This is a genomic window from Alteromonas sp. 1_MG-2023 (assembly GCF_030547075.1).
Taxonomy (GTDB): Bacteria; Pseudomonadota; Gammaproteobacteria; order Enterobacterales; family Alteromonadaceae; genus Alteromonas.
In genome coordinates, this window is record NZ_JAUOQH010000018.1 from 1 (window position 1) to 57,671 (window position 57,671).

Here is a 57,671-nt window from a genome sequence, read left to right on the forward strand (position 1 = left end):
ATCCTAACGGATAGCCCTTTTTTTATGTGTGAAAGAAAGTAAATAGCCAATAAAGAACCCCGCTAGCGCGGGGTTTTATAGCAATAGAATTAGTCTAGAACTTTACTGATCCATTGTCTTAATTTCTTCAAAATATCTACGGTATTCCATACGCGTAATAAGTTCGTTGCCATCTTTATCCATAGTCATGAAATCACCTTTAATACCAGCGTTTTCAATTTCACGTTTAGATAGTTCACCATCTTTATTGGCATCGGCTTCATCGAATCGCATATTCGCAGCATCCGTAACTTCTGTGCGTAATGTCTTGTTCTTTTCACTGATCACAGCACCCGTTTCGTCCATGGCATCACCATGTTTCATCGACTGTTGTGTGTCGCTAGTTTTCATTTCAGAACGCATTTCTTTATTTTTTTCACTAATCACATCGCCGTCTGCGCCCATAGAATCCTTTTCAGCAATGGCGGATGTTTTGTCCATTGATTCATGGCTTGCACTGGTTTTCATTTGTGTACGCAGTTCTTTATTTTTTTCGCTAATTACATCGCCATCTTTGCCCATAGCCTCTTTCTCATCCATGGGTTGATGTATTATATCAGCTCTGTCATCGTGGTTTGCTTTCTCTTTAACAACAAGTTCGTCAGCAAACCTTTCAGGCTTCGCTTTTATATAGGCAGTAAACTCAGAGTGGTTAATCATATCATCGCCATCTGAATCTATATTAGACATAGTTTCTTCAGTAATACTTCCCTTAACCTCTTCTTTTGAAAGCATGCCGTCGCCATTTGCATCTAGTGCCTCAAAGTCTGAGGTTATTCTTGATTCATGATGGGCCGCAAGAGCTGTAGTAGACATTACTGCGCCGATAATCATCGCTAAGGTTAACTTTTTCATAATAGATCCCTTCTTTATGTATATGTATAACTGGGTTAAGCAGTAAATAGGTAATGTATGTTGTGGCTCGCGGGCGTTTTCTTAGACGCCGCTGAAATATCAACTAACACTAACTTCGACAAAAATCCTTATTACTACTATTCATGCTTTGTGCCAATGATTAACTATCTGATAAAAATGGCATTTTAGGTATATATGCGGCGTATTAAAGTAAATGAAGTGTTAAAAAGGCATAGGGCGTGAAAAATATGCACCCTTTCAAAGAGTCACTAAACATCGTCCATAAAACGTTGAAAATCACTTTTTTTATTCCTTCATTAATCTTCCTTATGGAATTATATTCAATTAAAACAATGGTTTATTTCGTAAGGTAACCAGAAGGTTAAAGTTGGTTATTTTAAGTAATCTTTGTTCCATCAATAAAGTCAATGGCTAGGGGATAAAGGATGTTTTCAACAATGCTCAGTAAAAACACAGATAAAAACCCAACTGAAAAACTCTTTAACTTTTATCAGGACTCTTCACTTTCGCGCATGATTAATTTTCTCAATGAAGCAATTGTCGTTATAGATGTTAACGGCACTATTGAAATGCTTAACTCTACTACCGCCTCGTTGCTAGGAATAGAAAAAGACAGACTTCTCGGACATAACTTACTTGAGTTAGTTATAGATGATACGGGCAAGTCACAGACCTATGTAATTGAGAGCTTAGATGCAGGCCAACAGGGTTTAATTTCCTCTCCCCCTATGGAAGTTAACCTTCAAGCTGACAGCGACAACAAAACACAGGTATGTGTGGAAATGTCGATATCAACGTTACCAGAAGCATTCTCATCATCTAACACATTGTATCTTTGCATACTGCGTGACCTTACACTTCATAAAGCAGAGTACGGCTCTCTATTGAACAAAGCTAATAGCGACTATTTAACAGGGCTAGCTAATCGCCATCGGTTTGCCGAATACCTTAATATGCAGTGGGATGTTTGTGAGCAAGACGAAGTACCACTAAGTATTATATTTATTGATATCGACCACTTTAAAGACTTCAACGACCAATATGGTCATATCGCTGGAGATAGATGCTTAAAGAGAATAGGGGAAACCATTTCGTTGAGCCTTCCCAATCGCGATACGTTAGCCGCACGCTATGGTGGTGAGGAGTTTGCCTTAGTGTTACCCCGGTGTTCAGCACAGACCGCTCAATTGTTAGCCATACGTATTAAGCGACATATATCGCATCTCAGCACTAGGCAGTTTGCGCTATCGCAGGAGTCAGAATTAACAGTAAGCATGGGTGTGGCAACCCAAATGGAGAATCGCTATAGGGCTAAAGAAGGGTTATTGAACGCTGCTGATACATTGCTTTATCAGGCTAAGTCTCAGGGAAGGGATCAGATTTGTTTTTTGTAAAATAGAGGGCTTCTATAAAAAGCCCTAAATTATTTAACCTGGTTTTTTATTTATAATTTGTGGATCCTGGCTGGTGTACACATTCTTTTTAGGCGCAGTAACCAATTTCATGCAGATGTTTTCAGTAGTGGCATCGGAATCTACAAAGATAATGGTTTGACCATCAGCAGTAATGCTGTACGTAAGGTCATTATCGATATCGCCCGTTACTAAAGGTCCGACAAATTGTAGGTCATTGGAATCTTCAGTAAGGGTATACATTATCATGGTATTTAACTCAGTTACGTTTACGTTTCCTGATGTGGGCGTACCTGAAAGATCGCATATGGTATACCTTGCTGGAGTAGACTTAGTATCGACAGAAACAGTAAATTGATACACCGGTGTTGGGTTGGACATAGTTCTAACTTCCTTTTAAATAATTAAAGTAATAAGGAAAGGCTAATAGTTCGCCTTTTTCTAAGTGGTGATTGTTGCTATCTAATTTTTTGTTTGTACACTTTATAGAAAACAAATAAGGTAGCAGAACCCCTGGGTGTGATGTTTTCTTCATTATTGACGCTGAGAATTTCTTGAGATTCTCACATAAAGTTTGATTGATATTATTGTTATTACGGCTTTGTTGTACAAATCTAGCCAGTGCATTTCGTAGCTTGTTTGCATCATCAACAAAGTTATCTGATGGCTTCAAACCTTTCGAGTTCTCGAAGTCATGATTAGGCAAATTGGCGAGGATTTTGCCAGCTTTACTCCATTCACTATTCAACTGATAATACTCAACCAGATACAATAGATTCCACGCGTCGTTAGAATTTAAAGCAAATTGTTCCGCGCTATCAATATCGATATTTTTTCCTAATTCAGACGAGCTTAGCAGTAACAATATTTCGATATTATTTAAATCTGCCTTCCATTCGCTATTATTGGGGTCTTGAGAGATTGCGGTGTTAATTTTTTGGTAAGCTTTTTCCAATGTTGAAGTGTGTACTGCGCTATGTTTCATATATATCGTTAGTCGCACTTTTTGTACGAGTAGTGCCACATAAGGCTCGATAATAGCTGCATTAGAACTATTTTTTTCATACATCTTTTCAAAAGCTTCGTCAGCCTCCTCGTATAACCCATAAGCTTTTTCATACTTTCCAGTATGAACAGTAGCCGAGGCAATCCACGACAGGGTATCGGCAGCATAAAGTTGAGCGTCAAGGTCGTCAGGGTTTTGTTCAGCGATATATTGTTTGAGCTTTAGTGATGCACTGAAGTATTCAATCGACTTACTAAATTCGAAGTTTTGATATTCAAGAGAGCCCAAAGAATTTTGTGCGTAAGCCACTTCCATCATGGCGTCTGTATTATCTGGGGCTATTGCTAGCATACGTTCGCTGTAAGTTAGGTAACGCTCAAATGATGTTCTCGCTATTCCCATCAAGTCATCATTATAAGCAATGTGGCCCAACCAAAATGCGTTTGCCCCCGCAGTTTTTAGCAGCTCGAAGTGATTAGGCGCGTCACTCAACAGCGCCTTTATTTGCACGTCCGCTTCTTCGTAAGCTTCTTTCGCAGTGTCCAAATCGTCTCTATAAAATCGAACTTCTGCCATAGCTTGCAGTGAAAGCGCATGTTGAAAACGCAGTTCGAAACTAGGTTTTGGCGGGCTAATGGTAAAAAATCCATACTCACTAGATTGCTGGGCTTGTTCAACGTAATGAAGTGCTTGTTCGCTAATACCTTCCAATAAATCCATGCGTTTTACGCTACGCAGTTTGTCGGCGAAGTCACCTATCATGTAACCCATTAAATTTTCAGCTTCTAACCGCTTCCTTTCGGCCAATTGTTGCGATTGCTGACTTTGTAGCATGGCGCCAAACGAAATGATCGTTAAACAGGCAAGGGCTGCAAGAGTAACCCCGCGAATAACCCGTTTGCGTTGCACCGTTTTTTGTGACGCCCTAATTAGCGCTAATTCGTCATTCGTAAGAGTAAGGCTAGTGTCGCCTTTTAACGCCAAAGCATCCGTTAAGGGCTTACCATCGGTAAGTAAAAAAGCGTTGCTCTTGTTATCTTGCAGCCAATGCCTGGTTTGTTGCTCTAGTCGGCCTTTGCTCACCAGCGCGCTTTGGTGCTGCTGGATCCAATCTTGTACCCGCTGCCAACGCCTAAGCACGGCTTCATGTGCTACTTTAAAGCAGGCTTTGTCTTGGTAAAGCTGCGATACAAATAAACGGTGCTCTACCATTAGCTCGACAAAATTTTTCTCGTTATCGTTACTAAGTTCACTCCAAAATGCGGTGCGGCTGGTTAAGTTACTGCCATCTTGGGTAAGCGTTACAATAAGAGGAAGCACGCGGTCGAGTGCGGTTTTTACCAATGCCGACATTTGTAGGTAAAGCTGTTCAGCTTTATGCCCTATAGCGCCTTCTATGCCGCCCAACTGTTTGTAGGTACTAACTTGCAGTAAGTTGTCTGTTCGCTGCAAATACAGTTCTTGTAAGGTGTATTGTAATAATGGAAGGCAATTGGGTTCAGCAGCGGCATCGGTAAGTATAATGTCGTCCAACGTAACGTCGGTATGGCTATCTTCTTCCCACTCTAGCCCTGCGGCAATAGCAGGAAGACGTATCATCTGGCTTAATTCACTGGCAGAGGGGGGCGTAACGTCGAAATGTGCTCCCCGCTCTTTATTTTTCATTAGGGTGGGATATGCAGCTAAGTGATGGTAGAAATCATTCCTACATACTAACAACATCAAAATGAAGCCACTTTCAGCCAATGTTTCAAGCAGCGTGAATACGGCTTGCTTATGGGCGCTATCAACATGGTTAGTGGCCAAATAGGCCTCAAGACGATCGAGTACAATTACATAGCACGGGAAAGCGACGTTGTTGTACTGGCTTGCAGTAGTAAGTTTGGCTTTTGCTATATTGATAACCGACTTGGGGTGACCCTTTAGTTTTGCCGCTAACGAATCTGCACTTTCCCCTTCAAATAAGGGGGCATCGTTAATATCCCAATCCAGCATACAGGCAGCAAGTTCTTCTACAATGTGTGCTGCCTGAATATCTGCAATATCAATACTGGCGTAATCAATGGCATGCACACCATTCGCGCCCTTGTTGTTTAATAACCTAGGTAATAAACCCGCATGCACTAACGAGCTTTTACCTGAGCCGCTAGGGCCGATAATAAGGGTAAAAGGGCGTTTTTTTGTGAATTGGTCCCAAAACCTAGCGAGCAGATTTTTTACTGCTGCATTTCTACCGTAATAAACTTGGCTTTCTTGTTGTGTAAAAGCGGTTAAACCAGGGAAAGGAGATTGACCTTGCCAATCGGTTTCTGCGGCACGTGTTTGTTCATCTTCTAAAAACTGAACATCGGCAATAACCCGATATCCCCGTTTTCGAATGGTTTCTATAAAAGAAGGCGCGCTGGCTTTATCACCCAATGCTTTGCGTAATTGAGTAATCGTTTTATGAATAGGGTTATCGCCAACGGGTGAGTCGGGCCAACATTGAGCAACAATGTCATCGGCGCTAACCACTTCGCCCGCTTGTTGACACAATAGCAATAAAACGTCCATTGCTTTGGGCTCAATGGCGCGCTTGGTTTTACCTAATATAAGGGTATTGGAGGCTGGCTCTACTTGCCAGTCACCCAAATAAAACTGCTTTAACATGTATTAAATTTGCTCAAAAGAAATCAATCAGAACAAACCTAACCTACTTTAGTTGTAAGGTAAACGAGTTACGCTGAGTTAGAGACTACAACGATTCTAAACCGTGACTATAAAAGTTAGCTAAAAATACCTTTAAATTTTAATAATATAAGAAATATTAATAAAAAGTGAAATTTGATCACTGTCCCCTAGGTCTATACTACTACACGTGCTTACCGCACGTTAAAACCAGACTTATACTTTTGAGGGTAGATAAAATGAAACAAATTAAAAAATCTTCTGTTGCTACGGCACTTGGTGCGGTTGTTATTGGCTCGTTGGCATCTACGGTTGCTATGGCTGAAGTTAACCCATTTTCAATGCAGTCATTAGAGTCTGGCTATAGCCAATTCGCTGCTGAAGGCAAATGCGGTGAAGGTAAGTGCGGTGGTGATAAAGCAGCCAAATCTGCAGAGGGTAAAGCAACTGAAGGTAAGTGCGGCGAAGGAAAATGCGGTGGTGATAAAGCCGCTAACATGGCCGAAGGTAAAATGGAAAAAGCCAAAGAAGGTAAGTGTGGCGAAGGTAAGTGCGGTGGCGATAAAGCAGCTAGCATGGCTGAAGGTAAAATGGAAAAAGCCAAAGAAGGCAAGTGTGGCGAAGGCAAGTGCGGCGGCGATAAAGCAGCAAGCATGGCCGAAGGTAAAATGGAAAAAGCCAAAGAAGGAAAATGTGGTGAAGGTAAATGCGGTAGCATGTAAAGCTACGGCAATTGCAGTATAAAAAAGGCCGTCATTCGATGGCCTTTTTAGTGTGAAATTGGGGTGAAATAATGAAACATGTTCAAGGTGCAGGTTTAGGTTTTCGTCGCGAGATGTTAGACGAGTTGCTACCAACATTGCCTAGCGAAGTCGACTTTTGGGAAGTTGCGCCCGAAAACTGGATCCCTTTAGGGGGCACATACGAAAGTCAGTTTGCCCAAAGTATTCAACAGTCGCCTTTTACCACACACGGTTTGTCCCTTTCTATCGGTAGTAGCGACAAGCTAGATATCGAATTTGTTAAAACCGTAAAGCGCTTTTTAGATACCCACAAAATTGATTTATACAGCGAGCACCTAAGTTACTGTTCTGGTAACGGGCATATGTATGATCTTATGCCGATACCGTTCACTGAAGATGCAGTTAAACATGTTGTAAACCGCATAAAGCAGGTGCAAGACATTATCGAGCGCCCATTGGTGCTAGAGAACGTGTCTTATTATTTGGCGCCTGGACAAGAGATGTCCGAACTAGATTTTACCAATGCCGTATTAGCAGAGTCAGGTTGTTCGTTACTGCTAGATGTGAACAACGTCTATGTAAATAGTATCAATCACAACTATGACGCTTATGACTTCATAAACCGCTTACCTAGCGACAAAATTGTATACGGTCATATTGCAGGGCACTTCGATGAAGCGCCAGATTTAAAAGTAGATACCCATGGCGCTGATGTTATTGAGCCTGTATGGGACTTGCTTAAATATGCTTATGACACCCACGGTGTGTTCCCTACATTATTAGAACGTGATTTTAATATTCCCGCTATAGACGTGTTATTAAAAGAAGTGCAGCGTATTAAAGCGATACAAGCCCGGTGTATCGCCAATCACCAAACCGTATTCGAAGGGCAGTCTGCATGAGCGAGAATTTTAAAACCGTTCAGCAAGAATTTGTTAATGCAATTAAAAATCCAGATTCGTTTGAAACAAATGATGCAGACATTAAACGCCGTATGCAAATTTACCAATCCCTGTTTTTTAATAATATTTCAGGTTTTATAAGCACAGGTTTTCCGGTATTTAAATCATTGGTAAGCGAAGAAAACTGGAATGCATTGGTGCGCGCCTTTTTTATTCATCATGAAAGCCGTTCTCCGTATTTTTCAGACATTAGCAAAGAATTTGTAGAGTATTTATCAGCAAGCCCAGAACTCCCATTTCAATTACCAGCATTCGCCGCTGAGCTTGCTCATTATGAATGGCTAGAATTAGATATCAGCATTCGGAAAACTTCTCATGCTTTGGTGTATTTTAAAGCGGGTGAACAAGTAACATTGGTGAGCGTTTCTCCGCTGGCAACCATTGCTTCATATACATACCCAGTTCATTTAATTGGCGTGGATCATATTCCCGAAAACCCCGCACCCGAGCAACAGTTCTATGTGGTGTATAGAAATGAAGAGCAGCGCGTAGAGTTCGTGCATTTGAATTCGCTTACCGCAGTGTTATTGCATACCATTGAACAGCACGAACAAGGCATAGATATAGACGCCTTAGGTGAGCAGCTTTGTAAACAATTAGACCACTTACCAGAACAAACTGTGCTTCAAGGTATGCAGCAAATAGTAAGCGACATGCTGCAAAAAGGTATTTTATTACCTAACTGAGCCGTTTGCTGAACACTAAATCACCAGTTTTTATCTGACACTTAAGTGAAGAAAGGCTAAAGTTGTACGCGGGTGTGTAACTTTGGCTGTTAAATGTTGGGAAAGTAGGCAATTGACCACAATAGCGCTGTCAATCCGGTCTGCTTTCGATTAACATTTACGACCATTTTTTTGTTAGTTAAATTGTTTAGGTAGTGCATATGGCAGACAATTCAGATTTCAAAGAAGTCTACAATAAGTGGTACTTTCTAGCTTCTATCGTAACTTTACTCGCGTTTCCGCTGATGCATATCATCTGCGGCTGGTTTACCTTCTGGTTATAACGCAGACATTCAAGGCATAATTGTGACTGCACAGTATATAAAATCAGTTGTTAAAACCGTTCCTGACTATCCAAAGCCAGGTATTTTATTTAGAGATGTTACTAGCGTACTAGAAGACCATAAGGCTTTCAGTAGTTGTATCGCATTGTTGCTTGAAGAATTCCAAGACATGGGATTCAACAAAGTAGCAGGAACTGAAGCGCGCGGATTTTTATTCGGCGCACCACTGGCCATTGAGATGGGCATTGGTTTTGTTCCAGTAAGAAAACCCAACAAATTACCCCGTGAAGTGGTGAGTGAAACTTACGACTTGGAGTACGGTACTGATACGTTGGAAATCCATAAAGATGCTATTCAGCCAGGCGATAAAGTGTTACTTATCGATGACCTGTTAGCAACGGGCGGTACCATCGAAGCATCAGCAAAGCTCATCCGTAGACTAGGCGGAACAATTGAACATGCGGGCTTTGTTATTGGCTTACCTGAACTAGGTGGCCGTGAAAAGTTAACCGCGATGGGTATTAAAAGCTTCACGCTTTGTGAGTTCGACGGCGAATAAGGATATAAATACAGGCAATGAGTTATCAGGTATTAGCACGTAAATGGCGCCCGGGTAAGTTTAGTGAACTCGTAGGGCAGGAACATGTTGTTTCAGCTATTTCGAATGCGTTAGATAACGACCGCTTGCACCACGCGTACCTATTTACAGGTACGCGAGGGGTAGGTAAAACCACCATTGCTCGTATATTTTCCAAAAGTTTAAACTGCGAAGAGGGGCAGGGGTCTAACCCTTGTGGCCAATGTAATACCTGTAAAGAAATCGAACAGGGTAATTATGTTGATTTGCTTGAAATTGATGCGGCATCACGCACGAAGGTAGAAGATACCCGAGAGTTGCTTGATAACGTTCAATACAAGCCTACCCGCGGCCGGTATAAAGTGTACCTTATTGATGAAGTACACATGCTCTCTAAGCACAGCTTTAACGCGTTACTAAAAACGCTAGAAGAGCCACCGCCTCACGTTAAGTTTTTACTGGCTACTACCGATCCACAAAAGCTCCCTATTACTATTTTATCCCGATGCTTACAGTTTAATTTAAAAGCATTGTCGCGAGAGCAAATAGTAGGGCAGCTTAACCATATTCTAGAACAAGAAACCTTACCCTTCGAGCCGCAGGCGCTAGCGCTGTTAGCCCGCGCTGCACAGGGGAGTATGCGTGATGCCTTAAGCTTAACCGACCAAGCTGTTGCACAAGGTGGTAATGCGGTTAACGCATCAGTGGTTACCGACATGTTGGGTTTGATGGATAAAAACCAGCTTGTGAAGTTATTGCATGCGGTGGTGAGTAAAACCCCTGCAGATGTAATGCAACTGGTTCAGGATATGTCTGAACAAGCACCTGATTACGATCATGTGCTTGCAGAGCTAGGCAGCACGTTACATCAAATAGCGTTAACCCAATGGGTACCTGAAGCCTGTAAATTAGAAACGACTTCAGCTAAGGCTATTTACCAACTTGCTAAATCAATTTCTGCTGAACAAGTGCAATTGTTATATCAAATTGCGCTGCAAGGAAGAAAGGACTTACCTTTCTCATCAGACGGCAGGAGCGCATTAGAAATGACCTTAATGCGTATGATGACATTTGCACCTAGCACCCCTTTGGCTGATGCGCCTTCTGAAATAGCTGGTGGTACGGTTGATAGCTCATTGCCTATTGCATCGGCGGAAAAAAAAACACTAATTTCTGAGCCAGAAGCGCAAAGTACGAACAATGCCGCTAGCGCGAATTCTACCGCTAGCGCCAACAGCACTGACAGCCCTGAGCTTAATAGCAGCCTTGAGCGTGAAGACAGCCCTGAGCGCGTTAACAGCCAAGAAATGACTGACAATACAGAAGCTATGTCATCCTCTCGCGATGAAAAAGCTTCGAATCACGAACAACCCGCTGATAGTAACAACTTAGCAGATGCAGCAAGTGTTACTGAGTATGCGGAATACGCGGAATACGCGGAAAATGACGAAGCATCATCACCGACAGGTTTAGCAGATTCAGCCGCTTCACAAAATCAAACGCAAGAACAAGAAACCATACCTGATAAGAGTGAGGCGCATGACAAAGTCGTTTCTCAACAAGTGGACCCTCTCGAACAGATAGACTCGCCCGAGCAGCTAGAACAATCGCGAGCGCATTCAGAAGAAATTCAGCCTGCAGTAAATGATCAACCGGCAGGTGATCATTTATCTTCAAAAGAAGATGGTCAGCAAACCCAAAGCTTGTCACCAGTGCATACACCTTCAGACTCGGCACCGTTTAATGACATGCCGCCTGCTGATGCTTATATGGACGATATGCCACCGCCTTACGATGACGAGTCGTCATTTATGTCGCCTGATTTTGCCGATGCTCAGCTTTCAAACGCACCGCTATCAGATGAAAGGCCTGATTCTCAAGATACTCTCTTTGCTTCTGAGCAAGCTGCTACGTCAACGCCCACGCCAGAGGCGCAGCTGACATCCACTGCAGATATGCTCGCGCTACGACAGCGTCTAAAGCAAAAGCGTGATGAAAGCGCAGAACAAGCTGCGAAGAAGCCTGAAGCTAAGAATGAAACTACTAGCTTTGTAGATAGAATGAGTAAGGCGTCTAGCCAAAGTTCCCCTGAGCCTTCCAGCGAAGCTCAAGGTGATGAACAATTTAAAGGCGAGCCTGACGAAGCTGCTGCTTCCGTCGACCCGTCGTATAACAACTCTGCTCCGTCCATTGCTCCGGCAACTGCGCCTTCGAGTTCTGCTAGTTCAAATTCAAATGCAAATTTAAGCGCTGCCTCTAACACTACTTCAAATGTTAGCACTCAAAATCATAGCGATATGCCACCTTGGGATACCGGTGTGCAATATAATGACGAGCCGTTTGCTGCCAACGAGCCCGATACCCGTTTTGATTCACCAATGTCTGATGCGCCGCAGTATAGTGGCAATAGCGAGCCTACTTATAACGAATCAGATCAAACCGAATCTGCAGCTCATGAACCAGGGCCAAACGAAGCCCGTAATGAATTGAGTTATGAGCCAGTAAATCAATTTACTAGTCAATATCAAGGTCAGCTAGCCGCTTACCTAGATGATGGCAGTAAGCTCGTTCACGCGAGCCAAATTGATAAATGGAGCAATGACGTAGAGCAAATGCCTATTGCAGGTTTGCTCAAACAATTAGTACTTCATGCATCTTTTTTACGAAATGATCAGGGTATAACGCTTGAAATTGATAACAGTCAGGCGCATCTATTAAAAGACAGTGCAAAACAACAGTTGCTTGATGTATTGCATCATAGTTTTGGCGAAGGGGAGAACATTACCATCACCCTTGGTTCGCCAAATCAAACGCCTTATGCGTTGCAACAAGACATTATTGCTATGCGCCAGGCGCATGCACAATCGGTCGTACATACCGACGAAACGATACAAGCGTTGTTATCAGCGTTCGACGCATCAATAGTGGCCGACTCGGTTAAATCGCGATAGCAACATTAACTAACACTAAGACACAGTGAGAAAAAAATATGTTTAAAGGTGGAATGGGCAACATGATGAAGCAGGCTCAGCAAATGCAAGATCGTATGCAGAAAGTGCAAGACGATTTGGCTAAGCTGGAAGTCACAGGTGAAGCCGGTGCAGGCATGGTTAAGGTAACCATGACATGCAACCACAACGTTCGCCGCGTAGACATTGACGACTCGTTAATGGAAGACGATAAAGACATGATTGAAGACTTGGTTGCCGCCGCATTTAACGATGCCGTTCGCCGCGTTCAAGAAACCAGTAAAGAAAAAATGGGTGATGTTACTGGTGGAATGTCGCTTCCTCCAGGTTTCAAAATGCCGTTTTAGGCAATCTTCAATATATAAAGAACTTTCATTTTCGTAAAGCGCTAGCTCTACTGAATATGGTTCGAAAAAAAAGCTCAAGAAATTAATTCTTGAGCTTTTTTTTATCAGTCTTTTTTCCAAATTTTGCTGTGTATATACACCGTAGCATTGTGTATTACTTAACGGGCACCAAAAGTAGATTCACTAATGTTTGCTGGTCAGGGAAGCCCGTAACTGCAATACCTTTTGCTTGTTGATATTGGGTAATAGCCTTCACATAAGATGCGTTAAATTCGCTTTCAGCTATATCAACATTATACCCGCTCGCTTTTAAAGCCTCGGTGGTCATATCAAGCACGCTTTGATAAATGTAAATTGTGCTGTCGTTAATCGTCATTTCGATAATATCTGAACGTGCCGCCAAGCGAGTTGGTAAAAACGCTTTTAGCATGACATTAGTGGCGTCCAAAAATTTTTGCTCTGGGTTATCGGTGCAATGCTTATTTAGCATCAACAGCATCAGTTCAGTTGTTTGCCATGGCGTTACATCAAACGTTTTTTGCTGTAGGGCATTAAACGCCGTTATATAACCTTCAAGCCAACCGCCGTACAAATACGTTTCAGAGCCTTGTTCTGCATAAGTACTTGTAAAGGCTTCACAACTGCGCTTTGCCGCGCCTTTTGTATTAAATGCGCCTTCACTGTCTGCCGCTTGGGCGGAAAACGACAGCAAAATAACGCTAAGGCTTAGTACAAACTTCATCATGCAATTTACTTTCGGGGTGCAATGAGCACCCCTCTCCATTACTTTGCGATTAGTGGTAATTAGTGGCGTTTAAGTTTTGCGCTAGCGAAAATTTTCGCAAACGCGTGCTTACGGCTGTTATCGCTTGTGCTTGCGTGCTAGCGAAATACCAATAAGAGAAAGCAAGAATATAGCAATCGATGATGGCGCTGGCACGCTAGTGGTAGAGGTTATAATAGCAGCTTGCGACACTGTGTATGAACCCGTATCTTCAAACGAAACACCGGTAACGAACGCTGTTGCGTCAGTGGGATCTAACATTAGGTCTTCATTAATGCCCGTTAATGTGAATGTTGTAACAGGGAAGGAGAAGTCTAGGGTTTGACCCGCCATTAGTGCTTCGGTGTACTCGACACCTAATGAGTCAGTAATGGTAATTAAATAACCATCGGGATCATTTACGCTTAGTAAAGTCGGAGCTGTAACACTGGCAAACTGGCCACCATTGCCAGCAGTGTAGGTGTAGCCTGTCGATACATCTGGGTCGAACCAAATTGTTTCGCCAGCATCAACTTCAGGCAAGGTGAATACAAACTCACTGTCTGAATCTGTTTCATTACCCTCATCAGGCATTAGTGGTGTGAATTCCGACTCACCATTTTCTACATCGAAATTACCGAAGCTGCTTAGATATACTGTAGTATCAAACGCAGTGTCCGATGCATCAGCTAATAACATGGTAAAGGTATTTCCAGTACTGCCTGGCTCTACGGGAATATCGAATTGTATAAGCGGAATACCATTTGGCGCTAATAAACCATTTAATTCAGTGCCTTCAATTGCTTCGAAGTCAGGGTGGTCTATTGAAATAGGCTCAAATACGCCGTCTACGGCAAGTTCTGCCACAGGTGCAAAGGCTACATTCGCACCGTTAAACAGTAAGGCAAATCCATCAGTGAATGAACTATCAACATAATCTGGAAATTCTTCCGAGCCGAAGGCTGCAATAAATGACACAGTATTAACATCATCAGATACATCGAAAGTAATATCTAATTGAACAGCGTCATAATGCTCCGTTTGTTCGGTAATCGGAGTCAGAATTGAATTTTGAAGTTCAGTTGCCTGAAAACTCGCTAGACTTTCTGAATCGGCAAAGCCAAGTTCTGAGGTGAAGTCTATTTGAGAGTTTAAACCATCCGAATAGTTAGCAACATCTCCAGTACTAAACACTATACCGCCTGCACTGGGGAGGCCGTAGGTTCCTGATGCGTTAAGATAGGTTCCTGCTTGTCCAAATTGACCCGATAGCGATTGGTCGGTAATAGTTAGACCTGAATTGTTAATAAACAATGCGTCGGTTAAAAATTCGGCAGAGTCACTGCTTTCTATAACAATAGCATTTGCATATTGAGCAGAAAATAAAACGCTGAGTGTAAAGGTACTAATTTTTATAATTTTTTTTGAGATAGGCATTTACTACATCCCTGATGAGCTTGAAGTATCTTATTCAAGCAAGTTGATCTAATTATAGTTTCAAACGAAGCTCAGCAAGAAATTGGCCAACTATTAAGTTGTTGTTTTAAAATTAAATTTTTATTTATTGTCATCGCTATGTAAAAATAACTGACAATAAAAGCGGTGGAGACCAAACTTTTCGTTTTTAAGCGTTTAGGCAAAATAAACGTGAATAGCTTAAAAAATGAACTTTTCTGTCGGAGGTCATTATTAAGAATAGTTTTGTAATGGGCTATAGAGTGTTAAACCCGGCTTTGTATAAAGTAAGTTATGCTTTTGTGCAGCCTAGCTTTATCAACAGTTCAAGCGTAATTACTTTCAATATTACAATATCAGCACCTTCACCGGATTGGTCAGTGCGTTCAGCATAAAACGCTTTAGTTATGGTAGACCATCAGTAATAATACATCCCATCTTAACGTTCAGAAATATCATCATTTTCATGCTGAAAAAAAGTATTATCCTGTCGGTGACGGTAGTCGCTGTTGTAGCCATTACTCTATTTGGCATTTCTATTCACAGGCTATATAGCAAAAAACAATTATCCGTAGATCCTAAGTTAAATGAAATCTCTGGCATCGAGTACGATAAAAAGGGCTTCCTTTGGGCTATTAATGATAGTGGGGATGATCCTAAGCTATATCGTTTGGACGACAAAGGTGACATCACCAAAGAGGTCATGGTAGCCAATGCTAAAAATATTGATTGGGAAGACATTACCCAAAATGACTTCGGACATTTTTTCTTAGGCGATTTTGGTAATAATGATAACGATAGAAAGTGGCTGACTATTTATAAAATAGAAAACCCTATCGATATTAAAACCGAGTCGACGAACGCTGAAATCATCAAGTTTACGTATCCTGAAATGGACGGAAAAACACCGGTTAAGCCGAATGATCGTAATTTTGATTTAGAAGCCTTTGTTGCATTGGGGCGCCACCTTTACCTATTCACCAAAAATAGAACTGAGCCTTTCGACGGTATTACCAACGTGTATAAAGTGGGTGATCACGCGGCTAATTTCGATGCCGAGTTAATCGACTCTTTCAAAACCTGTACTACCATGGAAAAACTGTGCTGGATAACGTCTGCGGCGTTAAGCCCTGACAGAACTAAGCTAGCGCTATTGGATTCCACCAGTATTTGGTTATTCGAAAACTTCAAAGGGGATAAGTTCTTCTCTGGCGATGTTTACCGCATCGATTTAGGGTTAATTACGCAAAAAGAGGCGGTCACTTTTAAAGACGACAACACGATAATATTTACTGACGAGAAGTTTAAAGGTATTTTCGGCGGCAACGCGTATGTAATTAAACTCGATGAAGTTCATAAAAAGTTGATTCGAAAGGCGAAAAAACCAAAAGAACAAATAATTGAGTCAAACTAGCCTGTGGTAAACCTTTGTTGTGAATGTGCAACAAGAACCTTTACGGAGTAACATTCGTAGTTGTTTCGTAATTCGATTTAAAATGATAAGTAGTTTGTATGAAGTTTAGCCCGTTACTGAATGAATTAATTCAAGCGTTAACTTGCCTGCCAGGGGTAGGGAATAAGAGTGCCCAGCGTATGGCGTTTCACCTTCTGGAGCGCAACCGTAAGGGCGCGATAGATTTAAGTAATGTGTTGCACAACGCTATGGAGCACATCCATCACTGCAAACGTTGTAGAACGTTTACCGAAGATGAATTCTGCGAAATTTGCCTACATCCCGAAAGAGAAGCAAGTGGCTTATTGTGTGTTGTAGAAAGTCCTCAGGATGTTTTAGCAATCGAGCAAACCCTTAGTTATAAAGGCCAGTACTTTGTATTAATGGGGCATTTGTCGCCTATCGATGGCGTTGGCCCTGAAGAAATAGGGCTAAATGAATTAGAAACGCGCTTTGAAGCGGGTGGAATTAACGAAGTTATTCTAGCCACTAATCCGACTGTTGAAGGCGAGGCTACCGCGCATTATATAGCCCAGCTTTGTGCGGCGCATAATGTTGAAGCTTCTCGTATTGCTCATGGTGTGCCTGTGGGCGGCGAGCTCGAATATATCGACGGTAATACCCTTACTCACGCCTTTTCTGGTCGCCGCAAACTTTAAATTGCGGCGCTTCCTCAATAATATTTTTTCTCATTGCTGTTGAAAACTGCTAGTTCGGCCTTACCTGTTTGAAAGTAACGTGATCCATTCAACGAGGAGATATTGGATTATGGCTGAAGCAGCCCATAAAGAAACCCACGGTTTTCAGACGGAAGTAAAACAACTTCTACATCTGATGATTCATTCTTTGTATTCAAATAAAGAAATCTTCCTACGTGAGCTTGTGTCAAACGCTGCCGATGCAGCAGACAAGCTACGTTTCCGCGCACTAGAAAATGACAGCCTTTATGAAAATGATGGCGACCTAAATGTAAAAATTAGTGTTGATAAAGAAGCGGGCACGGTAACTATTGCTGATAACGGCATTGGTATGAACCGCGACGAAGTGATAGCCAACTTAGGTACTATCGCAAAGTCGGGTACAAAAGATTTCTTCAGTAAGCTTTCTGGCGACAATGCAAAAGACTCACAACTGATTGGCCAGTTCGGTGTTGGCTTTTACTCAGCATTTATCGTTGCTGACAAAGTAACTGTTCGCACTCGTGCCGCTGGCGCAGATGCATCAGAAGGCGTCGAGTGGATTTCTGAAGGCGAGGGTGAATTCACCTTAGCAGAAATCAACAAACCAACTCGTGGTACTGAAATTGTATTGCACCTTCGTGAAGATGAAAAAGAATTCGCTGATGATTGGCGTTTACGTTCAATTGTAAGCAAATACTCAGACCACATTAGTATTCCGGTTAAAATGTGGAAAGAAGAAGTGCCTGAAAGCGAAGGCCCTGATGGCGAGAAGACGCCAGCACAGCCAGGCGAGTGGGAACTGGTAAACAAAGCTACTGCTTTGTGGACCCGCGAAAAATCAGATATTTCTGATGAAGAATATAAAGAATTCTATAAGCACATTTCTCACGACTTTGCTGACCCATTCGCATGGGCACATAACAAGGTTGAAGGTAAGACTGAATATACAAGTTTGTTGTACATTCCATCTAAAGCCCCGTTTGATATGTGGAACCGCGACCAAGCACACGGTTTAAAATTATATGTTCAGCGCGTTTTCATTATGGATGACGCCGAGCAGTTTATGCCTAATTACTTGCGCTTCGTTAAAGGCCTTTTAGACAGTAACGACTTACCGCTTAATGTGTCTCGTGAAATTCTACAAGACAACAAGGTAACCCAAGCATTACGTCAGGGGTGTACTAAGCGTGTACTTCAAATGCTTGAGAAAATGGCAAAGAACGATGCTGAAAATTACCAGTCATTCTGGAATGAGTTTGGGAACGTACTGAAAGAAGGTCCTTCTGAAGATCATAACAACCGCGAAAAAATCGCTGGTTTACTTCGCTTCTCATCCACCAATAGTAGCTCTGATGCACAAACTGTGTCGTTGGCAGATTACATTGAACGCATGAAAGAAGGCCAGGACAAGATTTACTACGTAACGGCAGACAGCCTACAGGCTGCTAAGTCTAGCCCGCACCTAGAAATCTTCCGTAAGAAAGGCATTGAAGTATTGCTAATGGGTGAGCGCATTGACGAGTGGTTAATGTCGCACTTAAGCGATTTCAACGAAAAGCCGTTTGAATCTATTGCGAAAGCAAACTTAGATTTAGGCGACCTTGAAGATGAAGATACTAAGAAAGCCCAAGAAGAAGCAGAGAAAGAAGTAGAAGGTATTGTTGAGCGTGCTAAAGCAGCCCTTGGCGATAAAGTAGTAGACGTTAAGTTTACCCACCGTCTAACTGATTCTCCGGCGTGCATTGTTGCTGATGACAACGGCATGACCACACAGATGATGAAGTTGATGCAAGCTGCAGGTCAGCCTGTACCTGACGTTAAGTATCTATTCGAGCTTAACCCAGAGCATGCTTTGGTTAAAACCCTTGCCGAGACACAAGATGAAGACTTGTTTAACCAATGGGTTGGTGTGTTATTTGACCAAGCGGCATTGTCTGAACAGGGTAGCTTAAAAGACCCTTCAGCGTTTGTGCAAAACTTGAACACTTTATTAATGAAGTTAGCTAAATAAGCTTCAATAATTAAAGTTAAATAATATAAAACGGGCGTAATGCCCGTTTTTTGTTTCTAGAGTCTTTAAAGTTATTTTGCGCTGTAATTTATGCTATATTTTAGGCGTTTAGCTAACTTAATTCGGTACATCTAAAAGAAAGCCGTGAGTTAAGACCAAAGTCGGATTTTATAGCGGGTCATAAGTAGTATATATATTCATCATAAGTGTTTAGTTTCCCTCTTCAGTGGGGCTTATACTTGTCACTGTGGTGCTGAATGTGTAAAGTGCCCCAAGTAAAAAAGTTCAAAATCATAAGCGGAGAACGCACTCATGCGAATTATTCTTCTCGGCGCTCCTGGCGCGGGTAAGGGCACACAAGCTCAGTTTTTAATGGGCAAATACGGGATCCCCCAAATTTCAACCGGTGACATGCTTCGTGCGGCTATTAAAGCGGGAACGGAAATGGGCCTTGCGGCCAAGCGTGTAATGGATGAAGGTAAGCTGGTATCTGACGAAATCATTATCGGGCTAGTAAAGGAGCGTATTGCTCAAGACGATTGTAAAGATGGTTTTTTGTTAGACGGTTTCCCTCGTACAATTCCTCAAGCTGATGCAATGAAAGAAGCCGGTGTTTCTGTCGACCATTGTATTGAGTTTGATGTACCAGATGATGTGATTGTTGAACGTATGGGCGGTCGTCGCGTACACCCTGCTTCAGGTCGTGTTTATCACGTTGTTTATAACCCGCCTAAAGAGGAAGGGAAAGACAACGATACTGGTGAAGACCTTATCATCCGTGATGACGATAAAGAAGAAACCGTTCGTAAACGCTTAGCCATTTACCATGAGCAAACCAAACCTTTAGTTAATTACTATAGCGCTGAAGCTGATGCAGGCAACTGTGAATACCACAAATTAGACGGCACACGCCCAGTAGATGAAGTAAGCGCAGAGCTTGCAGAACTTCTAGGCTAGTTTAGCTTCTTATTTGTAAAGGCCGCTGTAGCGGCCTTTTTTGTTACTTGTATGTTATAAGCGAATAGCGTTTAATATTTGCAGAATAACTAATATAGATGTGGAGCTAACTCATGGTATTACCTATTACGGCGTTTTATGCCAGTTTGTTGGGGATTTGCTACCTATACCTATCCTTCTTAGTAATAGGAATAAGGCGAAAACACCAAATTAGTCTTGGTGATGGAGGCCTAGAAGATTTAAAACGATTAATCCGTGCTCATGGTAATTTTAGTGAATATGTACCAATTACTTTAATCATGCTAGCTTGTTTTGAAGCAAATACTGGACAGGCTTGGGGCGTGCACGTATTAGGTTGCGGATTACTATTCGGTAGGTTGTTGCATGCGTTTGGTTTAAGGCATCATGATGGAGCTAGTTGGCAACGTCTAGTGGGTATGGTTTTGACTTTCTTATCTATGTTAGTGACAGCTATAGCTAACTTAATGCTTATTCATTTTGGATTGTGATCGCCCTATATACAGGCAATCTCCGCGTCTTTTAATGTCTAAAATATGAACATTGTTTTGGTATGAACCAAGCGACCTAACGGATTGTGGATATCCTCCTCATTCCCGTAAAGGTCGCTATCGTTTACAGTTATCTTTAGCTCATCTCAGTCATTTTTCAAAAACAAACTTCTCTACACTACCTAACACTACCTAACACTACCTACGACATATTTGTCGGGGAATATATGAGTATTACTGAAGGGCTAGCAAGTATCGCGAGTCCCTTGGTAAGTAGTAGTTTTCTTTGTCTAAAGAAAAAGCCACGTTGGTAGCTTGTCCTTGCACTTCTTCTACTGGAATAAAACCGTAGTAACGTGAATCGACACTGTTATTTCGATTGTCGCCCATTACCAATACGTGCTTTTCAGGTACAACAACCTCATTAAATGACGAACGCGCTCCTTTAATAGGTAATAGCTGAATAGTGCGCTGACTATCGCCCATATTTTCTTGGAATACATAGTTGTTGCGCCTGTGTATTACGGCAGGCTCGTCATTTACAGTCAGGGTGTTGTTACTCAAGCTAACTTTGTCCCCAGCAACGGCGATAACCCGTTTAACTAATCGTGTATCGGCGGCACTGCTTTGAATAACCACAATATCACCACGAGCGATGTCGCCAGTTTGGGCAAGCACCACATCAGTAAAAGGCAGTTCAAAGGTATACGCATGTTTGTTTACCACAATACGATCACCGACTTGTATGGTGGGTTCCATAGAGCCCGATGGCACATGATAGTAATCCGCTACGCTACTTCTGAATGAAAACATCAGCACAACAAATAGAATGAAAGGTAGGTTTCTTTTAATGAACGAGCCAGTTTGTTTCTTCATTTTTATTCCTAGCTAAGAGTGATTGTCACTGCATGCGTAACGTTATTTACAACGTAAAATTTTGTTGCGGTGTATTTGATTCGCTAAAGGTATAGAAAGCCTAGTTTGAAAAATGTTCATTTTCAAAGTGTTTCAAGATGTGTTCAGGTTGTTTGGGAAATCGAAAGAATTTACTTTTGCGTACATAAATAAAAAAGCCCACCAAAGGGTGGGCTCAATAGTATTTTTATAAACTTACTTTTGACGTTCGCGCAATACCGACAACGCGTCATCGAGCGACATGTCGCTCGCTTGTAGCAATACCGTTAGGTGGTACAGCAAGTCAGCGGCTTCATTTTTAAGCTCTTCTTTATCATGTACAGTAGCAGCAAGTGCGGTTTCAACACCTTCTTCACCTACCTTCTGTGCAATACGCTTAATGCCTTTATTGTACAAGCTGGCGGTGTAGCTGCTTTTCGGGTCGGCGCCTTTACGGGCAGCCAATAAACGCTCTAAATCAGCTAAAAACGTGAAGCTAGGGGTATTACCTTCAAACCAGCAGCTTTCAACGCCTGTGTGACATGTTGGGCCGTTAGGGTTGGCTAACACGAGTAGCGAGTCGAAATCGCAATCAGCGGCTACGCTCACTAAATCTAGTGTATTACCTGAGGTTTCACCTTTTTGCCACAAACGCTGCTTTGAGCGGCTGAAAAAGGTTACTTTACCGCTATCTAATGTGGTAGAGAGGGCATCTTGGTTCATGTAACCCTGCATCAGTACTTTGCCTGAAAGAGCATCTTGTACAATGGCGGGAAGCAAGTTATCCATTTTTTCCCATGCAAGAGTATTGCTGTTTTCTGTAGTAACAATCACGGCTTTATTCCTTGTGCGTTTGGTAGGGCGTGACGCTTACGCATAGGTACGCCATTAGCGGTTAAATCGGCTTTAAGGTCATCAATGTTAATAATGCCCTTATGAAATACGGAAGCGGCTAGGGCGCCATCAACATCGGCTTGTTGAAATACGTCGTTGAAATGTGAAATTTCACCGGCACCGCCAGAGGCAATAAGAGGCACTTCGCATACTTCACGCACCGCGCTTAGCTGTGCAATGTCGTAGCCTTTACGTACACCGTCTTGGTTCATGCAGTTAAGCACAATTTCACCGGCACCACGTGACTGCACTTCTTTAATCCAGTCTAGTGTTTGCCATTGGCTTTTTTGGGTGCGGTTCTCATCGCCCGTAAACTTATATACTTCATATTGGCCGGTGGCCTCGTTGTAAAAGCTGTCTACCCCAATTACCACACATTGCTGTCCATACACGTCATGCATGGCATTAATTAATGCTGGGTTATTTAGGGCAGGGGAGTTAATTGAAATTTTATCTGCGCCCATTTCTAAAATGCGCCCAGCATCTTCAATGCTTTTAATGCCGCCCGCTACACAAAATGGGATGTCGATAACCTGTGCTATGCGACTCACCCAGCTTTTATCTACCACGCGCTCATCTGAGCTTGCCGTAATATCGTAAAATACTAGTTCGTCAGCGCCCGCTTTCGCGTATTGCTCTGCTAGAGGGACGATGTCGCCAATAATTTCGTGGTTTCTGAATTGAACGCCTTTAACAACTTTACCGTCGCGAACATCCAAACAAGGAATTATGCGTTTTGCCAACATGCGATAGCCTCCTTCACGGTGAATTTACCTTCAAGCAAGGCGCGGCCCAAAATCACACCGCCAACGTTGGTTGGTTTCAAAGCCGAAATATCGTTTAAGCTACCGATGCCACCAGACGCTTGCCAGCTAACGTTAGGAAAGCGTGCACTCATCTCTTCGTAAAGCTCAACGTTAGCGCCTTGTAGCGTGCCGTCACGGCTAATGTCGGTGCACAGCACATGCGTAGCGCCTACCGTTGCAAAGTCGTTTAGCAAGTCTTCTAGGGCTACCCCTGAGTTTTCCTGCCAACCATGAGTGGCAATTAATTTTTCGCCATTTTCACTAATGTTAATATCTAAGGCCAGTACGATATGCTCAGCACCGTATTTGGTTACCCACGATTTCACAAGTTCAGGTTGTTTAACCGCTAAAGAGCCAATCACTACGCGGCTTACGCCAATATCGAGTAACTGGGCTACTTCTTCTTCACTACGAATACCGCCGCCGGCTTGAAACTGCATGCGCTTGGTATCTACCATTGATTTAATCAAGGTAAGCTGGCGCTTGCTGGTGTCTTTAGCGCCAGTTAAATCAACAATGTGCAACCACGTAGCGCCTTGGTCGGCGTAGTCGTTTACCACGTCTACGGGGTCGAATTCGTATTTTGTTTTTTGCTCGTAGTCGCCCTGATACAAACGCACTACGCTGCCATCGATAAGATCAATTGCTGGAATAATCATTATAGGTTCACAAAGTTAGTCAGTAGTTGCGCACCAGCGTCGCTGGAACGTTCAGGGTGAAATTGCACGCCAAAGAAGTTGTCTTTGTTAATGGCTGCTGAAAACGGGTTTCCGTAATTACAGCTAGCTAGCGTATGGGCGTACTCTGGTACGGCAAAGCTGTGCACAAAATAGAAATAAGTATCTTGTGGAATGCCTTTAAACAAAGTGTCATCGTTATGAGAAACCGTGTTCCAACCCATGTGAGGTAAGCGCAAGCCATTCGCTTCCATGCGAGCGACACGACCAGGCATGAGTGACAAGCAAGGAATATCATCCTGCGTGTCGCCTAATCGGTTCTCTAAGCTACCTTCAGCACTACTTTCTACCATCAACTGCATACCTAAACACACGCCTAGTACAGGCTGGGTTAAGCTTTGCAATGTGCTTGATAAGTTTTTTTGCGTAATGCTGGCCATGGCTGCAGCTGCAGTCCCTACGCCGGGTAGAAAGACTTTGTCAGCGCGGGTGATCACATCTTTGTCATCAGATACTTCAACGGTTACGCCTAAACGCTCTAGCGCAAAGCGAACCGATGAAATATTCGCGCAGCCTGTGTTCACAATGACTATTTTCTGTCGTTGTGACGTTTGTATGTCAGGCATTAAAGCGCTCCTTTACTGCTAGGCAATGCATCGCCTTGACGGGTAATGGCTTGGCGTAATGCGCGGCCAAATACTTTAAACAAACTTTCTACCTGGTGGTGAGCATTTCCTTCGCTGGTGGAAAGGTGAAGCGACAGCCCCATGCTTTGCGCCAATGAATAGAAAAAGTGCGGCACCATTTCAGTGGCCATTTCGCCCACTTGGTCGCGGCTAAAGTCAGCCTCGAATTTAAGATGAGGGCGGTTTGAAATATCCATGATGCACTCAGCGCGGCACTCATCCATAGGCAAGGCAAAACCAAAACGGCCAATACCACGTTTATCACCCAAAGCTTTCTTAAGGGCTTCACCTAACGCCAATGCGGTGTCTTCCACGCTGTGGTGATCATCAATGTGTAAATCGCCATCTACGGTCACGTTTAATTCAAAGCCACCGTGGGTCGCAATTTGATCTAGCATGTGGTCGAAGAAACCTAGGCCAGTGTGAATGTGTGACTTTTCGGTAGAATCTAAATCTACGCGCACTTTAATGTCGGTTTCAGAGGTAGTGCGGATAACTTCAGCAATACGTGAAGACGACAATAAGGTTTTTTGAATGTGATCCCAGTTCAAAGTTTCAGGGTTATATTGCAACCCTTTAATACCCATGTTCTCGGCAAGTTGCATGTCTGTCATGCGATCGCCAATAACATACGAACGGGTGAAATCCACTTTACCTTGTTGAAGGTAGTCTTTTACCAGCCCTAATTTAGGCTTACGGCAAGTGCAGTTGTCTTCTTCAAAGTGCGGGCAAATTAGCACGTCGTCAAACGTAATGCCTTGGCTCTTGAAGATAGCCATCATAGCGTCGTGAGGCGCATCAAAATCTGCTTGAGGAAAGCTGTCTGTGCCTAAGCCGTCTTGGTTAGACACCATCACAAACTTAAAGCCTGCTGCTTTTAGTTTTAATAGCACAGGAATGACGTTTGGTTCGAAAACCAGCTTCTCTAAACTGTCTAGCTGTTTATCTACTGGCGGCTCTTCTACTAAGGTGCCGTCGCGGTCGATAAATAAAATGGCTTGCTGACTCATGCCGCTAGCTCCTCTTTAAATTCGTTGATCAGTTGCAATAAACGCTGGTTTTGTTCTTCAGTACCAATGCTTACTCGCAAGCAATTTGTAAGGTTAAGCTGTTTAGATTGGTCGCGTATTAATAACCCTTTGCTCACTAAATGTTGCATCAGCTCGCGGGCTCGCGCGTAGCGAAATAGCACAAAGTTAGCTTTTCTATCGCCTACTAATTCAAAGCCGTCGATATCAGCAAGGGCCGCTGCCAATAGGTCTTTTTCTCTATTGATGGTATCTACCTGCAACTGAATTAATGTCAGTGAATCAGTAGATAACGCTTGTGCAGCAATTTGTGCAACAGGCTCTGCAATAGGATAGGGTGCAATCACCTTTAGTAGCGCTTGAATAACCGGCGCTTGGGCTAACGTGAACCCGCAGCGAAGTCCTGCTAGCGCAAAGGCTTTTGAAAGCGTACGCAATACTACTAGGTTAGGGTAATCCGCTATTTCATTTGCCCAGGTATTGTCGGCATCAAACTCGATATAGGCTTCATCTACCACGACTAATGCACTATCAGAAAAGTGGTTGAGTACTGCTCGAATATCGTCTCTGGCAACCTGTGTACCCGTTGGATTGTTTGGTGCACAAATAAAGATAATATTGGCGTTATCAATTGCGCATACACCTTCAACGTCTAGGCTGAAATCGCCTTTTAGTGGCACGGTAGTAATACCTACATCACAGGTTTCTGCGCTAATCGCGTACATGCCGTAAGTAGGTGGGCAAATAACAATATTATCTTTGCCTGGTGTGCAAAAGGTACGAATCAGTAATTCAATGCCTTCGTCTGCGCCACGGGTAACAATCAATTGTGAAGTATCAATGCCTGCATAAGCAGCATAGCTTTCTACTACCGATGACGGCTGACACGACGGGTAACGATTAAAGTTACTCGCATCAATTGTATACTCATTCGCATAGGGTGACTCGTTGGCATTTAACCAATCTTGGCCGCCTGAATATAAACGCCTAGCCGACTCGTAAGGCTTAAGCGGCACTAAATTGTCGTTAATTAGGTTTTCAATAAGGGTATTAACAAGAGCAGACATTAAGCATCTCCCTTATTGGTAACGTTTGCTAGCTTTTGCATACGCAGCGCTACCGCTTGTTCGTGAGCATCAAGGCCTTCAGCACTGGCTAACGCCATAATAGCAGGGCCTAAGTTGCGCATGCCGTCTGCTGATAACTCTTGAATAGTGTAACGACGCATAAAGTCGAGCAAACCCAAGCTAGAGTAGTTCTTCGCATAACCATACGTAGGTAGCACGTGGTTTGTACCCGAGGCATAATCACCGGCAGATTCTGGCGACCAAGGGCCTAAGAATATTGAACCTGCATATTTGATTTTCGGCAGTAAACTGCGAGCATCTTCTATTTGCACAATTAAGTGTTCAGGCGCATAGGCATTGCTTACTAAAATGGCGTCATCTACTGAGTCAGCCAAAATATAGCGGGCATTCTCCATTGCAGGGCGAGCAATATCGGCACGTGAAAGCGTAGATAATTGACGTTCAACCGCTGCCTTCGCACTTTCAATCAGTGCTTCGCTGTTAGACACTAAAATGGCTTGAGAATCTGGGCCATGCTCTGCTTGAGAAAGTAAGTCTGAGGCAACAAATTCAGCATCGGCAAATTCATCTGCTAATACTAATACTTCAGAAGGGCCTGCTGGCATATCAATTGCCGCGCCATCAGCACGTAAACTTACCTGCTGTTTGGCTTCGGTCACAAAACTATTACCCGGGCCGAATATTTTATCGACTTGCGGTATAGAGTCTGTACCTAGTGCCATGGCTGCAATGGCCTGTGCACCGCCACAAAGATATATGGCTTCAATGCCACATTTTCTTGCGGCATACGCAATTTCAGGGGCAATTAAGCCTTGCTTGTTTGGTGGCGTACAAAGCAGTTTGTTTTCACAACCGGCTACTAGTGCAGGCACACCTAACATCAATACCGTCGAAGGCAAAGGCGCACTGCCACCTGGAATATACAAACCTACTGCATCTAGAGGCGTGAAGCGCAATTCGCAGTTCACACCAGGTGTAGTAGTTAGGGCAATATCACCTGGCAACTGCGCATCGTGAAACGCTTTAATATTGTTAAATGCAATATCAATAGCGCCTGCCACTTCTGCGGTAACCGAGCTTGCTAACGTGTCGATGTTTTCTTGCGACAACACCAACGATTGCAAATCAGGGCAATCAAACTTACGAGTGAAGTTGATAACGGCTGCATCGCCTTCACTTTCTACGCTAGCGATAATCTCGCCCACGGTTTGTTTTAACTGTTGGCTATTGGCCATAGCCGGGCGCGAAAGCGCTGTTTTTTTCTCAAGCTTTGATAGAGATGACCAGATAATCATAATCTTTTGCCTTTTAGCCCATCATTTTTTCGATAGGCATTACTAATATTGAAGAGCAGCCTAATGCTTTTAGTTTTTCCATCGTTTCCCAAAATAGGGTCTCAGTAGAAACAACATGAATAGCCACATGCTCTTCATTGCCAGACAAAGGCAATACGGTTGGGTTTTCAGCGCCCGGTAACAAGCTTTTCACTTGTTCTAGGTACGCTTTTGGTGCGTGAAGCATGATGTACTTGCTTTCTTTCGCTAGCAATACACCGTCAACGCGAGGCATTAGTCGATTGATAAGGGTTTGCTTTTCATCGCTCATGTTGCCGTCGGCACGTTGAATTAATACGGCTTTAGAGCGGAAGATTACGTCTTCTTCAACCAAGCCGTTCGCTTCAAGGGTTGCGCCTGTAGATACCAAATCACAAATTGCATCGGCAACGCCTGCGCGAGGTGCAACTTCAACTGAACCGGTAAGCATGACTGCTTTGGCGTTAATTTTTTGCTCTGCAAAATAACGCTCTAGAAGGAATGGGTAAGTGGTAGCCACTTTCTTGCCTTCCAAAGACTGAATACTGGTGTAATCCATTTCAGTAGGAACGGCGATAGACAAGCGACAACCGCCGTAGTCTAAACGACGCAATACTTCATAATCAGAAGGCTTGTTAGCCGCTTTGCGTTCTAACATTTTTTCTTCAAGCTCGTTTTCGCCAATGAAGCCAAGGTCGGCTACGCCGTCCATCACTAATCCTGGAATGTCGTCATCGCGAACACGTAATAAATCGATAGGCTCGTTGGTAGAATGCGCAATCAGCAGGCGATCACGAATGTTCAATTTTATGCCAATAGCCTTAAGTAGTGCGATGCTGTCATCGCTTAAACGGCCTGATTTCTGTATGGCAATTCGAAGTCTTTTGCTGTTACTCATTGAAACGTTCCTTACACGTTGTACTACTTTTTACTGTCTTAACGATTACGCCTAAAACGAAAAACCCCCGGAAGTTTCCTTCCGGGGGTCGAGAATTTTTTCTATCTGCGCCACTGAAAGGAATAATAGACCTTCCAGCACGAACCTGAAAGGCTATGCTTTATGATGGTGGTGATGTTTTACAGCGCAGTTAATCATTTAATTTATTTAAACCTATTTTTGAACGGCTGAAACATTAACGGTTTGCCCCCGATTTTGCAAGGCGAAAGTGAACTCTTTTTGCAGTTTCAGTCTAAATTAATATGTATATAGTAAAACTTTTTGATCTGAGCCAATGTGATCGTTTTCCCTATTAGTTAATGTAGAGGATGAAATATCACAGAATTAACCTTAACGGGTTGGGGTAGCCATGAGTAATGACCTAATTTTTTCCATTTTACCGCGCAACACAAAAGTGCCCATCGAAACTGATAACCGGGTAAAAAAAGTGGCGCGCAGCGAAAAGTCAGAAGCGCTCAATCAAGATGAAAAAGAGCAGTACGATGAAGTACATATCGTTGATGAAATGGAACAGCGTGAACGGCACGAGCAAAGCAACGAAAAGAATGAACACCCGGGCGAACAAGAGAGTCGTCAACAAGAGAGTCTTCAACAAGAAAACAGCCAAGCTAATACACAAGAACTCAAGCAAACAAACAAGCAAGACGATAAATCAATAGGGCAGCAATTGAGCGAAAGTGAAAGCAGTGAATTAGATACCGCAGATGCAACAGGCACTAAAATACCGCGGGGCATTAAGCATGTGGATATTACCATCTAACCGCAGCAGGCTGCTTTCGGCTTCCTTCCCGTCATCTCTTAAATGTTGCCCCTCAATATCTCTGCAGTAAAAAGGCACATCAGCGAGCTTATATTATTTGCTGCCGCTGCTTTTAATTGCACGCTTTAGTTCAGTAGGCAGTAAAAACGCATAACTGATAAACATAAGCGCAATACCCGTAACGATAAATAAATCATCTGCATTTAAAGAAAGTAGCGTTGTCATAATAATACCTATAAGCGTTGAGAAGGAATGTAATAAACTTCAACGCAATATTATCACTTCAATGTCTACAAAATAGGGTGAGGCTACCCAACTTTAGTTTAAATATCAGGCGTTTTTAGACTAATTGATTAATCACAGGTTATTGGTGGTAACTGAGGCGGTTGAGGCGGTAATTCAATGTCGTCACCAAGCAGTAAATCTAGAGCAAGGTTAACTTTCCCATTAGAACCTTTGTATCGTTCTGGATCGTCGCTCTCTAAAAATAAGTCGTTCTCATACACTTGCTCATCAACAACCTGTTGACGCATTTCAAAGACTCGCGCTGAGCAATCATCCATGTCATTAATTGAATGACAACCACTAGATAGCAGGCTAAACCCGGCAACCAAAAACAAATGAGAGCTTTTTGAACGCTTCTTCATAAAATACCATTCCCTGACTTTATGTAACCTTTAGCTTCTAGATTTCCACACAGTTTACTTAATAGCCAACTTAAACATTAAAAGAGCTTCTAAAAGCCCGAAGTGTGAAGGCTTAACTGCCAATACCCCACATCTAACCATTCACCAAATTTAAACCCGACCTTAGGGAAATGTGCCACTTTTTCCATACCTAATTTTTCGTGTAAACCAACACTGGCTGAGTTAGGTAGCGTTATACCACCGATTACACTATTGATACCCAGAAGTTTGAGTTTATCTAAAAGTGCTTCATATAGTTCAGTACCTAACCCTTTTCCTTGGGCTTCGTTAGAAAGGTAAATCGTCGACTCTACAGAAAAACGATAAGCTGTCCTTTCTTTCCATTTAGTTGCATAGGCATACCCTATGACTGCCTCGTCTTCGACTGCAACTATCCATGGTAAGGTAGATTCTGACACTTTCCTTAATCTATTAGACATTTCTTCGCTTGAGACTTTAGTTTCTTCAAAAGTAATACAGGTATTGGCAACATAGAAATTATAGATTTCAGCTATTTTGGGCGAGTCTTCTAAAACAGCATCTCTAATAATCATGATCTCTCCAAGCAGTAAAAGCACATTAAAAGAACAGGACTAGGGCTTAGATCACTTAATCTTCTTGGGCAATGTTCAATAGGCAGAAAGCCAGTAACAAGGTTGCCAGGACACCAAATCCACCAGCAACAGCGGAAGGTAAGAAGGCGTTACGCCCAAATACAATTAATATCCCATTGGCGAGCATCGCAATAACACCCACTAGCGCAGAGACTCCCCCTAAGGGCTTAGCACCATCTTGCATTTTTGCGATGCCAAAAATAAGTGCCGCAAAACCTAGCAAGAGCTTTGCTGCGTAATAAATCATGAAAGACAAGGCCACTACTGCACCCGCTAAAGGTCCTAGGCTCTCGTTTTGCGTTGTAGCTTCGCGAAATGGAGTAAACATAGTAAGACCAACACTCACTTGTACCAAGTTAAGCGCTGCACTAAATGCAATGGCAGACCATCCTACGTGGTAATGTTTTGCGCGCACCATCGCGGCGCCAGCAAATGCCATCAGGAAGGTAAAAAGAATACTTTCCGTTCCCCAGAACAGCTGGCGTGGAAAATCAATGTTTGCGATGCGAAGCAGGGTATAGAGTGCCTGTGTAGCGGCCAGTAAAAAAAGTAAATATGATGTAGCCCTAACAGTGCTTCTATTCGTAAAGTCCATGGTTATCCTTTTTTTTTATAATGCCTCTCTGTTTTATTTGTAGAGACATTTAAGGTATCTGCCCTAACACTCAGGTAAGGCTTCTCGTGCGCGCTAGCGATCACAGTCTAATCTAGACCCGATAACAAGCCCTGTTACAGTAAATCGCTAAATAAACTTGCACATGCCTAGGCCTAATGTTTGACCATCACGGGATGTGAACCCAAATTTTTCATAGAATTTCTCTTTACCATACGCTGAAAGTAATCCGACCGTTGAACCAACAGGGCAATTCAAAGTGAGATAGCGGTTGATAGATTGCATGATTTGAACGCCCAAGCCAAGTTTTTGGTGCTCGGGATTAACAATAATGTCTTGAATATAAAAATACATAGCGTCATCACCTATTACCCGTCCACATCCGATAAGTTGATTTTCTAGATACAGTGAAACCCAGAATAGAGAGGTATCTATACTACTTTGCATGATTGAAAGTTCTGGATTTTCCCAACCTACGGTACTTCGGATTGATGCAAAGTCGCCAACTTTTGGGGGCTCTTCTTTTAAAATAATCAGAGATGCTGACATTCCAATGCCTTTTTAATTGTAATCTACAAAGAAACGCTATAAACAACCTAAGACAAATCTATATTAATTGCTTACTCTTCGTTTACTTTCGAACGCTGTACAGTATCAATATGTTGTATTTTGATAGTGAAATCAATTTTCGAAATTTCATAGCTGAGTTACCAAAGTCAAAATCGTATATGAAATTTAATAAAGCAGTATTTCAGATGTATTGTAAGGGGCTGTTAATACTGGCAAAAATAGGAGTGAGAATACACTTTGAGGGTATAAGTTGAGAATACAAGGCCGCGGAATATAATGTCTGTGAAGGTGAGGTTACTCACCGGAGTGCAAATCGCTTTTTAAAACAAAAACTGGCACTGACCTTTTTGATAAAATTAAAAAAGTACAGCACCAGATTGTTATTTTTAGCTCAATCTAGCGTGGATTAATTAAGCTCTTTATCTACCCAGAATTTAGTGCCTTTCACAGTGGCTTGTAAGGCTAAGCCAGTTTCGGTCATGGTGTAAACAGTTACGTTGCCAAGATAGCCTTCGCCTTCTGCCGACATACCTTTACTACCAGCCTTAGCCGCAGCATCAGCATTGCCACCTACAGTCCAACCATTCTCGATGAAATAGTTCATGGCTTTTTGGCTATGGAAAACCATAACAACACGGTAATCTTTTGCACCCAAACCTAGTCCCACACCACCTTCAGCCATATTCATATAAGTTTTAGTGCCAGTAACTTGGTTATTCACTACGCCATATCCCGTACCAGCGGCAAAGAAGATAACGTTAATATTCGCATTCGTGAATACCGCATAGCCTGCAGCATCACGGATTTGAGAGCGGGTGTCGGGCTTTTCAATGTAAAGCTTAGCCAATGCATTTTGCTGCATATCTAAAATAGCTTGTCGCTTTTCAGCAACACTCCCATCGCCCATTGAGGCACAGCCAGTAACTGCTAACAACACCAGCCCTAGAAGCGAAAACGAAGCTAAGTTTTTGAAATTCATGATTTATCCTTTAATTCAGCTTTAAAGCGTACTTTCTAGACCACATTTTAAGGTTAATAAAAATTACCCTTTGGAGGCGGCCTAACCGTTTGTTTTATCTTTCTACATTCGTAGTACGCAAAAAATGTGCTCAAAGGTTAGTTTCATATGTAAATGTTGGCTTTATTTCACTTTTTCTACTTTGAAACCTTGTTTCTCAAGCATCGCTAATACACCAGAGTCTCCGGGTAGATGCAGGGCGCCAACGAGCACAAATTCAGTAGGCGCAGTTTGAAGTGCATCCACTAAAAAGTGCATCCAGTTTTTGTTTCTAGCCGATAAAAGGGTATCGAAGATGTCAGGGTATTCAGTTTGAAAATCAGCCATACTTTCTGCATACATGCTTTCTAAATCACCTTCTTTCCAGCTGTTTTTTAATACAGGAAGCAATTCAGGCAAAGTTTCAACATCGTCCAAGGTATATTGAATGAAGGCATCTTCATTACCCTTACCCATTTGTTCAATAAACGATAGTTGTTCTTCTGGACTTTCGAGCCAAACAATAGATTTGTCATCTGAAGTGCCACGATTAAAGTAATATTTATCTACGCCTTCGCTAGTTAGGCCCATCATCTGTAATTCAATCATGCTTAAGGTAATGCTTAAAAACGCGGGCTTAAATGTCATGAAGCGAGATAAGGTTAATCCTCGCGCTTCCATGTGAGTTGATAGGTTATTTAACGTGGCTTCAGACAAATCGTTGGCTAGGGTTTTTCCGTCCTTGTAAGTCAATTTGTTCATCATAGCTTGCGCAAATTCTTGCGACTCTAGTGCCGCTAAGTCAGTTTCAAATACCAAGGTTTCTGATTGTTGGTAAGCTTTGTCGTAAGCGTCGGGAAGAGGATAGTCACTTTTACTTAGTAAGTGCAGCGTACCACCAATATAAAGGTTGTTTTCACCGTTACTGACTTTAAAAACAGAAGCAGAAAAAGCGGGTGTGATTAACCCTACGAAACAACTGGTCAGTAAAAGTGTTAGGCTCACAGTACGCGGGCTGAATTTCATCACATTGTCCTTTTAGATGAGAATCAGCCACTTTACCGAGTAAGTAGCATCTATTCAACTGGGTCTATTTACCCAGTACAGCTCACAACGAAGCCGTTGATCGATGGACAGTTAAAAAAGAGCTATTAAAGAGAGATACTAAAGACAGCTAACTAGCGATGCCAATCAATTTCGAGTTCCAGTGCATCTGGAATCTGTGATTGACCTACCATTTCTTCGTAAGGGGTGGATTGACGCAGCCAAACATGTTCAAACTCGTCAGAATTAAAGTGGTCTTTAATTTCGTTAAGACAATGAAATGTTTTTGGACGAGACGTTTTGTCTCTTACTAACGTGCGAGATGCACCTAGTCCTGTTGCCGCTAAATAACTACCGCCTTCAATTGACTCTATGTACAGATTCATAATTGTTCTCCGATATAACACGAGTAGACTTTACTATTTGTAGTTCATAGGCGGAAAAACGGATATTAAATTTAATTTAAACTTCGCTTCAATTCATTAAAGCTAGCGCTAAACGAAAGCAGCACGCACAAGCTAGACTACAAGAACCAAGGCTACGTTTTCCACCAATGATTACGGCATACCATGATGCCTTCGTTATCTAGTGTTTCTTTCAATAATGCGCGATCTTCAAGATTAAGGAACTCTCCCAAGACAATACGTTGTTCGCCATCCACTAAGGTAACGATGGGAAGGTGCCAATCGTTTTCAGATTCGGTAAATACAATATGCGCTGACGGACGAGCAAAAGAGAGTGTACGGTGGCGAGTACAAAAGTGAATCGTGTGGGGCTCAATATCAAGTGTTTCCCAGCGGTATGTGCTGCGAGATACTTGGTACATAATAAAAATGAGCAATGCGACTTCTATACCAGCAAAGGGCAATATTACCCATACTCCCACCGCTGCCCAGCCAATAGCAATAGTGAAAATAGCAACGGCAAACAAGAGCATTAGCCATTTAGTATCTTGCCAACTGGCAGAGCGATTAGGTGTAAGCCGTAAGCTTCTGTTACCTTGGAATGAAATGGTTTCTAACATAAAGTTCAGAGAGTAAAACGATTAATACTCATTAATATTAGTAGGCATTGGATATCTTGCTCGGCGTATCTACTTTGCCTATTTTCTAAATGCTTCAACTTTCTTATTTAAAGGCTCAAATAAAGGATCTTTAGATGTCATATCAGACAACCCCTAAGAAAATTTATCGTGTAACGCAGCCCGAATGGTCGAAACACGCCGTTATTTATCAGGTGAATACTCGCCAGTTTTCAGTATCTGGTACATTCAAAGAAGTGACAAATAGCTTAAGTCACATTTGTGATTTAGGTGCCGACATACTTTGGCTTATGCCTATCCATCCTATTGGTGAAAAAAATCGCAAAGGTGAGCTTGGTAGCCCCTATGCGGTGAAAGACTACTTGGGTATTAACCCCGAATTTGGCAATGCAGACGAATTTCAAGAGTTGGTGCAAGAAGCGCACAAACGAAATTTGAAAGTTATTTTAGACTGGGTGCCTAATCACAGTGCCTGGGACAACCCTTTAGTCGACGCTCATCCAAATTGGTATGCGAGAGATCACCACGGTGAATTTCGCCCGTCTCCTTGGTGGGATTGGTCAGATATTATCGAGTTTGATTACGACGAGCCTGCGCTACGTGAGTATATGATTAACGCCATGTGCTATTGGATAGAACGTTTCGATATTGATGGTTTTCGATGTGATGTAGCGGGTTATGTTCCAAACGACTTTTGGCATCAAGCGCGTGTTGCCTTAGATGCGATAAAGCCGGTATTTATGTTAGCCGAGTGGGAAAATCGCGATTTACACGAAACTGCGTTTAACATGACCTATGCATGGAGCTGGAATGAAACCATGCACGAACTCGCCCATGGGCGATGTTCTCTCGACAGATTAAGAAAATACTATTCATGGAATGAACGAGCGTGGCCGCACAGTGCTTATCGAATGACCTTCGTGAGTAACCACGATAAAAATGCGTGGGATGGTACCCAGCGAGAGCAGTTTGGCAATGCGTTAGAGGCTGCCATTGTGTTATCGGTATTGGGTGAAGGTATGCCGCTAATTCATAATGGCCAAGAGGCAGGGGAAACAAAGCGCTTAGCGTTTTTTGAACGTGACCCTATTGAATGGCAACCTCACAGTATCGGTGATTTGTACACAGCGCTAATTAAGATAAAAAAATCCATTCCTGCGTTGGGCAATGGCGAATTTGGTGCCCGTATGATTCAGGTACCAAGTAACTGTATGTCACAGGTATTTAGTTTTGTAAGAATGGATGAACACAATCAAGTGTTAGTGATCATCAATTTTTCCGGCTCCCAATGCAACGCCACTTTTAACGACCCTATTCTTAATGGTCATTATTATAATTACACACCCGATTCGAATAACACTCACCACGAGGGTAAAAGCCGAACCGAGCACTTACATATCGAGAAGCCCGTTCAAATTGGTCCGTGGGGCTATCAGGTATGGGTCGCTAAATGACCAGATAGGATTGAAATATATGATTGTAATATATGGTCTGGCAAGGATAGGTAATAATGAATAATCTGCCATCGCTTGCTAAAGATGGAACAACAGGCATGGCTAATAAAAGTGGAACAATAAATATGAATCGCCAATTTTCGAACAGTCAGCTTCAATGAGAAGTGAAATCTGTCATTCGGTATGGAATTTTCGCGAATACTAACCATTTTTCGAAAAACTTTGGCATAATGCACCGCTTTGTGGCCTAGCGGCCAAATCTTCACTTTTACGTTAAGTACACTATGCCAACTATCGATGACATCTTTTCTTCCACGGGTTTACTTGCTAAAACCATCAATGGCTTTGTGCCCCGTGAAGCGCAAACACAAATGGCGCAGGCGGTAAAAGAAGCCATTGATGAAACCGGCAGCCTAGTGGTTGAAGCCGGAACAGGTACAGGGAAAACCTTCGCTTATCTTGCCCCAGCGCTGTTAGCTGAAGGCAAAGCGATAGTGTCGACGGGAACGAAGAACCTGCAAGAACAGCTATTTCATCGTGATTTACCTTTAGTGAAAAAAGCCCTTAGCAGCAGACGTAAAACGGCGTTGTTAAAAGGCCGTGCTAATTACCTTTGCCTGCACCGACTAGAACAACATGGTGGCAACTCCACGTTAGTGGAAAGAGACGTGTTAGGGCAACTGTCAGAAGTGAAGCTGTGGTCTACCACCACCAAAACCGGCGATATGGGCGAGCTGAAAAGCTTGCCTGAGGATGCGCGAGTGTTGCCATTAGTTACATCTACGGTAGATAACTGCCTTGGCCGCGACTGCCCCGATTATGAAGAATGTTATTTGGTTAAGGCGCGGCGTAAAGCCTTGGATGCCGACATTATTGTGGTGAACCACCACTTATTTTTCGCCGACATGGCACTAAAAGATACCGGGTTCGGTGAGCTTATCCCAGAAGCTGACGCCATTATATTTGATGAGGCCCATCAAATACCCGACATTGCCGCAGACTACTTTGGTGAATCGCTTTCTACCCGTCAAATTCAAGATTTAGCCAAAGACATAACCCTCATTTTTAGAACGGTTTTAAAAGACGCAGCACAATTAGACAAGGCAGCAGATAAATGCCGCATGATTGCTGCCGATTTACGCTTGTTGTTCCCCGATACTACCCAACGAGGAAACTGGGCTGAAGCCTTAATGCGTGACGATGTGCGCTTAGAAGTAGGTAAACTAGCAGAGGCGCTAGGGGTACTGCATGAAGTGTGTAAATTGCACATTGGTCGAGATAAAGATTTAGACAATCTGTACGAAAGAATTGTGTCGGTGAGGGAACAACTCGACTCGTTAAGCGATGAGAAGCAAGAAAATGTGAGCTTGTGGTATGAAACTACCACTCGCCATTTAATTATGCATTTAACGCCGTTATCGATTGCTGCTAAGTTCCGCCGTTTTGTAGCATCGCCTCCTCGCGGGTGGGTATTCACCTCAGCAACCTTAATGGTTAACGGTGGCTTTGAACATTTTCAGCGCCGTATGGGATTAGAAGACTCAAGAACGCTAGGCTTAGATAGCCCCTTTAATTATCCCGAACAAGCCATGTTATGTGTACCTCGATATCTGCCTGAGCCGAACAGTTTTTCTATGCGTGAGACCTTGCTGAATACGGCAAAAAGGTTGATTAAAGCCAGTAAAGGCCGATGTTTTTTGCTATTTACCAGCCACGCTATGCTTCGCGAAATTGCCGGTAAGCTAGAAGATGAAATCGATAACCCGTTATTAGTGCAGGGCACAACGACTAAACAGGCGCTATTAGATGCGTACTTGGCTGACGAAAAAGCGGTATTAATGGGCACGGGCGCTTTTTGGGAAGGGGTGGATGTGCGCGGGAATGACTTGGTGTGCGTTATGATAGATAAACTGCCATTCGCATCACCAGATGATCCGTTATTGCAAGCTCGAATGGACGATGTTAAAAAGCGCGGCGCAAACCCCTTTGGCGTTATTCAAATACCCCAAGCCGTCATTGCTTTAAAGCAAGGTGCAGGGCGCTTAATTCGCGACCCTACCGATAAAGGAGTATTGGTTATTTGCGATAATCGTTTAGTGACCAAACCCTATGCGAAAACCTTTATAGGTAGCTTGCCGAATATGCGCAGAACCCGCAGTTTAGACGAAGTAGAGTCTTTCCTTGCAAAAATTGATGAAGAGTAAAGAATGAAAATTTTAGCCATAGACACGGCAACAGAGGCCTGTTCAGTAGCACTTAATACAGGCAACGATATTGTATCTCGTTTTGAAATTTGCCCACAGCAACATAGTCAGCGTTTACTGCCTATGTTGGATGAAGTGTTAAAAGACGCAGGGCTTGTACTGGCCGATTTAGATTTACTGGCATTTGGTCGAGGCCCTGGCAGCTTTACCGGCGTGCGCATTGCCACTGGTATGATTCAAGGTTTAGCCCTTGGCAGTGGCTTAAAGGTAGCTGGCGTAAGCACCCTTGGGGCCATGGCTCAGCAAGCGCTAACAGCTAAGCAGACGGAAACTAAGCATACCGAAACTAGGCAAGCTTCATGGGTAGTGTGTGCTACCGATGCTCGCATGGGTGAAGTTTATTTTGCCATCTATAAATCTGAAAATGGCTTATTGAAAGAGGTGGTTGCAGAGCAAGTGTGCCCTCCAGAAGTCGCAGTAGAACATATCAATGACACAATAGCGGCCAGTCAAGATGAGGTTGTGGGTGAATTTGAGCCTGTTGGTACAGGCTGGCAAGCTTATCCGGCGCTTGAAGCATTGCTGTTAGAAGGCCGTGAGGTGTCTATTCAATTTCCTGACGCGGTTTACATGTTGCCTCTTGCTGAGCAACGGGCGCAAGAAGGCGATGTACAAATTGCTAGTGATGTAAAACCTGTTTATCTACGTGACAAAGTGACGTGGAAAAAGTTACCGGGCCGCGAATAAGATATAAACCTCAGGCCTGAACACCTTTTTTAAGCGCTTTTTTAGCGCCTGCTGCGCCATTAACTGCAGAATGTAGTGTGACATGTAAATCAAGATTTAGAGCGAGGCTCTCGAGTGAGTAGGTAAGCGTTACAGTATCTGGGCGCGATTCTTGCAATGTTCTTGGAATATATTCTTTTACATAGAATGCAATGTAGCACCTTGTATCGTTAAGGAGATGGCGCTTACAACATAAACATTCGTTGTAGTCATCTCATTACGTATTTACCTATTTGGTTTCATTTAAAAGACTGACACGTTTTTGGTATGCATATAACTAACAATTTTTCGATACCTTCATCGCATCAATCAGAGCCCTCACAAGGGCGCGTTGCTAAAGTTAATAAAGATGCACAACAGCAAGGCAGCAATGAAGGTAAGCAGCAGAATAACCCTATTGTGGTGTCGCCCGATGCACAGGGTACCGACAATGCGCAGGCTTATCAGCGTTTCGTACGAGAAGACAGTGCGGGCTATTCTCAGCAGGCCATTGCCTCGTATACCAGTTTCGAAAAACAGCAAGAACGTGAGTCGGTACAAAGTATGTTTGGTGTAGATATTTACGCCTAACGTTTAGCAAAGTGCCGTTGTTATTAGCCTCTTCTTCAATCTATTGGACTTAACATCCAACCTCGTAATGTTTCATACGCAAATAAACTAAACTTTTTACCTCAACCTTCGTTTAAATATCAATAACCTTAAAAATCAATGTTCTTTATGGTATTTGTTGCATAATAATGCTAACTTTTTGATGTATAAACTGGTTGGATATCAACGTTTGTCGGGGGCGTATTACCACTGATTGCGGCTTAGCAGTTTTACACAGTCACTCAGCGCAATAGGGTTCGAATCAGTACTATTTGTAGTACTATATATTTACTCGGTGCTAAGTTATAAGTGCTTAAGCAGCCAAAGGAGGCTTCATGCTGGTTAGAATTTTAGTCATAGTAAGTGTGGTACTTTTCGCAGGATGTGCAATTGTTCCAGAAAGTGTTGAGGTACCTGAAGGTACTGAACTTGTATCTTATACAAAGGCAGTGACGTCAGGCGCTAACGCTCAAGGTAAAACGGCCCGTTGGGGTGGTATTATTATGGGTGTTGAGAATAAGCCGAACAAAACATTTATCGAGCTTGTGCACTTTCCTCTAAATAACTACGGCAAGCCAAACAGCAACGGCGAGACGGTAGGGCGTTTTAAAGTACAAATAGACGGTTTTGTTGATCCTATCATCTTTGAAGAAGGTCGCTCAGCAACCTTCGTTGGTAAACTTGTACCGCCTACCGCAGGTATGGTGGGTGAACAGCCTTATATGTACCCTACAATTCTTGCTGATGATTATCATATGTGGCGTAAGCAAGATGTTTACGACGTTAATATGTACTATTTCGACTACGCTACCGGTTGGTATTCCCCTTTTATGCGTCATAGACCATGGGGTTATTCACGATTTGGCAGAATGCGAGTTACTCGATACGACAACTCTCCATCAAGACCAAGAGAGCAGAAAAAGACAAACAGAGTTATTACTGTTTCGCCCTCAAATGACAAAGGCTTGAACGATAGAAAGAACAAGCAGTAAGAGTGGTTAGGATGAAAATTTTCGTAAAGATAATCGTATTTGGTTAAAAATATGTATTTACTGGGGAGGCAAAATTTTGCCTCCCCATTTTTTTATCTGGCAATATTATGCTGCCTGTCGGCAAGATATTGCCGCACATATTGTGTGAGGGAATAGCATGATAGAAACAGAATTTATGGCTGGGCATCTACATTTAGCCGCTTTAGAGAACCAAGGTGCAGGAACTGTTGTCATAGGTTTGCACGGGTATTTAGATAATGCAGAAAGTTTGCGATTGCTTTCGCCTTATCTGCAATCTCATCGCTTTGTTGCTCTAGATCTTGCGGGGCATGGTCGCTCTTCTCATCGTCCGATAGGTATGCACTATAACCAAGCTGACTATTTGCAAGATTTACATGCTCTGATTGAAGAGCAAGAGTGGGATCAGGTTATTTTGCTTGGGCATTCTATGGGGGGAATTCTGGCGTCGTTGTATGCAGGTTTATTTCCTGAGAAAGTGAAGGGAGTAATAAGTATAGATGCTTGCGGCCCTTTAACGTTAGAAGCCAATACTAGCCAAGAACAAATGCGAGATGCCATACTCAGTAGGAAGAAAAAACAGCGTAATAAATTAACCTTAGTTAATTTAGAAGATGCCGTGAAAGCACGCTGCAAGATATCTGATATTCCTGAAGAGCATGCTCGTGCCATTTTAGAAAGGAATCTTACGCAAGATGCGGGAGGCCATAGTTTTTGGTCGAGTGATCCGCGCCTTCGCACAAAATCTGTACTTCGCTTAACCGAAGATCAAGCAGAAAACATTATGAATGCGATAGTCTGTCCTATACTTTTTATAGGTGCCACAAATAGCTTCAAAACTTTGGGCAGTGTATATGACAAAAGACAGTCGTGGTTTAAAAATGCTCACTTTGAGCAATTAAACGGCGGTCATCATATTCACATGGAAAAAACTGACGAAGTTGGCATGTTAATACGTCAGTTTGTTGAGCAAATGTAAACTGTATAGTTTATTTTTTTTTACACTTCCTATACTATTCGCAAGTTATTAGACCAGTTGCCCAAACGTATGTGAGACAGCACCTGCGTTTGTGTTAAAAATAAGTGAAGGAGGTTTTGGTGGAAAAAACCTGGCTCAAGTATTATGACCCTCGTGTATCTGCAGAAATTGATGCAGATCGTTACGCATCCGTTGTCGATATATTCGAACAATCAGTAAAAAAATTCAAAGACAAAGTTGCGTTTATCAACATGGGTCAATCGATGACCTTTGGCGAACTCGATAAATTATCTGCGCAATATGCTGCCTACTTACAAAGTAGTGGCTTAAAGCGCGGCGACGCTGTAGCGATTATGATGCCGAACTTACTACAGTATCCTGTAGCCATGTTTGGTGTGCTTCGTGCTGGTATGGTTGTGGTTAATGTTAACCCTCTGTATACCGCAAGAGAATTGAAGCATCAGTTAAATGATGCCAATGCTAAAGCAATCGTTATTGTTGAAAACTTCGCATGTACCCTAGAAGAGGTTATTAGTGAAACTAACCTTCAAGAAGTGTTCCTTACTTCTTTAGGCGATATGTTGCCTGCACCTAAGCGTTGGGTGGTAAATGCGGTAGTTAAGTATGTGAAGAAAATGGTACCTGCATTTACTTTGCCTGAAACCACATCATTCACAAGTGCGATAAAAAAAGGCCAATCGTTAACGTACACTCGCCCAGATTTAACCAACGACGAACTTGCATTCTTGCAGTACACCGGTGGAACCACGGGTGTGTCTAAAGGCGCCATGCTAACTCACCGCAATATGATTGCGAATTTAGAGCAGGTATCGGGTATTTTAGAAACCGTAATAGAAGAAGGTGAAGACTTTGTTGTGACAGCGTTACCGCTTTATCACATCTTTGCTTTACTCGCGAACTGCTTGATGTTTCTTAAGTACGGATGTAAAAACCTGCTAATTACTAACCCGCGTGACATGCCTGGGTTTGTTAGTGAGTTAAGCAAATATCCTTTCACCATTCTTCCTGGTGTGAATACCTTGTTTAACGGCTTGTTAAATACACCTGGATTCGACGAACTTGACTTTAGTAACTTCAAGTTTGGTTTAGGTGGCGGTATGGCGGTTCAACGTCCAGTCGCAGAAAAGTGGGAAAAGATTACTAAAACAGTGCTTCTAGAAGGCTATGGCCTTACAGAATGTTCACCTGTTGTAACGGTTAACCCACCGCAGATTGAAGCGTATAAAGGTGCCATTGGGATGCCAGTGCCTTCAACCGACATCAAATTACTTGATGATGACGGTAATGAAGTTGCAAAGGGCGACCCAGGCGAACTTTGGGTGAAAGGCCCTCAAGTGATGAAAGGGTACTTAAACCGTCCAGAAGCCACTGACGAAATTTTAAAAGACGGTTGGCTTGCCACGGGTGATATCGCCACGATAGACGATGAAGGTTATCTCTATATTGTTGACCGTAAAAAGGATATGATCCTCGTCTCTGGATTCAATGTGTTTCCAAATGAAATTGAAGAAGTTGCCGCTATGCATGACAACATAGTTGAATCGGCAGCGGTTGGTGTGCCAAACGAAGCGAGTGGCGAAGTGGTGAAGTTGTTTGTTGTTCGCAACAACGACTCGCTAACTGCTGAAGCGGTTATTGCACACTGTAGAGAACACTTAACGGGCTATAAAGTGCCTAAGCAGGTTGTCTTCAAAGAAGATCTTCCTAAAACCAATGTAGGTAAAATTCTACGTCGGGAACTACGAGATTAATTCGGTTAGCTGAATTAGGAAACATGTAGAGCCGGCGTAAGCCGGCTTTTTATTATTATGCAATATGAATTAGTAACAACTTTCGAACACCTTAATAGCGTCTGTCACCTAGCTCAGCAACAAAACGCAGTGGCGCTGGACACAGAATTTGTTCGTACCAGAACACTGTCACCACAACTTGGCCTTATCCAGTTGTATGATGGACATCAATTAGTGCTAATCGATCCGCTTGCGATTGATGACCTTTCACCATTTATTGCCTTAATGGAAAACACGAGTGTGGTTAAAGTACTGCACTCATGCTCCGAAGATTTAGAAACTTTCTTAACTGCGTTTAATACCGTACCAACGCCAGTATTCGACAGTCAATTTGCCGCCAGTGTTCTAGGCTTAGGCGCCTCGCTAGGTTATGCAAAGCTGGTGGAATTGTTGTGTGATGTTAGCTTAGATAAAGGCGAGTCTCGTACCGATTGGATAGCGCGCCCTTTACGGGAAGCGCAACTTAGTTATGCTGCAAACGACGTGTTGTATTTACTGCCTTGCTATGAGCATTTAGTTGAAAAAATAAATGAAGCAGGGAAGTTAGACTGGGTTTACCAAGAGATAGCTCAGTTAGCCGATAAAAAGCGCAGTCAAGTTCCGGAGGATTTCGCTTATTTACACATCAAAAATAGTTGGCGTCTATCTAGCGAGCAATTAACGGTGTTGCAAGCCCTCGCAGCATGGAGGCTAGCCACTGCACGTAAAAAAGATATAGCGTTGAATTTTGTATTTAAAGAAATTCACCTTTATGAAGCAGCGAGAGTAATGCCTGCAAGCAAATCTGCGTTGAGCCAAATGGACGGTGTAAATCCGCAATCGGTAAGGCGTTATGGTGAGACCATTGTGACATTAGTTAGCGAAGCAAGAGACAAATTTGCCGCTACGCCTGAATCCCTTAGACTGCCAAAGGTAAGTCGTCTCATTGATGTGGCGAGCTACAAGAAAACATTGGCGTCTCTAAAAGCGCTGAGTGATAAAATTGCTAGCGATAACAATGTAACGCCTGAAGTGATCGCATCTAAAAAACAATTAAACCAAGTATTAAAATGGTATTGGTTTGATTGTGATGAAACCCGCGTGCAAGGCCTTAAGCCAGATGTATTATCGGGTTGGCGAGCTCCACTATTTGAACCCCATTTAGAACAGCTATTAGGTGCAAAACCTAATCGCTAACGTTAAAGAGTTTACGAAATGACGTTGTGCGCAATTTATAAATCACGGAAACACCTAGGTATGTATTTATATGTACCTAACAAAGACAATTTTGATGATGTGCCTGAAATTCTGAAAGACAAGTTTGGCAAGCCAGAGCTAGTTACAGTTTTATCATTAGATAAACACGAAAAACTCGCTGGGGTTGATAAGCAGAAGCTTGTCGCTGAACTTGAAGATAAAGGTTTTTATCTTCAAATGCCGCCTAAAGAAGATGATTTACTGATGACTCATCGTAAATCTTTAGGCTTGCAAGCCAACCCTGACAAAAAGTTTTAATAATGGTTATTAGGTTAGCAGCAGCGCTACTCATGGTAGCGGGCTTGATGGCAAGTGTTTCACCTGCCCAAGCGGAAGAAAAAACAGCGCAAGGCTTTGCCGATTATGTTGTTCAATTAAAAGCCGAAGCACAGCAGAAAGGGTTTACTGAAGCACTACTTAATGACGCCTTCAGCGATATTAGCTTTCGGCCTACCGTTATTAAATCAGATAAGAACCAACCCGAAAAAAAAATTACGCTCGATAGCTATTTGGCTAGCCGTGTGCCTGACTGGAAAGTGCAGCAAGCGGTTGAAATGTACAATAAGCATAGGCCATTGCTTGAAGAAATAGGCCAGAAGTTTAAAGTTCAGCCCCGCTTTATCATTGCACTATGGGGCAATGAATCTAATTTTGGGCGTATTCAAGGTAATTACAGTGTGTTGTCTGCTTTGGCCTCTCTTGCATACGAAGGCCGGCGGGAAAAACTGTTTAAAGATAATCTTTTTGCCGCGCTGACTATTCTTGATGAAGGCCATACCAGCGTTGATGCGTTAAAGGGGTCTTGGGCTGGTGCCATGGGGCAAAGCCAATTTATGCCAATCTCCTTTTTAAACTACGCGGTAGATTATGATGGTGATGGCAGAAAAGACATATGGCAAACCGAAGCCGATGTATTTGCTTCTATTGCAAATTATCTATCCTCAGAAGGGTGGGATAACAACGGCACCTGGGGGCGGCAGGTATCTTTAACTCAGCCTATAACAGAATTTGGTCTTTCAAAAAGCCTTTATAAGCCCTTAGCCTATTGGCAACAAGCAGGTGTCAGACGCTTCGACGGTAGCGATTTGCCTACCGCTGATATTCAAGCTTCTCTTATTATGCCTGATGGCAGCGAAGGGCGGGTTTATCTTGTCTATAATAACTTTCATACCTTAATGAAATGGAACCGCTCCAGTTATTTCGGCGTGTCTGTAGGTTACCTTTCAGAACGCATCAAGCGAGGGTACTAATATGTATCAACATCAAGAATATCAAGGTGGGCCAATTTCACTGCCAGTAGGTAAAGTGGCATGTATTGGACGTAACTACCTCGATCATATTGAAGAAATGAAATCCGTTGTATCAGAGTCACCCTTATTGTTTTTAAAGCCTAAAGCGGCTTTATGCGATATGACAACGCCACTTAGTATTCCTACCGACCAAGGTGAATGCCATAACGAGCTTGAAGTGGCTGTATTACTCAAACACCCCTTATGCAAAGCAACCGAAGATGACGTGTTGGCGGCTATTTGGGGAATAGGCGTAGGGTTAGATTTAACCCTACGTGATGTTCAGCGCAATCTTAAAGCCCAAGGCCAACCTTGGGAACGGGCGAAGTCCTTTGATTTAAGCTGCCCAGTGTCAGGGTTTGTACCCATCGCTAGCTTCGACGATTTGCAAGATTTGCATTTCACCTTAGAGATAAATGGTGAAGTTCGTCAGTCTGGGCATACCGCGATGATGCTACATAAGATAGTGCCGTTAATAGCGCATATGTCTCAAACCTTTACCCTAGATGCGGGTGATGTGGTGCTAACGGGAACACCTAAAGGGGTAGGGCCGTTACTTGCGGGTGACACTATTAAAGCCACCTTGCATGATAAAATTACTATTAATACAAAGGTTTTTCGCTAATGACTGCTCCTTTTTGGGAAACCAAAACCCTTGAAGAAATGACCCAAAAGGAATGGGAGTCATTATGCGATGGTTGTGCAAAGTGTTGCTTACATAAGTTTATCGATGATGAAGACGAAGAAGCGCAAGCGCCTACGGATTACATTGATGCGAATGAACAAATTCATTACACCAATATTGTCTGTTCGCTGCTTAATACGAAAAAATGTGAATGTACCCAGTATGCAAAACGAACAGAGCTTGTGCCAGATTGCGTTCAGTTAACTAAAGCTAATCTAAAAGATATCTTCTTTATGCCAACCAGTTGCGCTTACCGCCGGTTACATGAGGGGCGAGGGTTACCGTCTTGGCATCCACTGCTAAATAAAGGTAAGAAGCACCTAATGCATAAAAATGGCATGTCTGTGCGCAACAAAACAGTATTTGAAACCGATGTGGATTTAGATGCTTTTGAAGACTATATCGCGATTTGGCCGCTAGAAGATTTAGATTAAGCCGTAATGCTGTAAAGCAGGGCATCGCGCCCGAAAATACGCTTGCGGCATAGCCCTTCTTTCTCGGCGCCAATTCGCTCTGCTACACGTAAACTCGCTTTGTTATTAGGCTCAATTAAACACTCTAGTCGATGTAAATTCATTTGGGTAAACGCGAGTTTTTTTAACGACTCACAAATGGCTGTGGCTAGGCCTCTTCCGCAAGAATCTGGGCGAAGCCAGTATCCTAAGTTCGCCGTTAAATGGGTATGGTGTATATAGTTGATTATGCCCATACCTAAACAGCGCTCTTCGTGCATCAACAAGTAGGTTAACCCATAGCCTGACTCTCGCGCCGCTTCCATTGATTGGATGCATTGCTTCGCTAACGCCGGGGTTACAGGGCACAGTGTGGCACCCAGCCAAGGTTTAACATGATGAATAGATTGCTGAGAAGCCTCACATAAGGCTTCAACATGCTTAGGGGCTATGCGCTGAATCGCCACTGGCCCCTGTTCTGTATGGATAGGAGGGAGCCTAGACGGTAAAATAGAGAGGTCTATCAAAAGGGTTTCTTATCTAGCAATCTACATGCAAATACTATTGCGAACACGACAAAATAGGCAGCAAAGATAATTTGCATCCATTGTGCCATTCCCATAGAAAGAAACTGCCAACTATCAGCTAAGCAATCACCTTCAGCGGCAAATATAGCTGGAAGCCAATCATGAAGCTGAAGCCAAGAAGGGAAGTTCGGTACTATTTCACAGCTAGCGAAAAAGGGGTTAGGTGCATTGATAATACCAAGATGTTCTTTGGCAATTAAAAAGCCCCAGCCAGCAGATACTGCCCAGCCCGCGAACCCAGCCATGCGAGTCAGACCATTGTTTTTAATTAAAACAAACAGCGCTGATAACACAATGCCGTACATGGCCGTACGTTGATAAATACACATGATGCAGGGTTTCAAACCCATACCATATTGAAAATATAGTGCGGCTAATTCTAGCCCCAATGATGTGGCAAAAAGCACAAGCCATGAAGACTTGTGCTCTGCCCAGCGACTAATGCGATGTACTACTGAACGCATGTCTAATTCCTAGTGAGAAACAGCACCGCTAACAGCTTCTGTCGCGGTATGATGTTCGATTAAATGCATGTCGTACAACCATTGGGTTGCATCGGCTAAACCCACATAAGTTGCCACTAAGCCCACAATAGTTAGCACTATGGTGTACGGCAATGCCATCATCACCATGCGGCCGTAAGACAAGCGCAGCAGAGGTGCAATAGCAGACGTTAACATGAACAAGAATGCCGCTTGACCATTAGGTGTAGCAACGCTTGGTAGGTTAGTTCCGGTGTTAATAGCAACCGCTAGCATATCGTATTGATCGCGGGTAATTTGGCCAGCTTGCAGGGCAGCAGTCACTTCTGTGATGTACACAGAGCCTACAAATACGTTATCACTCACCATCGATAACACACCATTGGCGAGGTAGAACATCACCATTTGAGTTTCGCCTTCAAAGCTTAATACCCAATGAATTACCGGTTGGAATAAGCCTTGGTCGATAATAACGGCCACAATACCAAAGAATATACAAAGCAAAGCAGTAAATGGCAGGGCTTCTTCAAAAGCTTTACCTAACGCATGCTCTTCAATAATGCCGCTCATAGAGGTTGCTAATACAATAACTGAAAGGCCGATTAGGCCCACTGATGCCATGTGCGTCGCTAGGCCAACAACCAACCAAACACCGATAAGCGCTTGAACCACTAACTTAGCCTTTTCACGCTTGCTGCGGCTTTTGTCCATATGTTCGCTGTAATCAGTAAGAATTTTTCTCACTGAATTAGGTAGTTTGGCACCGTATGTAAACCAACCTGTTTTTTCCAAAACGATAGTGGTTAATAAACCAAAAACGAAAACAGGTAAGCTAACAGGCGCCATGCGGATAAAGAACTCGACAAAATCCCAACCTGCTTTATCAGCAATGATAAGGTTTTGTGGTTCGCCTACCATGGTCATCACGCCGCCCAATGCGGTACCTACCGCTGAGTGCATCATTAGATTACGTAGGAAGGCGCGAAAGTCTTCTAGGTCATTACTGCCTAATGAATCAACACCGTCATCACTGGTGTGATCGTGGTCTGAGTGGAATTCTTTTCCCGAAGCCACTTTATGGTAGATAGAGTAGAAGCCCAAACCAACACTGATAATTACCGCTACTACGGTTAGTGCATCAAGGAATGCAGACAAAAATGCCGACGCAAAGATAAACGACAGTGACAAGACCATTTTGTTCTTAACCCCAATCACTAACTTGGTGAATAAAAACATAAGTAGGTCTTTCATAAAGTAGATACCGGCTACCATAAAGACCAGAAGTAAAAGCACTTCAAGGTTAACCTCGATTTCGTGCATCATGTGGCCAGGCGTTGTCATACCAATAAACATGGCCTCAATTAATAACAGACCACCAGGCTGTAGGGGATAGCATTTTAACGCCATTGCTAGGGTAAAAATAAATTGGATCACTAATGTCCAACCCGCAATGTAAGGGTCAACCATAAACAATACTGGGTTTATAATGAGAAAGGCGATAATGGTTTGCTTATACCAGTTTGGCGCGTGTCCCAGGAAGTTACTATAGACCGCCGAGATCATTGAGGTTTGCATGAGTTCCTATTCCTTTTACAACAAAGTCGCTAACGTTGCGTCTTTACGTTTTGTATTTCTGGTTATTGCAAACATAAACTGGCGCATATCGAGGGCAAGTGATTGCAAGTTATCGATAATCGGGCAGTTTTGCTGCTTTCATTATAGTCCGAAATTAAGCGTACATGATATTACAACCTTGAGAAAGCAATTCACAGACCCCATAAAAGGAAAGTTAGCGGATTTATCTTTCGAAGGTGAATATTCAAGCTAACAATGTAGTTTATTGCGGTGAGTAAGTCTGCTTTTGAGAAATAAAAAATCTCTAACTGATAAGTTTTGAAGGTATTTTAATAAAATGTTAACAAATGTCGTTAGCAGGGGATATTTCATTGTGATAATAAAAGCGCATCTGGTACAATCAGTCGCAAAATAACAATAACGTGCAGGCGATTAGTTATGATTTATAAGGCGCAGAGTCCCGCTGGATTTGCCGAAGAATATATTGTTGAATCGATTTGGAGTGGACGCTTCCCGCCGGGTACAATTTTGCCTGCCGAAAGAGAGCTTTCAGAACTTATTGGTGTAACACGCACAACCTTGCGTGAAGTATTACAACGCTTAGCGCGCGATGGCTGGCTAACCATTCAGCATGGCAAACCTACAAAAGTGAATAACTTTTGGGAAAGCTGTGGCTTGAATATTTTAGAAACGCTAGCGCGTCTCGATCAAGAAGGTATTCCTGAGTTAGTTGACAACCTTTTAGCTGCACGCACAAATTTAAGTGCCGTGTTCATTCGAGGTGCAATTCGTAACAACCCTAAGGAATCCGCTGAGATTATTGCACGTTATAAAGACGTGGAAGAAGACGGCGCGGCATTTGCCCAGTTCGATTATCAAATGACCCACGATTTAGCATTAGCATCAAACAACAATGTGTTTGTGTTGATGATGAATGGCTTTAGAGGCATGTACTCTCGCATTGGTGGTTTTTATTTCGACCATCAACAAGCGCGAGACATAGCAAAAGCCTATTACGCTAAGTTACTTGATGCGGCTGAAAACGAAAGACACGATAAAGTACCTGTAGTGGTAAGAGACTATGGTATTGAAAGTGGTAAAGTTTGGCAGCAAGTACGCGACAGTATGCCTAAAGATATTGTCGATTAGTGCAATTTGAAAGGAGAAAAGCTCCTTTCCTTATACTGATTAAAAATAGCAGTTAAAAAAGCACTTAAAAGCGCTTAGTCGCTTCAGATTAGTTTCTATTAAAACGTCCTTCTCAGGACGTTTTTTTATTTGCGTACACACCTTGTAACTATTTGCGGTTAAATAAGATGTAAAGCGTGCTTTTTATGGCTATAAAAATTCCGAAATTTACCTATACTTTAGGATTGAATTTAGCCTATTTCACATTCCTAAAAGGACGTACCATGAAGTCACTATGGATAGCATCGTGTATAACATTGACAGCGAGTCTAACGCTTGGGGCATGCACCAACAGCAATACAAGCTCGGAATCGTCCTCACAAACTCAATTAGAAAAACAGCAAGGCGTTAAATTGATTACTGATATTCCCGCACCAGTTGCTAAAAAAATTCCTCACGACCTCACTGCCCATGGCGTGGTTAGAAACGACGACTATTATTGGATGCGCGATGATAGCCGTGAAGACGAGAAGGTGTTGGCACATTTAGAAAAAGAAAATGCCTTTTTAGAATCTGTTATGGCGCCGCTTAAAGGTAAAAGAGAAGCCTTGTACGAAGAGCTAGTGGCTAGAATAGAGAAAGATGATACTACCGTTCCATATTTGAAAAACGATTTTTGGTATTTCACCGAGTATTCAGGGGAAAATGAATATCCTATCTATATGCGTAAAGCGTCATTAGATGCAGAAGATCAGGTATTACTAAACATGAATGTGATGGCCGAAGGTCATGACTATTATGATATTGGTGATTATTCGGTTAGTGCAGATAATAGCTTGCTTGCTTATTCAGAAGACACCTTGAGCCGCCGCGTTTATTCTATTTTCGTTAAGAATTTGAAAACCGGTGAGTTGCTAAGCGATACGCTTAACGATACATCAGGTGAAGTAGAATGGGCGAACGACAATAAACACCTTTTCTATGTGAAAAAAGACTTACAAACTTTACTCGGCTTTCAAGTTTACCGTCATGTGTTGGGCACGCCTCAAGAAGACGACACCTTAGTATTCGAAGAAACCGACCCTACGTTTTATACCTACATTAGCAAAAGTAAAGATGATGACATGATATACATTCATCATAGTCACACGGATAAAAGTGCCGTAACGCTAATAGATGCTAATAAGCCCACTAAGGCACCCGTTTCATTTTTGCCGCTTCGTGAAAATGAAGAGTACAGCATTGAAAAATCCGGCGACAGTTACTTTGTGCTAACCAACAATGCAGCTACAAATTTCCGCGTAATGAAAGCGCCGGCAAATGCTACTGATGACATGTCGAAGTGGGAAGAAGTGATCCCTCATAATCCTGATGTGTTCATTCAAGATATTGAAGTGTTAGGTGACTTCTTAGTAGTGAAAGAGAAAGAAGAGGGCGTTTTACGTTTAGTTGCGCATAACTTGGTAACTGATAAATCGGCGGTTATTCCAACCGACGACCCTATTTATGGCGCTTACTTTACCAGTAATACTCAGCAAGATACTAACACCTTGCGTATCTACTACAGTTCACTTACGACACCCGCGACTATCATGGATATAGAGCTTAATACGTTCGACAAGAAAGTATTAAAGCAAACCAAAGTGTCAGATACCTTCTCTTCTGATGCCTATACCTCTGAACGCGTTATGATAAAAGCTGAAGACGGTACGGATATTCCCGTGTCACTGGTTTATCGCAATGACATGTTTACCAAAAATGGTACCAACCCACTTTATCAATACGCTTATGGCTCTTACGGTGCCACCATTGAACCTACATTCAGAAGTAGTTGGTTATCTTTGATAGACAGAGGTTTTGTGGTTGCCATTGCGCATATTCGCGGTGGACAAATGCTAGGTCGCCAGTGGTATGAAGACGGTAAGATGCACAGTAAAATTAATACGTTCACTGATTTTATTGACGTTTCGAAAGGCCTAATTGAAAAGCAATATGCTGACCCTGATCGTGTGTTCGCTATGGGCGGTAGCGCGGGTGGATTGTTGATGGGCGCAATCGCAAATATGGCTCCTGAGCTTTACTTGGGTATTTCTGCCCATGTGCCATTTGTTGATGTTGTTACTACCATGAGTGACGATACTATTCCGCTAACGACAGGGGAATATACCGAATGGGGCAACCCTGCAAACAAAGATGAATTCGATTATATTTTATCGTATTCACCTTATGACCAGGTTAGCGCCCAAGATTACCCACACATGTTGGTAACTACAGGGCTTCACGACTCTCAGGTGCAATACTTTGAACCTATGAAATGGGTCGCAAAACTGCGTGAATATAAAACGAATGATAATTTGTTGTTGTTTCAAACGGATATGGAAGCAGGCCATGGTGGAGCATCTGGTCGGTTCAAACGTTTTGAGTCGACAGCGCTAGAATATGCATTCGTGTTTTACCTGGCAGGTATAGAAATCTAGCTCTCGAGATTTGAGCTAGCAACACTATGTTTTACTGACATAACGAACAGGTAAGTGCTTCGGCGTTTGCCTGTTTTTTTACATTTGGCATTCGTTTACCTTAAAGGAAATATGCTATGAACAGTAATCCCGTTGGTTGGTTTGAAATTTATGTTGAAGACATGCCCCGCGCGCAGGCCTTTTACGAAAGTGTGCTTAAGGTCACTCTAGAGAATTTAGAAGATCCCTCCGCTGATAAATCCCAGTCTGCTTTTAGTATGCAGGCCTTTCCTTCGGATATGAGCCATTATGGTGCCAGTGGCGCATTAGTGCATATGGAAGGCGCCCCTGTGGGTAAAAATAGCACCTTGGTTTATTTTTCTTGTGATGACTGTGCTGTAGAGGCGGGAAGAGTAACTGCCGCAGGCGGTGTGCTAGAGCGAGAAAAAATGGCCATTGGTGAATATGGTTTTATTGCGCTAGCCACTGATACAGAGGGGAATATGATTGGGTTCCACTCCCAGCAATAGTAATGGTTCGGTTTAATTCTTTTTTATTAGTATGCGGTTTCTAATTGTACTTTGTATAGTGATTAGGTAATCGAATATTCACAGGAGCTGACGATGACAACTACTGATACCATTAAAGGTAAAATTAACGAAGCAGAAGACATGGCTCGCAAAATTTGGCTAGCAGGGCTTGGTGCATACGGAAAAAGCGTAGAAGAAGCACAAGGTCGCTATGAAAAGCTAAGTGAAGACGCAAGCAAAATGTTTGATGACTTGGTAGATAAGGGTGAAACCTTAGAAGACGATGCACGCAGCAAGTTTAAGTCTACGACCAATGATGTTGAAAACCGTGTTGCAGATGTACGCAAAAAATTAGGTTTAGATACTGATCCTGCCGATCATCGCATTGAAGAGCTTTCAGCAAAAATTGATGCTTTGACGGAAGCGGTTGCTAAATTAGCAGCCAATAAATAGCACACCATACGCTTTAAGTGGTGTTATTTAGCAAGGTAGTAAGGTATTAGCGCTTTACTAGCAGTTGTATAGGCGCTTGTGTAAGCAGTTATATAAGTGCTTAAGCCAGCACTGTCATTAGCACAATTGCTACCTTGTCCTATTCGTTTTCGACGTGGGAGATCACATGCCTAATAATCACAAATCATCACCTTTGTTTGGTTGGCTTGCGGCGGGCTCTGATTTAATCTCAGCCCAATTAGAAAGTACCGCTACAACGGTAAGTAAAAAAATTGATGATACGCAAATCTCAATTGAAGCTATGCAGCGCAAAGGGGGGGAAGTAGAAGGTGAGTTAAAACGTCGATTCAATCCAGTAAACTTAGTGGATAGTGCACAGCAGTTGGTGATGTCTACGCCACTGTTTAGCTTACTCTCTGGTGGTAAAGCGCGGGTTGAGCGGGAACATCAAATAGAACTACTTTCCGCGAAAGTGGATTTGTTAGTAGAACAAGTGGCGTTACTTGCTGCAAAAAGGGCAGCTGAAAAAGCAGAAGTAGCAACTGCATCGCAAAAAGCGCCGACGAAGACCATTACAAAAGCAGCGCCTAAAGCATCGACTAAGACGGCCCCTAAGACGGCGCCAAAATCTAGGGCAAAGCCAGCAGTTAAAACAACAGCCAAGCCAGCGGCTACTAGCACGGCGAAGAGTGCTAACACCGCGAAGAGTACTAGCAAAAGCACCACAACGAACACGGCCAAAGCCACTTCAACGGCGACTAAATCTAGCGACACCGCCAGTAAAACAGCTGCTACGAAAAAGGCAGCTTCTGCGGCTAATACAACGACAAAAGCGGCGGCGAACACTGCAACAAATAAAGCGAAAGCGGCTACACCAAAACCAAGCACCAAAACAACTGCTTCGACATCAGCAGCCTCAAAGTCACCAGCATCGACAGCGAACAAAGCTGACGCTAAACCAGCAGCGCCTTCGGCCAACAACACGTCAAAAACAACGAATGGTAGCAAAGCCGATAGCGACGCCTAACAGGCATCTTGTTGGCGCCTAATTGCTTTTGCTCCATAAACTTTGGTGCTTTTTAAAGCCGAAGTAATCGTGAGGCTCCCAGAAGCTTGGTATTAGCTCGTCTATCGCATCTGGGGTAAAGTTATTTGAAAGTTGGCTCATAATTTCCCTCAAGCGGGCTGGGTCAACGTTCATTAGCTTCTTTCTGCTGGCAGGAAAGTAAAGGTTACGACCTTTCTCAATCACTTCTATTTGCCCACTGCTAATATGCTTTTGATTCCTAGTGGTTATCTTGCAAATTGGCTCAGCGGGTTTTGCGGGATTCAATCCGATTACTACCGCACATTCGTATTTATCTTTTGCTTGCCCATTTTCATTCAGGGGAATAAAGGTCACACCGAAACCTTGTGGAAAGTAACCAACAATACTAATAAAGTCTTCTGCTAGCTTATTATTCAACGCCCCTTTTTTGGACAGTTGCTCTATAAGCAAAAAGCCTTTAGGAAGGTTTTTTCTACTGTAATCAGATTTCGTTGAGAAAATAACTGACGCATAAATTTGTGGAATTTTAATAAGTTCACCCAAGCCAGTTTTAGACACAAATGCATCTTTAACGAGTTGGGTAACAAAATCTTGTGCGTCGTTATGGGTTTGTATAAATCGGTCACGCTCTTCTTTAACATTCCCTACATAAGCAGGAATGCCTAGACCTTCGGTAACGTATTTCATGGTGAAGTGATAGTTTAGCTTCAGCAGGTCCTTTCGCTGAGTTTCTTCCAGTAATCTGAATTCGTCTAACTTATTATTCTCACCGCGTAATATGGTTAACGCTGCTGGGCTTTGTAAGCCGATATCTTGAAGCAAAGCCGCAGTAATTAACGGGCGGCCTAATTCAATGCGCCATTTCTCTTTCCAATACCGATTGCCGCGCATGCGAGAAATCGCGTCGCGATATTTCGACAAATATTTGTGAGAGATGGTGTCGTGATCGAGCAACTTATCGGTAAGGCGTAATACTAATACCGCTTTATAAAGAGGCTTGAATCTCTGATGGATGCGAGCAAACTTACCCTCGGGCCCCTGGGTAAGTAGCATCAAGGTTCCAAGAAATTTGGCGCTTAACTTTTGCGTTTCTTGCCAACTGTCTCCCTCACACAATTTAATAAGTTTAACGCTTACTTCATCAATGCGAGCAAGCCGAGCGTAACGTTCGTCTTCGAGTTTTTGAGTAGAGTTTTTAATTTGCTTTTTAAGTTGTTCAACTAACACTTCTCGTTTAGATGAGGCTTCCGCTTTTTTAAGCTGGGTTTTCAGCTCCACCAAGTGGGCTTCTAACTCAGGCGTAAAGGTGTAAAAATTTTTGGCATCTTCATAAATTGAGCCATAGCCAGCCTCGTGAGGGTATACCATGTCTATCAATTGTTTTACGTGTTGAGTGTAGATGCTGTCTGGGCTTTGAATTTGTGCGCTCACCGATATCCTTTGTGTTTATCTTTGCCCCGAAGCCAGTCAGTATCTTGCATGGGGTGATTAAATTAAGCGCTATGCCCTAATTCAATCGCTTCTCTTTGTTTCAATTTGCCAAGATAATACCGCAAACTTTCACTGATTTTAGTATTTTTTTCAATAACATCGAGCTGCGGCCACGTCGCTTTTTCTCCGCTAACAATAAGTGCAGTAATACTTTCAAGACTAGGATTGGCAATAACTTGTGTCAAATTGCGAAGCTGCCTTTTAGGAAGGATGTTTATATTTCCCACGTATTGCTGGTCAATAATAGATTTCACTTTATGAATGGCAAGTTTAGCCCCTTTATTTTCAGTCATATTTTCAATCATATCGATGGCAAAAATAC

General features: G+C 42.8%; 58 protein-coding genes and 1 other annotated feature (1 of these 59 running past the window's edge). Of the genes, 30 read left to right on the top strand and 28 right to left on the bottom strand.

Going from position 1 to position 57,671, the window contains the following annotated elements; translation table 11 throughout:
- Positions 1-102: 102 nt before the first annotated feature.
- The gene (locus tag Q4561_RS16355; RefSeq protein WP_303462084.1) at positions 103-894 is read right to left on the bottom strand and encodes an EF-hand domain-containing protein; all 792 of its coding nucleotides are present in this window, start codon (positions 892-894) and stop codon (positions 103-105) included.
- Positions 895-1,352: 458 nt separating this feature from the next.
- Between Q4561_RS16355 and Q4561_RS16360 the strand changes: the two genes are divergently transcribed.
- Entirely contained in the window at positions 1,353-2,309 is a 957-nt protein-coding gene (locus tag Q4561_RS16360) for a GGDEF domain-containing protein (RefSeq protein ID WP_303462086.1), read from the top strand.
- 33 nt (positions 2,310-2,342) lie between these two features.
- Here Q4561_RS16360 and Q4561_RS16365 read toward each other — a convergent pair whose 3' ends face one another.
- Together Q4561_RS16365 and Q4561_RS16370 are read right to left on the bottom strand one after the other, a co-directional pair.
- A complete protein-coding gene (locus tag Q4561_RS16365; RefSeq protein ID WP_303462088.1) occupies positions 2,343-2,708 on the bottom strand; it encodes a DP-EP family protein in 366 nt (121 codons plus the stop codon).
- Positions 2,709-2,712: 4 nt separating this feature from the next.
- The gene (locus tag Q4561_RS16370) at positions 2,713-5,982 is read right to left on the bottom strand and encodes a winged helix-turn-helix domain-containing protein (RefSeq protein ID WP_303462090.1); all 3,270 of its coding nucleotides are present in this window, start codon (positions 5,980-5,982) and stop codon (positions 2,713-2,715) included.
- A 257-nt stretch (positions 5,983-6,239) separates the two neighbouring features.
- Between Q4561_RS16370 and Q4561_RS16375 the strand changes: the two genes are divergently transcribed.
- From Q4561_RS16375 to Q4561_RS16400, 6 genes are all read left to right on the top strand, one after another.
- Positions 6,240-6,722 (top strand): hypothetical protein, encoded by a 483-nt coding sequence (locus Q4561_RS16375; RefSeq protein WP_303462092.1) that lies wholly within the window; start codon positions 6,240-6,242, stop codon positions 6,720-6,722.
- Positions 6,723-6,793: 71 nt separating this feature from the next.
- On the top strand, positions 6,794-7,645 hold the full coding sequence (locus tag Q4561_RS16380; RefSeq protein WP_303462094.1) for a DUF692 domain-containing protein: 852 nt from the start codon (positions 6,794-6,796) through the stop codon (positions 7,643-7,645).
- Positions 7,642-8,391, top strand: coding sequence for a DUF2063 domain-containing protein (locus tag Q4561_RS16385; protein ID WP_303462096.1), 750 nt, complete (start codon positions 7,642-7,644; stop codon positions 8,389-8,391). The genes Q4561_RS16380 and Q4561_RS16385 overlap by 4 nt, the downstream gene beginning before the upstream one ends.
- Positions 8,392-8,736: 345 nt before the next feature.
- On the top strand, positions 8,737-9,273 hold the full coding sequence (apt, locus tag Q4561_RS16390) for an adenine phosphoribosyltransferase (RefSeq protein WP_303462099.1): 537 nt from the start codon (positions 8,737-8,739) through the stop codon (positions 9,271-9,273).
- Positions 9,274-9,290: 17 nt separating this feature from the next.
- A complete protein-coding gene (dnaX, locus tag Q4561_RS16395) occupies positions 9,291-12,242 on the top strand; it encodes a DNA polymerase III subunit gamma/tau (protein WP_303462101.1) in 2,952 nt (983 codons plus the stop codon).
- Between the two features lie 38 nt (positions 12,243-12,280).
- On the top strand, positions 12,281-12,607 hold the full coding sequence (locus Q4561_RS16400; RefSeq protein ID WP_062087580.1) for a YbaB/EbfC family nucleoid-associated protein: 327 nt from the start codon (positions 12,281-12,283) through the stop codon (positions 12,605-12,607).
- A gap of 154 nt (positions 12,608-12,761) precedes the next feature.
- Here Q4561_RS16400 and Q4561_RS16405 read toward each other — a convergent pair whose 3' ends face one another.
- Positions 12,762-13,352, bottom strand: a complete 591-nt coding sequence (locus tag Q4561_RS16405) for a peptidoglycan-binding domain-containing protein (protein WP_303462103.1) — start codon at positions 13,350-13,352, stop codon at positions 12,762-12,764.
- A 117-nt stretch (positions 13,353-13,469) separates the two neighbouring features.
- Entirely contained in the window at positions 13,470-14,807 is a 1,338-nt protein-coding gene (locus Q4561_RS16410; protein WP_303462105.1) for a choice-of-anchor L domain-containing protein, read from the bottom strand.
- A 484-nt stretch (positions 14,808-15,291) separates the two neighbouring features.
- On the opposite strand from Q4561_RS16410, the gene Q4561_RS16415 reads away from it, so the two are divergent.
- From Q4561_RS16415 to Q4561_RS16435, 5 genes are all read left to right on the top strand, one after another.
- Entirely contained in the window at positions 15,292-16,239 is a 948-nt protein-coding gene (locus Q4561_RS16415) for a hypothetical protein (protein ID WP_303462106.1), read from the top strand.
- 98 nt (positions 16,240-16,337) lie between these two features.
- Positions 16,338-16,937 carry a recombination mediator RecR gene (gene recR, locus Q4561_RS16420; RefSeq protein WP_303462107.1) on the top strand — a complete coding sequence of 200 codons (600 nt, stop codon included), beginning with the start codon at positions 16,338-16,340 and terminating at the stop codon, positions 16,935-16,937.
- A 109-nt stretch (positions 16,938-17,046) separates the two neighbouring features.
- Entirely contained in the window at positions 17,047-18,969 is a 1,923-nt protein-coding gene (gene htpG, locus Q4561_RS16425) for a molecular chaperone HtpG (protein WP_303462108.1), read from the top strand.
- 312 nt (positions 18,970-19,281) lie between these two features.
- Positions 19,282-19,926: an adenylate kinase gene (gene adk / locus Q4561_RS16430; protein WP_013783409.1), complete on the top strand. Its 645-nt coding sequence runs from the start codon at positions 19,282-19,284 to the stop codon at positions 19,924-19,926.
- A 113-nt stretch (positions 19,927-20,039) separates the two neighbouring features.
- Positions 20,040-20,435, top strand: coding sequence for an MAPEG family protein (locus tag Q4561_RS16435; protein ID WP_303462110.1), 396 nt, complete (start codon positions 20,040-20,042; stop codon positions 20,433-20,435).
- A gap of 234 nt (positions 20,436-20,669) precedes the next feature.
- Here the strand turns inward: Q4561_RS16435 and lepB are convergent, their stop codons facing one another.
- The 9 genes from lepB to hisG form a co-directional block, all read right to left on the bottom strand.
- Entirely contained in the window at positions 20,670-21,311 is a 642-nt protein-coding gene (gene lepB / locus Q4561_RS16440) for a signal peptidase I (RefSeq protein WP_303462112.1), read from the bottom strand.
- A 234-nt stretch (positions 21,312-21,545) separates the two neighbouring features.
- Entirely contained in the window at positions 21,546-22,163 is a 618-nt protein-coding gene (hisIE, locus tag Q4561_RS16445; protein WP_303462114.1) for a bifunctional phosphoribosyl-AMP cyclohydrolase/phosphoribosyl-ATP diphosphatase HisIE, read from the bottom strand.
- Complete coding sequence (hisF, locus tag Q4561_RS16450; protein ID WP_057790816.1) at positions 22,160-22,969, bottom strand: imidazole glycerol phosphate synthase subunit HisF; 810 nt, start codon at positions 22,967-22,969, stop codon at positions 22,160-22,162. Before hisF ends, hisIE begins: the two co-directional genes overlap by 4 nt.
- Complete coding sequence (hisA, locus tag Q4561_RS16455; RefSeq protein ID WP_303462115.1) at positions 22,951-23,688, bottom strand: 1-(5-phosphoribosyl)-5-[(5-phosphoribosylamino)methylideneamino]imidazole-4-carboxamide isomerase; 738 nt, start codon at positions 23,686-23,688, stop codon at positions 22,951-22,953. Before hisA ends, hisF begins: the two co-directional genes overlap by 19 nt.
- Positions 23,688-24,332, bottom strand: coding sequence for an imidazole glycerol phosphate synthase subunit HisH (gene hisH, locus Q4561_RS16460; protein WP_303462116.1), 645 nt, complete (start codon positions 24,330-24,332; stop codon positions 23,688-23,690). Before hisH ends, hisA begins: the two co-directional genes overlap by 1 nt.
- Positions 24,332-25,402: a bifunctional histidinol-phosphatase/imidazoleglycerol-phosphate dehydratase HisB gene (gene hisB / locus Q4561_RS16465; protein WP_303462118.1), complete on the bottom strand. Its 1,071-nt coding sequence runs from the start codon at positions 25,400-25,402 to the stop codon at positions 24,332-24,334. Before hisB ends, hisH begins: the two co-directional genes overlap by 1 nt.
- Positions 25,399-26,487 (bottom strand): histidinol-phosphate transaminase, encoded by a 1,089-nt coding sequence (gene hisC, locus Q4561_RS16470; RefSeq protein WP_303462120.1) that lies wholly within the window; start codon positions 26,485-26,487, stop codon positions 25,399-25,401. Before hisC ends, hisB begins: the two co-directional genes overlap by 4 nt.
- Complete coding sequence (hisD, locus tag Q4561_RS16475) at positions 26,487-27,803, bottom strand: histidinol dehydrogenase (RefSeq protein ID WP_303462122.1); 1,317 nt, start codon at positions 27,801-27,803, stop codon at positions 26,487-26,489. The genes hisC and hisD overlap by 1 nt, the downstream gene beginning before the upstream one ends.
- Positions 27,804-27,816: 13 nt before the next feature.
- A complete protein-coding gene (gene hisG / locus Q4561_RS16480; protein ID WP_303462123.1) occupies positions 27,817-28,719 on the bottom strand; it encodes an ATP phosphoribosyltransferase in 903 nt (300 codons plus the stop codon).
- Between the two features lie 59 nt (positions 28,720-28,778).
- Positions 28,779-28,897: a sequence feature (His leader region), on the bottom strand.
- A 231-nt stretch (positions 28,898-29,128) separates the two neighbouring features.
- Here hisG and Q4561_RS16485 point away from each other — a divergent pair.
- A complete protein-coding gene (locus Q4561_RS16485; protein WP_303462125.1) occupies positions 29,129-29,539 on the top strand; it encodes a hypothetical protein in 411 nt (136 codons plus the stop codon).
- 93 nt (positions 29,540-29,632) lie between these two features.
- On the opposite strand, the gene Q4561_RS16490 is transcribed toward Q4561_RS16485, so the two are convergent.
- From Q4561_RS16490 to Q4561_RS16530, 9 genes are all read right to left on the bottom strand, one after another.
- Entirely contained in the window at positions 29,633-29,764 is a 132-nt protein-coding gene (locus Q4561_RS16490) for a hypothetical protein (RefSeq protein ID WP_303462126.1), read from the bottom strand.
- A 128-nt stretch (positions 29,765-29,892) separates the two neighbouring features.
- Positions 29,893-30,186, bottom strand: a complete 294-nt coding sequence (locus Q4561_RS16495) for a hypothetical protein (protein WP_303462128.1) — start codon at positions 30,184-30,186, stop codon at positions 29,893-29,895.
- A gap of 89 nt (positions 30,187-30,275) precedes the next feature.
- Positions 30,276-30,779, bottom strand: coding sequence for an arsinothricin resistance N-acetyltransferase ArsN1 family B (locus tag Q4561_RS16500; RefSeq protein ID WP_368411535.1), 504 nt, complete (start codon positions 30,777-30,779; stop codon positions 30,276-30,278).
- Between the two features lie 55 nt (positions 30,780-30,834).
- The gene (locus Q4561_RS16505) at positions 30,835-31,434 is read right to left on the bottom strand and encodes a thiamine biosynthesis protein ThiC (RefSeq protein ID WP_303462130.1); all 600 of its coding nucleotides are present in this window, start codon (positions 31,432-31,434) and stop codon (positions 30,835-30,837) included.
- A 147-nt stretch (positions 31,435-31,581) separates the two neighbouring features.
- Positions 31,582-32,001, bottom strand: a complete 420-nt coding sequence (locus tag Q4561_RS16510) for a GNAT family N-acetyltransferase (RefSeq protein ID WP_303462132.1) — start codon at positions 31,999-32,001, stop codon at positions 31,582-31,584.
- A 427-nt stretch (positions 32,002-32,428) separates the two neighbouring features.
- Positions 32,429-33,001, bottom strand: coding sequence for a YSC84-related protein (locus Q4561_RS16515; protein WP_303462133.1), 573 nt, complete (start codon positions 32,999-33,001; stop codon positions 32,429-32,431).
- Between the two features lie 162 nt (positions 33,002-33,163).
- Positions 33,164-34,045 carry a TraB/GumN family protein gene (locus tag Q4561_RS16520; protein ID WP_303462135.1) on the bottom strand — a complete coding sequence of 294 codons (882 nt, stop codon included), beginning with the start codon at positions 34,043-34,045 and terminating at the stop codon, positions 33,164-33,166.
- A 152-nt stretch (positions 34,046-34,197) separates the two neighbouring features.
- Positions 34,198-34,449 (bottom strand): DUF6482 family protein, encoded by a 252-nt coding sequence (locus Q4561_RS16525; RefSeq protein WP_303462137.1) that lies wholly within the window; start codon positions 34,447-34,449, stop codon positions 34,198-34,200.
- 152 nt (positions 34,450-34,601) lie between these two features.
- Positions 34,602-35,087: a DUF2244 domain-containing protein gene (locus tag Q4561_RS16530; protein WP_303462139.1), complete on the bottom strand. Its 486-nt coding sequence runs from the start codon at positions 35,085-35,087 to the stop codon at positions 34,602-34,604.
- A gap of 134 nt (positions 35,088-35,221) precedes the next feature.
- On the opposite strand from Q4561_RS16530, the gene Q4561_RS16535 reads away from it, so the two are divergent.
- The 12 genes from Q4561_RS16535 to Q4561_RS16590 all read left to right on the top strand — a co-directional run bounded on the left by Q4561_RS16535 (position 35,222) and on the right by Q4561_RS16590 (position 47,581).
- Positions 35,222-36,559 carry an alpha-amylase family glycosyl hydrolase gene (locus Q4561_RS16535; RefSeq protein WP_303462141.1) on the top strand — a complete coding sequence of 446 codons (1,338 nt, stop codon included), beginning with the start codon at positions 35,222-35,224 and terminating at the stop codon, positions 36,557-36,559.
- Between the two features lie 284 nt (positions 36,560-36,843).
- A complete protein-coding gene (locus Q4561_RS16540) occupies positions 36,844-38,763 on the top strand; it encodes an ATP-dependent DNA helicase (protein WP_303462143.1) in 1,920 nt (639 codons plus the stop codon).
- Positions 38,764-38,766: 3 nt separating this feature from the next.
- Positions 38,767-39,510 (top strand): tRNA (adenosine(37)-N6)-threonylcarbamoyltransferase complex dimerization subunit type 1 TsaB, encoded by a 744-nt coding sequence (tsaB, locus tag Q4561_RS16545; protein ID WP_303462146.1) that lies wholly within the window; start codon positions 38,767-38,769, stop codon positions 39,508-39,510.
- A 306-nt stretch (positions 39,511-39,816) separates the two neighbouring features.
- A complete protein-coding gene (locus Q4561_RS16550) occupies positions 39,817-40,119 on the top strand; it encodes a hypothetical protein (protein WP_303462148.1) in 303 nt (100 codons plus the stop codon).
- A gap of 353 nt (positions 40,120-40,472) precedes the next feature.
- Positions 40,473-41,129, top strand: coding sequence for a Slp family lipoprotein (locus Q4561_RS16555; RefSeq protein WP_303462149.1), 657 nt, complete (start codon positions 40,473-40,475; stop codon positions 41,127-41,129).
- Positions 41,130-41,286: 157 nt separating this feature from the next.
- Complete coding sequence (locus tag Q4561_RS16560; protein WP_303462151.1) at positions 41,287-42,126, top strand: alpha/beta fold hydrolase; 840 nt, start codon at positions 41,287-41,289, stop codon at positions 42,124-42,126.
- A 119-nt stretch (positions 42,127-42,245) separates the two neighbouring features.
- Entirely contained in the window at positions 42,246-43,898 is a 1,653-nt protein-coding gene (gene fadD / locus Q4561_RS16565) for a long-chain-fatty-acid--CoA ligase FadD (RefSeq protein WP_303462153.1), read from the top strand.
- A gap of 57 nt (positions 43,899-43,955) precedes the next feature.
- Entirely contained in the window at positions 43,956-45,113 is a 1,158-nt protein-coding gene (gene rnd / locus Q4561_RS16570; protein WP_303462155.1) for a ribonuclease D, read from the top strand.
- Between the two features lie 18 nt (positions 45,114-45,131).
- Positions 45,132-45,431, top strand: a complete 300-nt coding sequence (locus Q4561_RS16575; RefSeq protein WP_303462156.1) for a YcgL domain-containing protein — start codon at positions 45,132-45,134, stop codon at positions 45,429-45,431.
- A gap of 47 nt (positions 45,432-45,478) precedes the next feature.
- Complete coding sequence (locus Q4561_RS16580) at positions 45,479-46,423, top strand: lytic transglycosylase domain-containing protein (RefSeq protein WP_303462216.1); 945 nt, start codon at positions 45,479-45,481, stop codon at positions 46,421-46,423.
- 1 nt (position 46,424) lies between these two features.
- Positions 46,425-47,087, top strand: a complete 663-nt coding sequence (locus Q4561_RS16585; protein ID WP_303462158.1) for a fumarylacetoacetate hydrolase family protein — start codon at positions 46,425-46,427, stop codon at positions 47,085-47,087.
- The gene (locus tag Q4561_RS16590) at positions 47,087-47,581 is read left to right on the top strand and encodes a YcgN family cysteine cluster protein (protein ID WP_303462159.1); all 495 of its coding nucleotides are present in this window, start codon (positions 47,087-47,089) and stop codon (positions 47,579-47,581) included. Before Q4561_RS16585 ends, Q4561_RS16590 begins: the two co-directional genes overlap by 1 nt.
- Here the strand turns inward: Q4561_RS16590 and Q4561_RS16595 are convergent.
- From Q4561_RS16595 to nhaB, 3 genes are read right to left on the bottom strand one after another with little or no spacing between them, the layout of a single operon-like run.
- Positions 47,578-48,126, bottom strand: coding sequence for a GNAT family N-acetyltransferase (locus tag Q4561_RS16595; RefSeq protein WP_303462161.1), 549 nt, complete (start codon positions 48,124-48,126; stop codon positions 47,578-47,580). The genes Q4561_RS16590 and Q4561_RS16595 overlap by 4 nt on opposite strands.
- Positions 48,123-48,650, bottom strand: a complete 528-nt coding sequence (gene dsbB / locus Q4561_RS16600) for a disulfide bond formation protein DsbB (RefSeq protein WP_303462163.1) — start codon at positions 48,648-48,650, stop codon at positions 48,123-48,125. Before dsbB ends, Q4561_RS16595 begins: the two co-directional genes overlap by 4 nt.
- A 9-nt stretch (positions 48,651-48,659) precedes the next feature.
- Positions 48,660-50,243, bottom strand: coding sequence for a sodium/proton antiporter NhaB (gene nhaB / locus Q4561_RS16605; RefSeq protein ID WP_303462165.1), 1,584 nt, complete (start codon positions 50,241-50,243; stop codon positions 48,660-48,662).
- Between the two features lie 438 nt (positions 50,244-50,681).
- Between nhaB and fadR the strand changes: the two genes are divergently transcribed.
- The 5 genes from fadR to Q4561_RS16630 all read left to right on the top strand — a co-directional run bounded on the left by fadR (position 50,682) and on the right by Q4561_RS16630 (position 55,837).
- The gene (gene fadR / locus Q4561_RS16610; RefSeq protein ID WP_303462167.1) at positions 50,682-51,392 is read left to right on the top strand and encodes a fatty acid metabolism transcriptional regulator FadR; all 711 of its coding nucleotides are present in this window, start codon (positions 50,682-50,684) and stop codon (positions 51,390-51,392) included.
- A gap of 263 nt (positions 51,393-51,655) precedes the next feature.
- A complete protein-coding gene (locus Q4561_RS16615; RefSeq protein ID WP_303462168.1) occupies positions 51,656-53,848 on the top strand; it encodes a S9 family peptidase in 2,193 nt (730 codons plus the stop codon).
- Between the two features lie 116 nt (positions 53,849-53,964).
- A complete protein-coding gene (locus Q4561_RS16620) occupies positions 53,965-54,357 on the top strand; it encodes a VOC family protein (RefSeq protein ID WP_303462169.1) in 393 nt (130 codons plus the stop codon).
- Between the two features lie 93 nt (positions 54,358-54,450).
- Entirely contained in the window at positions 54,451-54,810 is a 360-nt protein-coding gene (locus Q4561_RS16625) for a phasin family protein (RefSeq protein ID WP_303462170.1), read from the top strand.
- Between the two features lie 166 nt (positions 54,811-54,976).
- On the top strand, positions 54,977-55,837 hold the full coding sequence (locus Q4561_RS16630; RefSeq protein WP_303462172.1) for a hypothetical protein: 861 nt from the start codon (positions 54,977-54,979) through the stop codon (positions 55,835-55,837).
- An 18-nt stretch (positions 55,838-55,855) separates the two neighbouring features.
- Here Q4561_RS16630 and Q4561_RS16635 read toward each other — a convergent pair whose 3' ends face one another.
- The gene (locus Q4561_RS16635; protein WP_303462173.1) at positions 55,856-57,289 is read right to left on the bottom strand and encodes a hypothetical protein; all 1,434 of its coding nucleotides are present in this window, start codon (positions 57,287-57,289) and stop codon (positions 55,856-55,858) included.
- A gap of 62 nt (positions 57,290-57,351) precedes the next feature.
- A protein-coding gene (locus tag Q4561_RS16640; protein WP_303462174.1) for a DUF3336 domain-containing protein crosses the window boundary here: on the bottom strand, positions 57,352-57,671 show its final stretch. It continues 1,138 nt past the right edge of the window; 320 of the gene's 1,458 nt are visible here — the last part of the coding sequence; the start codon falls outside the window, past its right edge; its stop codon occupies positions 57,352-57,354.

Bases quoted from the DNA above. Each gene is read 5' to 3' on its own strand.
- Q4561_RS16355 (WP_303462084.1), bottom strand. From the start codon at position 894: ATGAAAAAGTTAACCTTAGCGATGATTATCGGCGCAGTAATGTCTACT.
- Q4561_RS16360 (WP_303462086.1), top strand. From the start codon at position 1,353: ATGCTCAGTAAAAACACAGATAAAAACCCAACTGAAAAACTCTTTAAC.
- Q4561_RS16365 (WP_303462088.1), bottom strand. From the start codon at position 2,708: ATGTCCAACCCAACACCGGTGTATCAATTTACTGTTTCTGTCGATACT.
- Q4561_RS16370 (WP_303462090.1), bottom strand. From the start codon at position 5,982: ATGTTAAAGCAGTTTTATTTGGGTGACTGGCAAGTAGAGCCAGCCTCC.
- Q4561_RS16375 (WP_303462092.1), top strand. From the start codon at position 6,240: ATGAAACAAATTAAAAAATCTTCTGTTGCTACGGCACTTGGTGCGGTT.
- Q4561_RS16380 (WP_303462094.1), top strand. From the start codon at position 6,794: ATGAAACATGTTCAAGGTGCAGGTTTAGGTTTTCGTCGCGAGATGTTA.
- Q4561_RS16385 (WP_303462096.1), top strand. From the start codon at position 7,642: ATGAGCGAGAATTTTAAAACCGTTCAGCAAGAATTTGTTAATGCAATT.
- dnaX (WP_303462101.1), top strand. From the start codon at position 9,291: ATGAGTTATCAGGTATTAGCACGTAAATGGCGCCCGGGTAAGTTTAGT.
- Q4561_RS16400 (WP_062087580.1), top strand. From the start codon at position 12,281: ATGTTTAAAGGTGGAATGGGCAACATGATGAAGCAGGCTCAGCAAATG.
- Q4561_RS16405 (WP_303462103.1), bottom strand. From the start codon at position 13,352: ATGATGAAGTTTGTACTAAGCCTTAGCGTTATTTTGCTGTCGTTTTCC.
- Q4561_RS16410 (WP_303462105.1), bottom strand. From the start codon at position 14,807: ATGCCTATCTCAAAAAAAATTATAAAAATTAGTACCTTTACACTCAGC.
- Q4561_RS16415 (WP_303462106.1), top strand. From the start codon at position 15,292: ATGCTGAAAAAAAGTATTATCCTGTCGGTGACGGTAGTCGCTGTTGTA.
- recR (WP_303462107.1), top strand. From the start codon at position 16,338: ATGAAGTTTAGCCCGTTACTGAATGAATTAATTCAAGCGTTAACTTGC.
- htpG (WP_303462108.1), top strand. From the start codon at position 17,047: ATGGCTGAAGCAGCCCATAAAGAAACCCACGGTTTTCAGACGGAAGTA.
- adk (WP_013783409.1), top strand. From the start codon at position 19,282: ATGCGAATTATTCTTCTCGGCGCTCCTGGCGCGGGTAAGGGCACACAA.
- Q4561_RS16435 (WP_303462110.1), top strand. From the start codon at position 20,040: ATGGTATTACCTATTACGGCGTTTTATGCCAGTTTGTTGGGGATTTGC.
- lepB (WP_303462112.1), bottom strand. From the start codon at position 21,311: ATGAAGAAACAAACTGGCTCGTTCATTAAAAGAAACCTACCTTTCATT.
- hisF (WP_057790816.1), bottom strand. From the start codon at position 22,969: ATGTTGGCAAAACGCATAATTCCTTGTTTGGATGTTCGCGACGGTAAA.
- hisA (WP_303462115.1), bottom strand. From the start codon at position 23,688: ATGATTATTCCAGCAATTGATCTTATCGATGGCAGCGTAGTGCGTTTG.
- hisH (WP_303462116.1), bottom strand. From the start codon at position 24,332: ATGCCTGACATACAAACGTCACAACGACAGAAAATAGTCATTGTGAAC.
- hisB (WP_303462118.1), bottom strand. From the start codon at position 25,402: ATGAGTCAGCAAGCCATTTTATTTATCGACCGCGACGGCACCTTAGTA.
- hisC (WP_303462120.1), bottom strand. From the start codon at position 26,487: ATGTCTGCTCTTGTTAATACCCTTATTGAAAACCTAATTAACGACAAT.
- hisD (WP_303462122.1), bottom strand. From the start codon at position 27,803: ATGATTATCTGGTCATCTCTATCAAAGCTTGAGAAAAAAACAGCGCTT.
- hisG (WP_303462123.1), bottom strand. From the start codon at position 28,719: ATGAGTAACAGCAAAAGACTTCGAATTGCCATACAGAAATCAGGCCGT.
- Q4561_RS16485 (WP_303462125.1), top strand. From the start codon at position 29,129: ATGAGTAATGACCTAATTTTTTCCATTTTACCGCGCAACACAAAAGTG.
- Q4561_RS16490 (WP_303462126.1), bottom strand. From the start codon at position 29,764: ATGACAACGCTACTTTCTTTAAATGCAGATGATTTATTTATCGTTACG.
- Q4561_RS16495 (WP_303462128.1), bottom strand. From the start codon at position 30,186: ATGAAGAAGCGTTCAAAAAGCTCTCATTTGTTTTTGGTTGCCGGGTTT.
- Q4561_RS16500 (WP_368411535.1), bottom strand. From the start codon at position 30,779: ATGATTATTAGAGATGCTGTTTTAGAAGACTCGCCCAAAATAGCTGAA.
- Q4561_RS16505 (WP_303462130.1), bottom strand. From the start codon at position 31,434: ATGGACTTTACGAATAGAAGCACTGTTAGGGCTACATCATATTTACTT.
- Q4561_RS16510 (WP_303462132.1), bottom strand. From the start codon at position 32,001: ATGTCAGCATCTCTGATTATTTTAAAAGAAGAGCCCCCAAAAGTTGGC.
- Q4561_RS16515 (WP_303462133.1), bottom strand. From the start codon at position 33,001: ATGAATTTCAAAAACTTAGCTTCGTTTTCGCTTCTAGGGCTGGTGTTG.
- Q4561_RS16520 (WP_303462135.1), bottom strand. From the start codon at position 34,045: ATGAAATTCAGCCCGCGTACTGTGAGCCTAACACTTTTACTGACCAGT.
- Q4561_RS16525 (WP_303462137.1), bottom strand. From the start codon at position 34,449: ATGAATCTGTACATAGAGTCAATTGAAGGCGGTAGTTATTTAGCGGCA.
- Q4561_RS16530 (WP_303462139.1), bottom strand. From the start codon at position 35,087: ATGTTAGAAACCATTTCATTCCAAGGTAACAGAAGCTTACGGCTTACA.
- Q4561_RS16535 (WP_303462141.1), top strand. From the start codon at position 35,222: ATGTCATATCAGACAACCCCTAAGAAAATTTATCGTGTAACGCAGCCC.
- Q4561_RS16540 (WP_303462143.1), top strand. From the start codon at position 36,844: ATGCCAACTATCGATGACATCTTTTCTTCCACGGGTTTACTTGCTAAA.
- tsaB (WP_303462146.1), top strand. From the start codon at position 38,767: ATGAAAATTTTAGCCATAGACACGGCAACAGAGGCCTGTTCAGTAGCA.
- Q4561_RS16550 (WP_303462148.1), top strand. From the start codon at position 39,817: ATGCATATAACTAACAATTTTTCGATACCTTCATCGCATCAATCAGAG.
- Q4561_RS16555 (WP_303462149.1), top strand. From the start codon at position 40,473: ATGCTGGTTAGAATTTTAGTCATAGTAAGTGTGGTACTTTTCGCAGGA.
- Q4561_RS16560 (WP_303462151.1), top strand. From the start codon at position 41,287: ATGATAGAAACAGAATTTATGGCTGGGCATCTACATTTAGCCGCTTTA.
- rnd (WP_303462155.1), top strand. From the start codon at position 43,956: ATGCAATATGAATTAGTAACAACTTTCGAACACCTTAATAGCGTCTGT.
- Q4561_RS16575 (WP_303462156.1), top strand. From the start codon at position 45,132: ATGACGTTGTGCGCAATTTATAAATCACGGAAACACCTAGGTATGTAT.
- Q4561_RS16580 (WP_303462216.1), top strand. From the start codon at position 45,479: ATGGCAAGTGTTTCACCTGCCCAAGCGGAAGAAAAAACAGCGCAAGGC.
- Q4561_RS16585 (WP_303462158.1), top strand. From the start codon at position 46,425: ATGTATCAACATCAAGAATATCAAGGTGGGCCAATTTCACTGCCAGTA.
- Q4561_RS16590 (WP_303462159.1), top strand. From the start codon at position 47,087: ATGACTGCTCCTTTTTGGGAAACCAAAACCCTTGAAGAAATGACCCAA.
- dsbB (WP_303462163.1), bottom strand. From the start codon at position 48,650: ATGCGTTCAGTAGTACATCGCATTAGTCGCTGGGCAGAGCACAAGTCT.
- nhaB (WP_303462165.1), bottom strand. From the start codon at position 50,243: ATGCAAACCTCAATGATCTCGGCGGTCTATAGTAACTTCCTGGGACAC.
- fadR (WP_303462167.1), top strand. From the start codon at position 50,682: ATGATTTATAAGGCGCAGAGTCCCGCTGGATTTGCCGAAGAATATATT.
- Q4561_RS16615 (WP_303462168.1), top strand. From the start codon at position 51,656: ATGAAGTCACTATGGATAGCATCGTGTATAACATTGACAGCGAGTCTA.
- Q4561_RS16620 (WP_303462169.1), top strand. From the start codon at position 53,965: ATGAACAGTAATCCCGTTGGTTGGTTTGAAATTTATGTTGAAGACATG.
- Q4561_RS16625 (WP_303462170.1), top strand. From the start codon at position 54,451: ATGACAACTACTGATACCATTAAAGGTAAAATTAACGAAGCAGAAGAC.
- Q4561_RS16630 (WP_303462172.1), top strand. From the start codon at position 54,977: ATGCCTAATAATCACAAATCATCACCTTTGTTTGGTTGGCTTGCGGCG.